The 45,985-nt window shown below is 72.5% G+C and carries 42 protein-coding genes; 16 read left to right on the top strand and 26 right to left on the bottom strand.

The genetic code is table 11. The features are described from left to right. Positions 1-531: 531 nt before the first annotated feature. Positions 532-1,548, bottom strand: a complete 1,017-nt coding sequence (locus ABT041_RS02390; RefSeq protein ID WP_351177598.1) for a GlxA family transcriptional regulator — start codon at positions 1,546-1,548, stop codon at positions 532-534. Positions 1,549-1,622: 74 nt separating this feature from the next. Between ABT041_RS02390 and ABT041_RS02385 the strand changes: the two genes are divergently transcribed. Continuing rightward, the gene (locus ABT041_RS02385) at positions 1,623-2,243 is read left to right on the top strand and encodes a cysteine hydrolase family protein (RefSeq protein ID WP_351177595.1); all 621 of its coding nucleotides are present in this window, start codon (positions 1,623-1,625) and stop codon (positions 2,241-2,243) included. A gap of 4 nt (positions 2,244-2,247) precedes the next feature. Here ABT041_RS02385 and proC read toward each other — a convergent pair whose 3' ends face one another. From proC to ABT041_RS02360, 5 genes are all read right to left on the bottom strand, one after another. After that, positions 2,248-3,057 (bottom strand): pyrroline-5-carboxylate reductase, encoded by an 810-nt coding sequence (gene proC / locus ABT041_RS02380; protein WP_351177592.1) that lies wholly within the window; start codon positions 3,055-3,057, stop codon positions 2,248-2,250. 103 nt (positions 3,058-3,160) lie between these two features. After that, positions 3,161-3,898, bottom strand: a complete 738-nt coding sequence (locus ABT041_RS02375) for an ABC transporter permease (RefSeq protein WP_351177589.1) — start codon at positions 3,896-3,898, stop codon at positions 3,161-3,163. Then, positions 3,895-4,698 (bottom strand): ABC transporter ATP-binding protein, encoded by an 804-nt coding sequence (locus tag ABT041_RS02370; protein WP_351177586.1) that lies wholly within the window; start codon positions 4,696-4,698, stop codon positions 3,895-3,897. The genes ABT041_RS02375 and ABT041_RS02370 overlap by 4 nt, the downstream gene beginning before the upstream one ends. A gap of 127 nt (positions 4,699-4,825) precedes the next feature. Further along, positions 4,826-5,332: a hypothetical protein gene (locus tag ABT041_RS02365; RefSeq protein WP_351177583.1), complete on the bottom strand. Its 507-nt coding sequence runs from the start codon at positions 5,330-5,332 to the stop codon at positions 4,826-4,828. Positions 5,333-5,366: 34 nt separating this feature from the next. Continuing rightward, entirely contained in the window at positions 5,367-5,711 is a 345-nt protein-coding gene (locus tag ABT041_RS02360) for an SH3 domain-containing protein (RefSeq protein WP_502976331.1), read from the bottom strand. Positions 5,712-5,788: 77 nt separating this feature from the next. On the opposite strand from ABT041_RS02360, the gene ABT041_RS02355 reads away from it, so the two are divergent. Beyond that, the gene (locus ABT041_RS02355; RefSeq protein WP_351177577.1) at positions 5,789-7,957 is read left to right on the top strand and encodes a serine/threonine-protein kinase; all 2,169 of its coding nucleotides are present in this window, start codon (positions 5,789-5,791) and stop codon (positions 7,955-7,957) included. Between the two features lie 62 nt (positions 7,958-8,019). On the opposite strand, the gene ilvD is transcribed toward ABT041_RS02355, so the two are convergent. The 4 genes from ilvD to ABT041_RS02335 all read right to left on the bottom strand — a co-directional run bounded on the left by ilvD (position 8,020) and on the right by ABT041_RS02335 (position 12,643). Beyond that, positions 8,020-9,873 (bottom strand): dihydroxy-acid dehydratase, encoded by a 1,854-nt coding sequence (gene ilvD, locus ABT041_RS02350; protein ID WP_351177574.1) that lies wholly within the window; start codon positions 9,871-9,873, stop codon positions 8,020-8,022. A 123-nt stretch (positions 9,874-9,996) separates the two neighbouring features. Then, positions 9,997-10,608, bottom strand: coding sequence for a TetR/AcrR family transcriptional regulator (locus tag ABT041_RS02345; RefSeq protein ID WP_351177571.1), 612 nt, complete (start codon positions 10,606-10,608; stop codon positions 9,997-9,999). Further along, positions 10,605-11,453, bottom strand: a complete 849-nt coding sequence (locus ABT041_RS02340) for a sugar phosphate isomerase/epimerase family protein (RefSeq protein ID WP_351177568.1) — start codon at positions 11,451-11,453, stop codon at positions 10,605-10,607. Before ABT041_RS02340 ends, ABT041_RS02345 begins: the two co-directional genes overlap by 4 nt. Positions 11,454-11,710: 257 nt before the next feature. Next, positions 11,711-12,643: a Ppx/GppA family phosphatase gene (locus ABT041_RS02335; RefSeq protein WP_351177565.1), complete on the bottom strand. Its 933-nt coding sequence runs from the start codon at positions 12,641-12,643 to the stop codon at positions 11,711-11,713. A 41-nt stretch (positions 12,644-12,684) separates the two neighbouring features. On the opposite strand from ABT041_RS02335, the gene ABT041_RS02330 reads away from it, so the two are divergent. Continuing rightward, positions 12,685-13,572 carry a DUF3109 family protein gene (locus ABT041_RS02330; protein WP_502976329.1) on the top strand — a complete coding sequence of 296 codons (888 nt, stop codon included), beginning with the start codon at positions 12,685-12,687 and terminating at the stop codon, positions 13,570-13,572. Between the two features lie 19 nt (positions 13,573-13,591). Here the strand turns inward: ABT041_RS02330 and ABT041_RS02325 are convergent, their stop codons facing one another. Continuing rightward, a complete protein-coding gene (locus tag ABT041_RS02325) occupies positions 13,592-15,367 on the bottom strand; it encodes a hypothetical protein (protein WP_351177562.1) in 1,776 nt (591 codons plus the stop codon). A gap of 173 nt (positions 15,368-15,540) precedes the next feature. On the opposite strand from ABT041_RS02325, the gene radA reads away from it, so the two are divergent. Then, positions 15,541-16,947 carry a DNA repair protein RadA gene (radA, locus tag ABT041_RS02320; protein WP_351177559.1) on the top strand — a complete coding sequence of 469 codons (1,407 nt, stop codon included), beginning with the start codon at positions 15,541-15,543 and terminating at the stop codon, positions 16,945-16,947. Positions 16,948-17,256: 309 nt separating this feature from the next. Next, the gene (gene disA, locus ABT041_RS02315) at positions 17,257-18,315 is read left to right on the top strand and encodes a DNA integrity scanning diadenylate cyclase DisA (RefSeq protein WP_351177675.1); all 1,059 of its coding nucleotides are present in this window, start codon (positions 17,257-17,259) and stop codon (positions 18,313-18,315) included. A 236-nt stretch (positions 18,316-18,551) separates the two neighbouring features. Here the strand turns inward: disA and ABT041_RS02310 are convergent, their stop codons facing one another. Next, positions 18,552-19,403: a hypothetical protein gene (locus tag ABT041_RS02310; protein WP_351177556.1), complete on the bottom strand. Its 852-nt coding sequence runs from the start codon at positions 19,401-19,403 to the stop codon at positions 18,552-18,554. Between the two features lie 226 nt (positions 19,404-19,629). Between ABT041_RS02310 and ABT041_RS02305 the strand changes: the two genes are divergently transcribed. The 6 genes from ABT041_RS02305 (at position 19,630) to cseC (ending at position 24,864) form a co-directional block, all read left to right on the top strand. Further along, positions 19,630-20,313, top strand: coding sequence for a phosphatase PAP2 family protein (locus ABT041_RS02305; protein ID WP_351177553.1), 684 nt, complete (start codon positions 19,630-19,632; stop codon positions 20,311-20,313). 33 nt (positions 20,314-20,346) lie between these two features. Then, positions 20,347-21,273, top strand: coding sequence for an iron-sulfur binding domain-containing protein (locus ABT041_RS02300; RefSeq protein WP_351177550.1), 927 nt, complete (start codon positions 20,347-20,349; stop codon positions 21,271-21,273). A gap of 204 nt (positions 21,274-21,477) precedes the next feature. After that, positions 21,478-22,050, top strand: a complete 573-nt coding sequence (locus ABT041_RS02295) for a SigE family RNA polymerase sigma factor (protein WP_351177547.1) — start codon at positions 21,478-21,480, stop codon at positions 22,048-22,050. After that, on the top strand, positions 22,038-22,784 hold the full coding sequence (locus ABT041_RS02290) for a hypothetical protein (RefSeq protein ID WP_351177544.1): 747 nt from the start codon (positions 22,038-22,040) through the stop codon (positions 22,782-22,784). Before ABT041_RS02295 ends, ABT041_RS02290 begins: the two co-directional genes overlap by 13 nt. A 49-nt stretch (positions 22,785-22,833) precedes the next feature. After that, positions 22,834-23,535 carry a two-component system response regulator CseB gene (gene cseB, locus ABT041_RS02285; protein ID WP_351177541.1) on the top strand — a complete coding sequence of 234 codons (702 nt, stop codon included), beginning with the start codon at positions 22,834-22,836 and terminating at the stop codon, positions 23,533-23,535. A 12-nt stretch (positions 23,536-23,547) separates the two neighbouring features. Further along, positions 23,548-24,864 (top strand): two-component system sensor histidine kinase CseC, encoded by a 1,317-nt coding sequence (gene cseC, locus ABT041_RS02280; RefSeq protein ID WP_351177538.1) that lies wholly within the window; start codon positions 23,548-23,550, stop codon positions 24,862-24,864. A gap of 71 nt (positions 24,865-24,935) precedes the next feature. On the opposite strand, the gene ABT041_RS02275 is transcribed toward cseC, so the two are convergent. After that, positions 24,936-26,528: an MDR family MFS transporter gene (locus ABT041_RS02275; protein WP_502976328.1), complete on the bottom strand. Its 1,593-nt coding sequence runs from the start codon at positions 26,526-26,528 to the stop codon at positions 24,936-24,938. A gap of 94 nt (positions 26,529-26,622) precedes the next feature. Between ABT041_RS02275 and ABT041_RS02270 the strand changes: the two genes are divergently transcribed. Continuing rightward, positions 26,623-27,180: a TetR/AcrR family transcriptional regulator gene (locus ABT041_RS02270; protein ID WP_351177532.1), complete on the top strand. Its 558-nt coding sequence runs from the start codon at positions 26,623-26,625 to the stop codon at positions 27,178-27,180. A gap of 75 nt (positions 27,181-27,255) precedes the next feature. Here the strand turns inward: ABT041_RS02270 and ABT041_RS02265 are convergent, their stop codons facing one another. Next, complete coding sequence (locus tag ABT041_RS02265) at positions 27,256-27,957, bottom strand: M23 family metallopeptidase (RefSeq protein WP_351177529.1); 702 nt, start codon at positions 27,955-27,957, stop codon at positions 27,256-27,258. 476 nt (positions 27,958-28,433) lie between these two features. Here ABT041_RS02265 and ABT041_RS02260 point away from each other — a divergent pair, with 476 nt between their 5' ends. Then, entirely contained in the window at positions 28,434-31,454 is a 3,021-nt protein-coding gene (locus tag ABT041_RS02260) for an NACHT domain-containing protein (protein ID WP_351177526.1), read from the top strand. A gap of 70 nt (positions 31,455-31,524) precedes the next feature. On the opposite strand, the gene ABT041_RS02255 is transcribed toward ABT041_RS02260, so the two are convergent. Further along, entirely contained in the window at positions 31,525-34,047 is a 2,523-nt protein-coding gene (locus ABT041_RS02255) for an ATP-dependent Clp protease ATP-binding subunit (RefSeq protein ID WP_351177523.1), read from the bottom strand. A 461-nt stretch (positions 34,048-34,508) separates the two neighbouring features. Here ABT041_RS02255 and ABT041_RS02250 point away from each other — a divergent pair, with 461 nt between their 5' ends. Continuing rightward, entirely contained in the window at positions 34,509-35,096 is a 588-nt protein-coding gene (locus tag ABT041_RS02250) for an SCO3374 family protein (protein ID WP_351177520.1), read from the top strand. Here ABT041_RS02250 and ABT041_RS02245 read toward each other — a convergent pair. The 10 genes from ABT041_RS02245 to ABT041_RS02200 all read right to left on the bottom strand — a co-directional run bounded on the left by ABT041_RS02245 (position 35,075) and on the right by ABT041_RS02200 (position 43,140). Next, positions 35,075-35,410 (bottom strand): histone-like nucleoid-structuring protein Lsr2, encoded by a 336-nt coding sequence (locus ABT041_RS02245; RefSeq protein ID WP_030324199.1) that lies wholly within the window; start codon positions 35,408-35,410, stop codon positions 35,075-35,077. The two genes, ABT041_RS02250 and ABT041_RS02245, sit on opposite strands and share 22 nt — an antisense overlap. A gap of 154 nt (positions 35,411-35,564) precedes the next feature. After that, on the bottom strand, positions 35,565-36,083 hold the full coding sequence (locus tag ABT041_RS02240) for an amino-acid N-acetyltransferase (RefSeq protein ID WP_351177516.1): 519 nt from the start codon (positions 36,081-36,083) through the stop codon (positions 35,565-35,567). A gap of 15 nt (positions 36,084-36,098) precedes the next feature. Further along, positions 36,099-36,518 (bottom strand): BlaI/MecI/CopY family transcriptional regulator, encoded by a 420-nt coding sequence (locus ABT041_RS02235; RefSeq protein WP_351177513.1) that lies wholly within the window; start codon positions 36,516-36,518, stop codon positions 36,099-36,101. Between the two features lie 148 nt (positions 36,519-36,666). Then, positions 36,667-36,837 (bottom strand): hypothetical protein, encoded by a 171-nt coding sequence (locus tag ABT041_RS02230; RefSeq protein ID WP_181924602.1) that lies wholly within the window; start codon positions 36,835-36,837, stop codon positions 36,667-36,669. A gap of 14 nt (positions 36,838-36,851) precedes the next feature. Beyond that, positions 36,852-37,424, bottom strand: a complete 573-nt coding sequence (locus ABT041_RS02225; RefSeq protein ID WP_351177672.1) for a hypothetical protein — start codon at positions 37,422-37,424, stop codon at positions 36,852-36,854. 166 nt (positions 37,425-37,590) lie between these two features. Continuing rightward, positions 37,591-38,397 carry a type III pantothenate kinase gene (locus tag ABT041_RS02220; protein ID WP_189803303.1) on the bottom strand — a complete coding sequence of 269 codons (807 nt, stop codon included), beginning with the start codon at positions 38,395-38,397 and terminating at the stop codon, positions 37,591-37,593. Next, positions 38,397-39,416 (bottom strand): carboxylating nicotinate-nucleotide diphosphorylase, encoded by a 1,020-nt coding sequence (nadC, locus tag ABT041_RS02215; RefSeq protein ID WP_351177509.1) that lies wholly within the window; start codon positions 39,414-39,416, stop codon positions 38,397-38,399. Before nadC ends, ABT041_RS02220 begins: the two co-directional genes overlap by 1 nt. Next, complete coding sequence (locus tag ABT041_RS02210) at positions 39,417-41,111, bottom strand: L-aspartate oxidase (protein ID WP_351177506.1); 1,695 nt, start codon at positions 41,109-41,111, stop codon at positions 39,417-39,419. After that, a complete protein-coding gene (gene panC / locus ABT041_RS02205) occupies positions 41,108-42,178 on the bottom strand; it encodes a pantoate--beta-alanine ligase (protein ID WP_351177503.1) in 1,071 nt (356 codons plus the stop codon). The genes ABT041_RS02210 and panC overlap by 4 nt, the downstream gene beginning before the upstream one ends. Then, positions 42,175-43,140 carry a Rossmann-like and DUF2520 domain-containing protein gene (locus ABT041_RS02200; RefSeq protein WP_351177500.1) on the bottom strand — a complete coding sequence of 322 codons (966 nt, stop codon included), beginning with the start codon at positions 43,138-43,140 and terminating at the stop codon, positions 42,175-42,177. The genes panC and ABT041_RS02200 overlap by 4 nt, the downstream gene beginning before the upstream one ends. 126 nt (positions 43,141-43,266) lie before the next feature. Between ABT041_RS02200 and ABT041_RS02195 the strand changes: the two genes are divergently transcribed. Next, positions 43,267-44,439 (top strand): threonine aldolase family protein, encoded by a 1,173-nt coding sequence (locus ABT041_RS02195; RefSeq protein ID WP_351177497.1) that lies wholly within the window; start codon positions 43,267-43,269, stop codon positions 44,437-44,439. A gap of 6 nt (positions 44,440-44,445) precedes the next feature. Here the strand turns inward: ABT041_RS02195 and ABT041_RS02190 are convergent, their stop codons facing one another. Then, positions 44,446-44,643: a hypothetical protein gene (locus ABT041_RS02190; RefSeq protein WP_351177494.1), complete on the bottom strand. Its 198-nt coding sequence runs from the start codon at positions 44,641-44,643 to the stop codon at positions 44,446-44,448. A 132-nt stretch (positions 44,644-44,775) separates the two neighbouring features. Here ABT041_RS02190 and ABT041_RS02185 point away from each other — a divergent pair, with 132 nt between their 5' ends. Continuing rightward, on the top strand, positions 44,776-45,864 hold the full coding sequence (locus ABT041_RS02185; protein WP_351177491.1) for a DUF5937 family protein: 1,089 nt from the start codon (positions 44,776-44,778) through the stop codon (positions 45,862-45,864). Positions 45,865-45,985: the final 121 nt, after the last annotated feature.

Here is a 45,985-nt window from a genome sequence, read left to right as displayed (position 1 = left end):
GGTGGACTTTTTCAAAGGAACCTCGACCATCCGAAGATGGACGGGGTATCAACTAATCTGGCGTTGATTTTTGGCACGCTGTTGAGTTCTCAAGGTGCGGACGCTTCCTTCGTTCCTGTTTCCAGGCCCTCCGGGCGCTTCCTTCGTTTCCGACTCTATCAGATCTTTCCGATCCGATTTCCTCGGTGCTTTCCGGTCCCTTTCGCTTTCGCTCCGGGCCCTTCCGGCGTTTCCGACTCTATCAGATCCTCGCGGTCCTGATTCCCAGTCAGAGGGGTTTGTCTTTCCGGCTGTTGGGCCGTTCCGACGAGTGAGACTTTAGTGGATTCCCTGCCCTCGACGCTAATCGGGGGGCTGCGCCCAAACCTTCGAACGCGGATTCCTCATTTCGCAAAAACGCACGGAAAGCATGACGGCACGACAAAGCACCGGCTGCTTCTGTGGATCTTGCGGAATGGCTGTCCGGGGCCGACCGGAGTCGGTGCTCACGTCGGACAACTCGGAGAACCTTACGGATCGGGGAGTTCCGTGTCAACCCTGGTCCGTGGTGGTTCCTCTGCTCGGGTGACGGAAGGCGTGGCGGTAGTCGCGGGGGCTGGTGCCCAGGTGGGAGGCGAAGTGCTGGCGCATGGTGACCTCGCTGCCGAAGCCCGCGCGGCGGGCCACCTCGGGGAGGGGGTGGTCGGTTCGTTCGAGGAGCTTCTGGGCGGCCGCCACGCGCTGGGTGATGAGCCAGTGGAGAGGGGTCGCTCCCGTGGTGGCGTGGAAGTGGCGGGCGAAGGAGCGGGGGGACATCCCGGCGAGGGCGGCCAGGCTCGCGACCGTGTGGGGTTCGGCCAGGTGGGCCAGGGCGTGGGCGCGTACCGCGGCGAGGGCGTCGGCGTCCCGGTCGGCGCGGGGGGTGGGGTGCTCGATGAACTGGGCCTGGGTCCCCGTACGGAAGGGGGCGGTGACCATCGAGCGGGCGACCGTGGCGGCGGCTTCGGCGCCGTGGGCGGTGCGGACGAGGTGGAGGCAGAGGTCGATGCCGGCTGCGGTGCCTGCCGAGGTCCAGATGCCGGTGTCCTCGACGTAGAGGGCGTCCGGTTCTACCTGGACTGCCGGGTGGAGGGCGGCCAGGGTGCTCGCCAGGTGCCAGTGGGTGACGGCTCGGCGGCCGTCCAGGAGGCCCGCGCGGGCGAGGACGAAGGCGCCGGCGCAGAGCGAGGCGACCGGGATGCCGGCCGTGTGGGCGCGGCGGAGGGCTTCGAGGACGGGGGCCGGGATGTCGGCGTACGGGTCGTCGATGCCGGGGACGACGACCAGGTCGGTGGGGGTGAGGTCGTCGATCCAGCTGAGCGGGCGGTCGGGGGTGAGGGTGAGGCTCCCGCGCAGGGGGATGGGGGTGTCCGGGTCGGTGGCGGTGCGGCGGAGTTCGAAGGGCGGGACGCCGCGGAGGGTGCGGTCGCTGTCCCAGACCTCGGTGATGACGGAGATGTCGAAGGCCCGCACGCCGGGGAAGGTGACGAGCGCGATGCGTTGGGGGCGGGGGGTGGGCTGCTGCGGCATCTTGGCAGTAAAGCATCGATCGCTGTCATTCGTACCCCTGGGAGGCGGCTGCCTCCGGCGGGAGGATCGTTGTCATGGAGATCAACGAGAACGCAGCGCTGGTGGTCATCGACGTGCAGAAGGGTTTCGAGCAGGAGTTCTGGGGGCGCCGGAACAATCCTGAGGCGGAGGCGAACATCGCGGCTCTGATCGATGCCTGGCAGGAGACGGGGCGGCCGGTCGTCTTCGTACGGCACGACTCGCCCCGGGCGGGTTCGCCGCTGGAGCTCGGGACCGAGGGGAACCAGTTCAAGGACTTCGTGGAGGAGCGGCGGGGGAAGGGGTCCGGGCCTGAGCTCCTCGTGACGAAGTCCGTGAACTCCGCGTTCTACGGGGAGCCGGATCTGGATGCCTGGCTGAGGGGGGTCGGCCGCGGCGGAGCCGCTGACGGGCAGCGTGGGCAGGTCGTCGTGGTGGGGATCCAGACCAACATGTGCAACGAGACCACCGCCCGGATGGGCGGGAATCTCGGGTACGACGTGCTGTTCGCGCTGGACGCGATGCACACCTTCGACCTGGCCGGGCCGTTCGGCTGGACGCAGACGGCGGAGGAGCTGACCCGGGCGACGGCGGTGTCGCTGCACGGTGGGCGGTTCGCCCGGGTCGTGACCACGGAGGACGTGCTGAAGGGCGTGTCCGCCGGGTCCGCCGCCTAAGGGGTCAGCTGTTGCCGGAGGCCAGCTCGCGGCTGCGGTCGCGGGCGGCTTCCAGGGCGGCGATCAGGGCGGCCCGTACGCCGTGGTTCTCCAGTTCGCGGATGGCGCTGATGGTGGTGCCGGCCGGGGAGGTGACGGCCTCGCGGAGCTTGACCGGGTGCTCGCCGCTGTCGCGGAGCATGACGGCGGCGCCGATGGCTGCCTGGACGATGAGGTCGTGGGCCTGGGCGCGGGGCAGTCCGAGGAGGATGCCGGCGTCGGTCATGGCTTCGACGAGGAAGTAGAAGTAGGCCGGGCCCGAGCCGGAGAGGGCGGTGGCGGCGTCCTGCTGGGACTCGGGGACGCGGAGGGTCTTGCCGACGCCGCCGAAGATCTCCTCCGTGTGGGCGAGGTGCTCGGGGGTGGCGTGGCTGCCGGCGGAGATGACGGACATGCCCTCGTCGACGAGGACGGGGGTGTTCGGCATGACGCGGACGACCGGGGTGCCGGCGGTGAGGCGTTCCTCGATGAAGGAGGTGGGGATGCCGGCCGCCGCGCTGATGACCAGGCGGTCGGCGGTGACGTGCGGGGCGAGTTCGTCGAGGAGGCGTCCCATGTCCTGCGGCTTGACGGCCAGGATGAGGGTGTCGGCGCGCTTGGCGGCCTCGGCGTTGGTGACGGCCTCGACGCCGTAGCGGGTGCGGAGTTCCTCGGCGCGTTCGGCGCGGCGGGCGGTGACCAGGAGGTTCGCGGGGCGCCAGCCGGCGCGGATCATGCCGCTGAGGAGCGCTTCACCGATCTTGCCGGTGCCGAGGACTGCGACGGTCTGGGTCATGGGTCTGTTCACCTCGCCGGAGGGGGCCTTTTGGTCATCCTTTCACCGGTGCGGCCCGGGATGCGTGGGGTGTCCGAGGGGCGGTCAGGGTGGTCGTGGGCGGTCAGGCGGTGCGGCGGCGGAGGGTGGCGGCGCCGAGGCAGAGGACGAGGACGGCGCAGCCGGCGACGACGAGGGCGTCGCGGACGAAGGTCGCGGTCATGTCGGTGTGGCGGAGGACCTCGTTCATGCCGTCGACGGCGTACGACATGGGGAGGACGTTCGAGATCGCCTCCAGGGCGGGGGCCATGCGGTCGCGCGGGGTGAAGAGGCCGCAGAGCAGCAGCTGGGGGAAGATCACGGCCGGCATGAACTGGACGGCCTGGAACTCGGACGCGGCGAAGGCGGAGACGAAGAGGCCGAGGGCGGTGCCGAGGAGGGCGTCGAGGAGGGCCACCAGGAGCAGGAGCCAGGGGGAGCCGATGACGTCGAGGCCGAGGAACCAGAGGGCGAGGCCGGTGGCCAGGAGGGACTGGAGGACGGCGACGAGTCCGAAGGCGAGGGCGTAGCCGGCGATGAGGTCGGCCTTGCCGAGGGGCATGGCGAGGAGGCGTTCCAGGGTGCCGGAGGTGCGTTCCCTGAGGGTGGCGATGGAGGTCACCAGGAACATCGTGATGAGCGGGAAGATGCCGAGGAGCGAGGCGCCGATGCTGTCGAAGGTGCCGGGGCTTCCGTCGAAGACGTAGCGGAGCAGGAAGAGCATCACGCAGGGGACGAGGAGCATCAGGGCGATCGAGCGCGGGTCGTGGCGCAGCTGGCGCAGGACGCGGGCGGCGGTGGCGAGGGTGCGGTTCGGGTTCACGGTCGCTCCTGGTGTGCGGCTCGGGTGTTCGCCGCGTCCACGAGGTGGAGGAAGGCCTCTTCGACGGTGGGCGTGTCGTTGCGGCGGCGGAGGTCCTCGGGGGTGTCCTCGGCGAGGATCTCGCCTTCGCGCATGAGGAGCAGTCGGTGGCAGCGCTCGGCCTCGTCCATGACGTGGGAGGAGACGAGGAGGGTGGTGCCGCGGTCGGCGGCGAGGCGGTGGAAGAGGTTCCACAGGTCGCGGCGGAGGACGGGGTCGAGGCCGACCGTGGGCTCGTCGAGGACGAGGAGTTCCGGGGTGCCGAGGAGGGCGACGGCGAGGGAGACGCGGCTGCGCTGGCCGCCGGAGAGCCGGCCGGCGAGGGAGTCGGCGTGGTCGGCGAGGTCGACGTCCTCGATGGCCCGGTCGACGGCGGTGCGGCGGTCGTGGCGGTGGGCGCGGCCGGGGAGCAGGACGGCGGCGAAGTAGTCGAGGTTCTGGCGGACGGTGAGGTCGTCGTAGACGGAGGGTGCCTGGGTGACGTAGCCGATGCGGGAGCGGAGGGCGGGGTCGCCGGCGGGGCGGCCGAGGACCTGGAGTGTGCCGGTGACCTTGGCCTGGGTGCCGACGATGGCGCGCATGAGGGTGGTCTTGCCGCAGCCGGAGGGGCCGAGGAGGCCGGTGACCTGTCCTGGGGGGACGGTGAAGTCGAGGGCGCGGAGGACCTGGCGGTCGCCTCGGACGGTGGTGAGGTTGTGGGCGGTGATGGCCGCGGCCTCTGCGGGCTCACCCGAGGTCTGCGAGGCCTCGTAATTCATCATGTGATGAATAGTGCGCCTGGGGGTGCCGGGCGTCAAGGACCCGGGCGGGGCCGGCTGTATCGGGGGACGGGCGGGGTGCGGGCCGGCGGGCGGGGACGAGCGGGTCGGCCGAGAGGCCGACCGCGGCCTACTTGCGCTTCGGCTTCTTTCGGGCCGCCGGGTTGCCCGTGCGGGTGTTGCGGCGCTTCTCGTACTGCGCCACGGCGGTCTCGTACTCCGTGCGGTGGAGCTTCTCGCCGGGGGCCTCGACGAAGCAGCGGGCCGCGTAGGCGAGGAGGGCGCCGATGAAGCCGATCGCCTTCAGGCTGCGGAGGGACTCCTCGCGGGCCGGGTCGGCCGGGCGGCGGACGAAGCCCTCCCAGGTCTTGGCGAAGGCGATGGCGCTGCAGACCGCGAACATGATGACGACCAGCGTGTTCACGATGCCGCCGACGTCGGCGATCTGCAGGCCCTCGTAGGCGAAGCGCAGCACGAAGCAGGCCGCGACGGCGGCGGCGAGGGCGCCGGCGGCGAGGCCGGCGCGGCGCAGCGCGTAGTGACCGCTGTGGTCGACCCAGGTCGTGCCGAAGAAGCGGATCTCCTCCGGCTGCGGCCCGGTGCCGGTCTTGCTGGGGGTCTGCTCTTCGTCGCTCACAGGGTCGATTATCCCCGGGCGACGGTGGAAGAGGTCAGGGACAGCGCGGCGCGACCATGTCGTCGCTGCCCGTGTGGACGTACGCGTCGGAGACGTACTCGCCCGGCGCTATGTTGTCCCAGATGTTCGTCGTGCCGTACGGGCCGCTGATCCACTCGCCGTACTTCTGGCAGTTGATCGCGACGGTGGCGCCGAGCGGCAGCACCCGGACGATCGGGTACTGGGTGCTCGGTCCCGAGCGCACGTTCAGCCGGTACCCCGGTGCGACCTCGTAGCGTGTGGTCATGGTGTCCTCCCCCTGTGGCACGAGCGGTGGCGCAAAAGCGCTCCGCCGAGTTTCACTCTCCGCGACGCGCAGGCTAGCAAGCCCCACCGACATCGCGGGCACCATGGACTAGGCTCCGTCGGGTCGCGCACGTGCGCGCGATGTGACGGGGACTCACACGGGGGTGGGCGATGCCACCGTTGCGCGGCACCGGTGCCGAACGGTATGCGGAGGAGCCCGAATACGCGGGCGACTACCGCCTCCAGGCCTGTCTGGGGGCCGGCGGCATGGGCGTCGTGCACCTCGCGAGCTCGGCCTCGGGGCTGCGGCTCGCGGTCAAGGTCGTACACGCTCGGTATGCGGAGGACCCCGAGTTCAGGGCGCGTTTCCGCCAGGAGGTCGCGGCCGCCCGCCGGGTCAGCGGGGCCTTCACCGCGCCGGTCGTCGACGCCGACCCCGATGCCGTACGCCCCTGGATGGCGACCCTCTACGTCCCCGGGCCCACCCTCGCCGACCAGGTGAAGCGGAACGGCCCGCTGTCCCCCGCCGAACTGCGCCGGCTCACCGCCGGGCTCGCGGAGGCGCTGCGCGACATCCACCGCGCGGGGGTCGTCCACCGGGACCTCAAGCCCAGCAACGTCCTCCTGACCGACACCGGCCCGAAGGTCATCGACTTCGGGATCTCCCGGCCGGTCGACAGCGATCTGCACACGGAGACGGGCAAGCTCATCGGCTCGCCGCCGTTCATGGCGCCCGAGCAGTTCCAGCGGCCCCGGGAGGTCGGGCCCGCGGCGGACGTGTTCGCGCTGGGTTCCGTGCTCGTGCACGCGGCCACCGGACACGGTCCGTTCGACTCGGACAGCCCGTACATCGTGGCGTACCAGGTCGTCCACGACGAGCCGGACCTGACGGGGGTGCCGGCGGACCTGGCGCCGCTCGTCGCCCGCTGCCTCTCCAAGGAGCCGGTCCAGCGCCCGACCCCGGCCCAGATCATGCAGGCGCTGCTGCCTCCCTCGTACGCGGCCGAGGCCTTCATACCGGCGCAGCGGCGGCGGCCGGCGCTGCCCGAGGGCGAGGACACCGGCCCCGCGCCCGCGTGGGACGCGGACACACCGGTACGGGCTCCCGCGCCGGTCCCGCCGCCGCGCGGCCCGCGGGTCCGGATCCGGCCGCGCCCGACGATCGCCGTCGCGGCCGCGCTCGCGCTGACCGCGGCCGGCCTGTACGCGGCACTCAGCCAGCCGGCCGAGCACCGGTCCGAGACGCCGACGAGCCCCGCCGAGGTGGCGACCTCGTTCGCCGGCTGGCACACCACGCTCCAGGAGCACGGCCCGACGGCCGCGCCCTCCTGCGCGCACGACGGGGGCGCGCTGTACTGCTCGGCCCGGGGCGTCGGCCTCGCCCGGCTCGACCCGGTCACCGGGCGGGTCCTCTGGTCGCGTCCCGCCCCCATCGGGCAGGAGCCGCCGGACGCGCCCGTGCTCCTCGCGGACGGCGTGGTCGGGGCCGCGGCCGCGCCGGCTCCCCTGCGGGCGTACGCGGCCGGGGACGGCACCCCCGGCTGGACCGTCCGCGGGAAGCTTCCCGAGGTGTACCTGCCGTCCGGCAGCGCCCTCGTCCTGGCCGACGGCGTCGGCGGCATCCGCGCGGTCGACGCCCGCGGCGGCGAGGAGCTGTGGCGGCACGGACTGACCGGCTTCGGGGTGCCGCGCCCGGGACCGTACGACGCTCCCTCCGGGCTCCTCACCGTCTCCGAGCTCTCGGCGGACGGGAAGCACACCAGAATCGGCGCGATCCGCCCCGCCACCGGGGAAGTGGTCTGGCAGCGGAACCTGGACGGGAACCTCGAACCGCTGGGCCGCACCGGCGACGGCGCGCTCGTCCTCGCGTCCTTCTGGGACACCTCGCTGGTCGACGCGCTCGTGCTACTGGGACCGGGGGGTGACGGGGAGGCGGGTGCCGCGCGCACGCTGCCCCTGCCCTACCGGATCGACCTCCGGGGCATCGCCGTGCACGGCGCCGTCGTCCATCTGCTCGACGCCGACGGGCACGTCACCGCCGTCGACACCGCCGCTCCGAAGGGGCGGGTGCTGTGGGACCTGGAGACGGGCGCCAGGAACGTCTCCACGCCGGTTCTCGCCGGTGAGCGGCTGTACTTCTCCGCCCAGGACGGCCGGCTGTTCGCGGTGGACACCGCGCGCGGTGCGGTGATCGGCCAGACCCGGCCGCGGCTGCGGAACGGACGCCTGGACTACGCGCCCCTGGTACCCGCGCCGCTCGTCGCCGGGGAGCGGGTGTTCGGGACGGCGCCCGACGGGTCCGTCTTCGCGGTGGACGCGCGCGATCCGGCGTCCTGGTGAGCGGGTACGAGTGAGGGGCGCGGGTTTGGACCCGCGCCCCTCACTCGTACGTCCTGCCGGGCTCAGCCCAGCTTCGTCACGTCCCTGACCGCGCCCTTGTCGGCGCTCGTCGCCATCGCCGCGTACGCCCGCAGCGCCGCCGAGACCTTGCGCTCGCGGTTCTTCGGCGCGTACACGCCGCCGAGGGCCTCGCGGCGGGACGCGAGGGTCTCGTCGTCGACGAGGAGCTCGATCGAGCGGTTCGGGATGTCGATGCGGATGCGGTCGCCGTCCTCGACGAGCGCGATCGTGCCGCCCGAGGCCGCCTCCGGCGAGGCGTGGCCGATGGAGAGGCCCGAGGTGCCGCCCGAGAAGCGGCCGTCCGTGACGAGGGCGCAGGTCTTGCCCAGGCCCCGGCCCTTGAGGAAGGACGTCGGGTAGAGCATCTCCTGCATGCCGGGGCCGCCGCGCGGGCCCTCGTAGCGGATGACGACCACGTCGCCGTCGGTGACCTGCTTGTTCAGGATCTTCTCGACGGCCTCCTCCTGCGACTCGCAGACGACGGCCGGGCCCTCGAAGGTCCAGATCGACTCGTCGACGCCGGCGGTCTTCACGACGCAGCCGTCGACGGCGAGGTTGCCGTGCAGGACGGCGAGGCCGCCGTCCTTCGAGTACGCGTGGGCGGCGTCGCGGATGCAGCCGTTCGCGGCGTCCGTGTCGAGGGTGTCCCAGCGCTCCGACTGGGAGAAGGCGGTCGCCGAGCGGACGCAGCCGGGGGCCGCGTGCCACAGCTCGACGGCCTCCTCGGAGGCCGAGCCGCCGCGGACGTCCCAGGCGTCCAGCCACTCCTTGATGGAGCGGGAGTGGACCGAGTGGACGTCCTCGTTGAGCAGGCCCGCGCGGTACAGCTCGCCGAGGATGGCCGGGATGCCGCCGGCCCGGTGCACGTCCTCCATGTAGTACGTGCGGTCCTTGGCGACGTTCGGGGCGACCTTCGCCAGGCAGGGGACGCGGCGGGAGACCTCGTCCATGTCCGGCAGGCCGTAGTCCAGCTCGGCCTCCTGGGCGGCGGCGAGCAGGTGCAGGATCGTGTTGGTCGAGCCGCCCATGGCGATGTCGAGGGCCATCGCGTTCTCGAAGGCGGCGCGGGTCGCGATCGACCGCGGCAGGACGGAGGCGTCGTCCTCGTCGTAGTACCGGCGGGTGATGTCGACGACCGTGCGGGCCGCGTTCTCGTACAGCGCCTTGCGGGCGGTGTGCGTGGCGAGCACGGAGCCGTTGCCCGGGAGGGACAGGCCGATCGCCTCGGTCAGGCAGTTCATCGAGTTGGCGGTGAACATGCCGGAACAGGAACCACAGGTCGGACAGGCGTTCTCCTCGATGCGGGAGATGTCCTCGTCCGAGATCTTCGGGTTCACCGCGTCGGAGATCGCGTCCACCAGGTCGAGCGTGCGGACCGAGCCGTCGACGAGGGTGGCGCGGCCGGACTCCATCGGGCCGCCGGACACGAAGACCGTCGGGATGTTGAGGCGGAGAGCCGCCATCAGCATGCCGGGGGTGATCTTGTCGCAGTTGGAGATGCAGATCAGGGCGTCGGCGCAGTGCGCCTCGACCATGTACTCCACGCTGTCCGCGATCAGGTCGCGGGACGGCAGGGAGTAGAGCATGCCGCCGTGGCCCATCGCGATGCCGTCGTCGACCGCGATCGTGTTGAACTCGCGGGCGATGCCGCCGGCGGCGGTGATGGCCTCGGAGACGATCCGGCCGACCGGCTGGAGGTGGGTGTGACCGGGGACGAACTCCGTGAAGGAGTTGGCCACGGCGATGATGGGCTTCCGGCCGATGTCCGCGCCGGGTACACCGGAGGCGCGCATAAGGGCGCGGGCGCCCGCCATGTTGCGGCCGTGGGTGACAGTGCGGGACCTCAGCTCGGGCATCGTCGCTCGCTCCTCGTGATGGGTGTGCTTGCTTTCGAGCGTACGCCGACGCTCCAAGATCTGGACAGGGCGTCCGTCATGCGGGACGGGTGTTCAGTTCTCGGACGGTTGACGGTGCTCTTCTCAGGCTTCCGTCAGGTAGCGCTGGAGGGTCGGGGCCACCTGTTCCACGATCCGCTCCGGGTCCGCCGAGGCCAGCGGCTCGACCTGGATCACGTACCGCATGATCACGATCCCGATCATGTGGGACGCGGCCAGCTCCGCGCGGAAGCCCGGGTCCGGCACGTCGAGCTCGGCCGCGATCCGCTCCAGGAGCCGCCGCAGCACGAAGGTCCGCAGCACCTTGGCCGCCGCCTCGTGGGTGAGCGCGGAGCGGACGATCGCGAGGAGCGGGGCGCGGGAGGCCGGGTTCTCCCAGACGCCGATGAAGAAGCGCGCGAGCCGTTCGCCGATGGCATCGCGGGGGCCGCCGAGGATCGCCGGGACGACGAGCGCGGGCTCGAAGGAGACCTCGATGGCGGCGGCGAAGACCTCGTCCTTCGTGCCGAAGTAGTGGTGCACGAGCGCTGGGTCCACCCCGGCGGCCTTGGCGATGCCGCGCACCGAGGCCTTGTCGTAGCCGCGCTCGGCGAACTGGGCGCGGGCCGCCTCCAGGATCCGTTCGCGCGCGCCCGGACCGCTCTCCTCCTCGGTACGGGACGGGCGGCCGCGCCGGCGCGGGGCCGGGTCGGTCATGGGCGGGGCGCCCCTTCGGACCGGTGGGCGGGGCGGACCGCCGGGGAGGCGAGGTGGAGCCGGGTGAAGGCGAGCGCCTCCGCGAGGTCGGCCTCGCGTTCGGCGGCTGACATCGCGCGGCGGGTGTTGACCTCGATGACGACGTGCCCGTCGAAGCCGGTGACCGCGAGCCGCTCCAGGAGCTCGGCGCAGGGCTGGGTGCCGCGCCCGGGCACCAGGTGCTCGTCCTTGGCGGAGCCCTTGCCGTCGGCGAGGTGGACGTGGCCGAGGCGGTCGCCCATGCGGTCGATCATCGCGAGGGCGTCGGTGCGGGCGGTCGCGGTGTGCGAGAGGTCGACGGTGAAGTGCCGGTAGTCGTCCTTCGTGACGTCCCACTCGGGGGCGTACGCGAGCATCTCCCGGTCCTTGTACCGCCACGGGTACATGTTCTCGACGGCGAACCGGACGTCCGTCTCGTCCGCCATCCGCCAGATGCCGGTCACGAAGTCCTTGGCGTACTGGCGCTGCCAGCGGAACGGCGGGTGCACGACGACCGTCGACGCGCCGAGCTTCTCGGCCGCCGCCTGCGCGCGCTGGAGCTTGACCCACGGGTCGGTGGACCAGACGCGCTGGGTGATGAGGAGGCAGGGGGCGTGCACGGCCAGGATCGGGACCTGGTGGTAGTCGGAGAGCCGGCGCAGCGCCTCGATGTCCTGGCTGACCGGGTCGGTCCACACCATGACCTCGACGCCGTCGTACCCGAGGCGCGCGGCGATCTCGAAGGCCGTCGCCGTCGACTCCGGATAGACCGAGGCCGTCGACAGGGCGACCTTCGCATCCGGGATGCGCACCACTGGTTCTGCCACGGGGAACAGCGTACGGGGCGGGCCGGGGGGCCGGAGGGTGGTTCCGGTCACGCCCGGCCGCCGTGTGCCGCGGGCTCAGTTCCGTACGTGGGGGGCGTGCGACGGGACGTTCCGTGCGCCGGTGAGTTCCGTACGCCGGTTCCGTGCGCCGGTGAGTTCCGTACGCCGGTTCCGTACGCCGGTGAGTTCCGTACGCCGGTTCCGTACGCCGGTGAGCCGTGCGCCGGTGAGTTCCGTACGCCGGTTCCGTACGCCGGTCAGTGCCCCGGCAGGTGGTCCAGGCGGCGCAGGATGACGCCCTCGCGCAGGGCCCAGGGGCAGATCTCCAGCTCCTCCACGCCGAGCAGGTCCATCGCGCCCTCCGCCACGAGCGCGCCCGCGAGGAGCTGTCCGGCGCGGCCCTCCGAGACGCCGGGCAGGGCCGCCCGCTCGGGCACGGTCATCCCGGCGAGCCGCGGGACCCACTCCTCCAGGGCCTTGCGGGACAGGATCCGCTGGACGTAGAGGCCCTCCCCCGAGCCGGGCGCGCCCGCGATCCTGGCGAGCTGCTTGAAGGTCTTGGAGGTGGCCACGACGTGGTCGGGGCGGCCGAAGCGGCTGAACTCGCCGACCGTACGGGCGATCTGCGCGCGCACATGGCGGCGCAGGGCCTTCACGTCCGCGGTGTCGGCCGGGTCGCCGGGCAGCCAGCCGGCCGTCAGGCGGCCGGCGCCGAGGGGCAGGGAGACCGCCGTGTCCGGGTCCTCGTCGATGCCGAAGGCGACTTCGAGGGAGCCGCCGCCGATGTCGAGGAGGAGCAGCTTGCCCGCGGACCAGCCGAACCAGCGGCGGGCGGCGAGGAAGGTGAGCCGGGCCTCCTCCTCGCCGGTGAGGACCTGGAGGTCGACCCCGGTCTCGTCCTTCACGCGCGCGAGGACCTCGTCGGCGTTGCTGGCCTCGCGCACGGCGGAGGTCGCGAAGGGCAGCACCTCCTCGCAGCCCTTGTCCTCGGCGGCCAGGAGCGCGTCCCGCACGGTCGCGATGAGCCGCTCGACGCCGCTGGGCGCGATCGCGCCCGCCTCGTCGAGCAGCTCGGCAAGCCGCAGCTCCGCCTTGTGCGAGTGGGCGGGCAGCGGCCGGGCGCCGGGGTGGGCGTCCACCACGAGCAGGTGCACTGTGTTCGAACCGACGTCGAGGACTCCGAGTCTCATGGGCGGAACGCTACTGCGCCGACCCGCATACGCTTGGTGTTGTGCCAAAGACGAAGAAGGCGAAGCCGGACAAAGACCGTGGCGGCGACGGCGGCGTGAAGGCGGCCAGGACCGCGCACGCGGCGAAGGCCGTAAAGGCGGTCAAGGCCGGGAAGCAGAAGCGGGACAAGGCCGAGGAGCCCGACGAGAAGGGCCTCGACTTCGCGCGCGCGTGGATCGAGTTTCCCGATCCCGCCGACGAGGAGCAGGTCTTCCGCTGTGACCTGACCTGGCTGACCTCCCGCTGGACCTGCATCTTCGGCAACGGCTGCCAGGGCATCCAGGAGGGGCGCGCCGACGACGGCTGCTGCACGCTGGGTGCGCACTTCTCCGACGAGGACGACGAGAAGCGGGTCGCCGAGCATGTGGCGCGGCTCACTCCGGAGCTGTGGCAGTTCCACGACGTCGGTGCGGAATCGGGCTGGGTGCAGCTCGACGAGGACGGCGACCGGCAGACCCGCCGCTGGCAGGGGTCCTGCATCTTCCAGAACCGGCCCGGTTTCGCGGGCGGCGCGGGCTGCTCGCTGCACATCCTGGCGATGAAGGAGGGCCGGGAGCCGCTCGAGACGAAGCCGGACGTGTGCTGGCAGCTGCCGGTGCGGCGGACGTACGACTGGATCGAGCGTCCTGACGACACCAAGGTGCTCCAGGTGTCAATCGGCGAGTACGACCGGCGCGGCTGGGGGCCGGGCGGTCACGACCTGCACTGGTACTGCACGACGGCGTCGTCGGCGCACGTCGGTGCCGAGCCGGTCTACGTCTCGTACCGGCCGGAGCTGGTCGAGATGATGGGCGAGGAGGCGTACGGGGTGCTGGCCGGTCTGTGCGAGGCGCGGCTCGCCTCGCAGCTGCCGCTGGTGGCCCCGCATCCGGCTGATCCCGCCTCCTAGGAACCCCGGCGTCCGGCGACTAGGAGGACGGGGGCGGGTCCTCCGGTGACGGCTGGGTCGTGCCCGGGTCCGAGCTCGTGGGCGGGGGCTCCTCCGTCGTCGGGGGCGGGGTGGTCGGTTCCGTCGTCGGCTCGGTGGTCGTCGGCGGCGGGGTCGTGGGCTCGGTGGTCGGCGGCGTCGTCGGTTCCGTGGTCGGCGGGGTCGTGGGCGGCGTCGTCGGTTCCGTCGTGGGCGGGCTGGTCGGCGGGGTCGTGGGCTCCGTCGTCGCCGGCGGGGGCGTGATGACCCGGTCGTCCGTCGGCGGCGGCTTCCGGTAGCCGTCGATCCGCACCTCCGCGCCCGAGGGGTTCACGCCCACGCGCGCGCTCCAGGAGCCGACGGGTTCGCGGGCGTGGTCGACGCGGACGGCGATCGTGATCTTCTCCCCGGGGCGGAGCGTGCCGGATGCCCGGCTCACGTAGAGCCAGGGGGCGTCCGTCCACAGCGCCCAGTCGACGGGTGAGCCGCCGGAGGCGGTCAGCGTGAGCAGGGTGAGGTCGCCGCGGCCGGTGGCGGAGACCGTGATCCAGCCGGCGGCGGGCTCGCCGGGCCGGGCCGGTTCGGTGGGGCCGCCGGGGCTGACGACCTCGACGGAGACGTCGGGGGCGCGGCTGCCCTGGGTGAAGCTGGGCTCGGGGGTGGCGCGGGCGTTCCCCGCGTTCTCGTAGTGGTCGCCGTCCGGGGCCACCGGTTCGTCCGCCTCGCGCGCGCTGATCCTGCGTCCGTCGTGGCCGGCCGTGTCGGCGTCCGGGGTGCCGCGGTAGGAGGTCCACAGGGCGAGGACGGGGGCGGCGACCACGGCGGCGACGACGGTGGTGGTCACCGCGCGGGCCCGCATCCGGTCGCGGCGGGCGATGTGGTCCTTCGGGTCCATCGGAAAGCCGGTCGGCGCGAAGCGCGGGGCGCCGGCACGCGCGCGTGGGACGTGCAGCATCGCCATGTACGCGGCGGCCCGGGGCGCCTCGACGAGCGGCAGCCGGTCCGCGGGGAGGGCCGAGGCGCCGGGCCAGGGGCCCGCGGCGCCGACGCGCTCGGCGGCGCGGCGGCAGCGGGGGCAGTCGTCGACGTGGCGGACGAGCTCGGCGCGCAGGGCGGCCGAGAGGAACACCTCGTGGTCGCCGGTGAGGCGGGCGACGGTGGGGCAGCTGCCGGTCTCCACGACGGCGAGGGCGGCGCGGGTCCGCTCGACCTCGCAGCCGGCGGTGGCGAGGAGTTCCCGGGCGGCCAGCGGGTCGAGGGAGAGCACGGCGGCGACCTGGCGGTGGCTGAGGCCGTGCCGCACGGCGAGCTCCAGGGCCTCGCGCTGCTCGGGCGTGGTGCCGGCGGCCTCGGGCCAGGCGAGCAGGGCGAGTTCGGCGCGGCGGCGCTCGGCGGTCTCCTCGGAGACCCGGGGCGGCTCGGAGGCGGTGACGGCCGGGCGGCCGGTGTGGGCGCCCTGGCGCTTGCGTCGCTGCTCGCCGAGGCTGCGCAGACAGGCCCAGCGGGCGAGGGCGTACAGCCAGGCCGTGCGTCCGTCCTCGTCGGAGGGGCAGCGGCCGTGGTGGCGCTCGGCGACGGCGAGGACGTCGCCGAGGACGGCGGTGGCCGTGTCGTGGTCGCAGAGCACGGAGAGGCAGTACGTGAAGAGGCCGTCGAGGGCGGCCTCATAGCGGGCGGGGGGACGCCGGCCGAGCGTGCGCGGTCCCTGGTCCGTGGCGCGGTGCGCCCGGTGTGCGCCGGTGGTGCGTGCGGGGGATTCCAGCCTGCTGCTCGTCACTGGGCGACCGTAGGCAGGACGGGGGGCACTCTTCGTACCGGTCGCTCCATTCTCATTCTTACGGGTGAAGGTATCGCTCGAAAGAGGACAGGAACCGGGCGTTCCGGTGCCGTCGGGCTGCCCCTGTGGACGGTCCGGGCCCGTTGTCGGTGGCGGCGGATACGGTGTCGCTCATGGCTGCCCGTACGAAAACCGCCAAGGACAGGCCGTCCTACCGCTGCACCGAGTGCGGCTGGCAGACGGCCAAGTGGCTCGGCCGCTGCCCCGAGTGCCAGGCCTGGGGGACGGTCGAGGAGTACGGCGCGCCCGCCGTCCGGACGACCGCGGCGGGGCGCGTCTCCACCGCCGCGCTGCCCATCGGCCAGGTCGACGGCCGGCAGGCGACCGCCCGCTCGACCGGCGTCGACGAGCTGGACCGGGTCCTCGGCGGGGGCCTGGTGCCCGGCGCCGTCGTGCTGCTCGCGGGCGAGCCCGGCGTCGGCAAGTCCACGCTCCTGCTCGACGTCGCGGCCAAGGCGTCGAGCGACGAGCACCGCACGCTGTACGTCACGGGCGAGGAGTCCGCGAGCCAGGTCCGGCTGCGCGCCGACCGGATCAACGCGCTCAGCGAGCATCTCTACCTGGCGGCCGAGACCGATCTGTCCGCCGTCCTCGGGCACCTCGACGCCGTGAAGCCCTCCCTGCTGATCATGGACTCGGTGCAGACCGTCGCCTCCCCCGAGATCGACGGCGCGCCCGGCGGCATGGCGCAGGTCCGCGAGGTCGCGGGAGCCCTCATCCGGGCCTCCAAGGAGCGCGGCATGGCGACGCTCCTCGTCGGCCACGTCACCAAGGACGGCGCGATCGCGGGCCCCCGGCTCCTGGAGCACCTGGTCGACGTCGTGCTGAGCTTCGAGGGCGACCGGCACGCGCGGCTGCGGCTGGTCCGTGGCGTGAAGAACCGGTACGGGGCGACGGACGAGGTCGGCTGCTTCGAGCTGCACGACGAGGGCATCACGGGGCTCGCCGACCCCTCCGGGCTCTTCCTGACCCGGCGCGACGTGGCCGTGCCCGGCACCTGTCTGACGGTCACCCTGGAGGGCCGCCGGCCGCTGGTCGCCGAGGTGCAGTCCCTGACGGTGGACTCCCAGATCCCCTCACCGCGCCGGACCGTGTCCGGTCTGGAGACCTCCCGGGTCTCGATGATGCTGGCGGTCCTGGAGCAGCGCGGGCGGATCAGCGCGCTGGGCAAGCGGGACATCTACAGCGCGACCGTCGGCGGGGTGAAGCTCACCGAGCCCGCCGCCGACCTGGCGATCGCGCTCGCGCTGGCCTCCGCCGCGAGCGACACCCCGCTGCCGAAGAACCTGGTCGCGATCGGCGAGGTGGGGCTCGCGGGCGAGGTGCGGCGGGTGACGGGGGTGCAGCGGCGGCTCGCCGAGGCGCACCGGCTGGGATTCACGCATGCGCTGGTGCCGTCGGACCCGGGGAAGGTGCCGGCGGGGATGACGGTGACGGAGGTGGGGGACGTGGGGGATGCGCTTCGGGTGCTGCCGCGGAGTCGCCGGGCGAAGGCGCCCCAGGAGGCGCCCGGACACTGAGACAGGGCTCGGCCCGGGGGCGAAGACGCAGGACGGGGAGCCCCCTCGGCGGGGGTGCCCAGCCTGCTCCGGACCCGCCTCGGCGGGGGTGCCCAGCCTCCTCCGGACCCCGTCCGGGGCAGGGTGACCACCCTCCTCCGGACCCCGTCCGGGGCCCTCGCGCCCTGGGGGTCCCCCCGGTGGAAGTCCGGGGGAGGAACGCATGCCCACAACCCCCGCGGGGTGGTGTCGCTAGACTTTGCCCTGGTCTCGCCCATCCGTACGAGCCGGAGGAGTGCAGTGGCAGCCAAGGACGGCAACGAAGCGCTGATGCGCGCCGCCCTGAGCGCGGTCGCGCCGGGTACCGCGCTGCGCGACGGCCTGGAGCGGATCCTCCGGGGAAACACGGGCGGTCTCATCGTGCTCGGCCTGGACAAAACGGTCGACTCGATGTGCACCGGCGGTTTCGAGCTGGACGTCGAGTTCACCGCCACGCGCCTGCGTGAGCTGTGCAAGCTCGACGGCGCGCTCGTCCTCGACAAGGACATCACCAAGATCCACCGCGCGGGTGTGCAGCTGGTCCCGGACGCCTCCATCCCCACCGAGGAGACCGGCACCCGCCACCGCACCGCGGACCGGGTCTCCAAGCAGTGCAAGTACCCGGTCGTCTCCGTCTCGCAGTCGATGCGCCTGATCGCGCTGTACGTGGGCGGTGAGCGCCGGGTCCTGGAGGAGTCGGCCGCGATCCTGTCCCGCGCGAACCAGGCGCTCGCGACCCTGGAGCGGTACAAGCTCCGGCTCGACGAGGTGGCCGGCACCCTCTCCGCCCTGGAGATCGAGGACCTGGTCACGGTCCGGGACGTCACCGCGGTCGCGCAGCGCCTGGAGATGGTCCGCCGGATCGCCACCGAGATCGCCGAGTACGTGGTCGAGCTCGGCACCGACGGGCGGCTCCTGTCGCTGCAGCTCGACGAGTTGATCGCGGGCGTGGAGCCGGAGCGCGAGCTGGTGATCCGGGACTATGTCCCTGAGCCGACGGCGAAGCGTTCGCGGACGGTCGCCGAGGCGCTCACCGACCTGGACGCGCTCACCCACACCGAGCTGCTCGAACTTCCGGTGGTGGCGCGGGCCCTCGGCTACAGCGGTTCGCCCGAGACCCTCGACTCGGCGGTCTCGCCGCGCGGCTACCGGCTCCTGGCGAAGGTGCCGCGGCTGCCCGGCGCGATCATCGAGCGGCTCGTGGAGCACTTCGGCGGGCTGCAGAAGCTCCTCGCGGCGAGCGTGGACGACCTCCAGACCGTCGACGGCGTCGGCGAGGCCCGCGCCCGCAGCGTCCGCGAGGGCCTGTCGCGGCTCGCGGAGTCCTCGATCCTGGAGCGGTACGTCTAGGACTCTCGCGGCGCGCGGAGTCCTCGATCCTGGAGCGGCACGTCCAGGGCTGTCTCGGCGCACGGAGTCCTCGATCCTGGAGCGGTACGTCCAGGACCCTCGCGGCGCGCGGAGTCCTCGATCCTGGAGCGGTACGTCCAGGACTCTCGCGGCGCGCGGAGTCCTCGATCCTGGAGCGGTACGTCCAGGGCCCGTCCATCCCTGTGCGTCGGATCAGGCCCCCGCCCGTACCGCTCTCAGTCCTTCGCCAGCCTGAACGAGGCCGGGGGCACCTTCGTGCCCGGCATCGTCGCCTCCACCAGGTACGTGCCGGGGCCGGCCTGGCCCGCCGGGGCGCTCGCGCACTGCGGGGCGCTGTGGCCGCGGTCCCATTCCACGGTGTGGGTGATGGTGGCGTGCGCGGGGACGCGCAGCAGGACCGGGTCGCCGGGGCGCGGGCAGTCGGCCGTGGACCAGATCTCGTCGTCCTGGGCGTCGCTGATCGTCAGAACCGCGCTGCGGGGCCCGAAGTCGGCCTTGCAGGTGGTGTTCGAGGTGTTCTTGGCGACGAGGAGGAAGCGGGGCTTCTCCCCGGTCTCGTAGGCCAGTTTGGTGGTGCGGAGCGTCAACTGCAGTGCTCCGGCAGGACAGTTCGGGAGCGGGGAGTCGGCCGGGACCTGCTGGCCCGCACCGGTGCCCGCGCCTCCGTCGCCGCCGGCCCCGTCGGTGTCGCCGTTCTTGCCGGTGCCCGCGGTGCCGGAGCCGCCACCCGCGTCCGTACCGGCGTCGGTTCCGGCGTCGGCGCCCGCGCCCTCGTCCGTACCGGCGCCCGCGGAACCGCCGTTGCCGCCGGAGTCGCCCGACTCGTCGCGCCCGCCCGGCTGTTGGCTGATCGCCGGGCCGGTGCCGGAGGGGCCCGGGGTGATCGAGGGCGGGGTCGGCGACGAGCCGTTGGCGGCGTCGTTCGCCTTCTTCCCGCCGCCGTCACCGGAGGTGACGGCCCATACGGCGAGCAGCGCGAGAAGCGCCACCAGGCACAGCGCCACCGCCCTCCGTCGCCAGTAGATGGTGGAGGGAAGCGGCCCGACCGGATTGCGCAAAGATCCCACGACCCGAACCTTACGAGAGATCCGGCCCAACTCCCGCCCCACCCGCCGCCCGAGACCTCAAGTTTTGCCGATGATCACATCCGTCGGTTCCGGGAACTTTTCCCGGATCCCCGCCCGAAACCATAGGGAACCGGCGCGAATCGCAGCCCCCCGCTTTCGTCGGGGATCGCTCCGGCCACCGGCCCCGGAGGCGGCGGACTCCGGATTCCGGTTAGCGTCATGCACCATGAACACCCTCCTCGACCTCTCCGACCGTCTGTACCTCGACGTCGCCGACTTCGCCCACTCCACGCCCAGCTGGTTCCAGTGGCTCGCCGAGGTGTGGACGGAGCTCGGGCTGCTGCTCTTCGGTGTGCTGTTCCTCGCCGGCTGGTGGCGCTCCCGCGAGGGGTCGAGCCGGGCGATGGCGCTCGCGCTGCTCGCCCCGGTCGCCACCGGCTTCGGTTACGTGGTGAGCGAGGCGCTGAAGTCGCTGATCGACGAGGAACGTCCGTGCCGCGCGGTCGCCGGAGCGCCCGTCTCGCTCGTCGCCTGTCCGCCGCACGGCGACTGGTCCTTCCCCAGCAACCACTCGGCGATCGCGGGCGCCGCCGCGATCGCGCTCGCCCTGTCCTGGCGCGGGATCGTCTGGCTGACCGTGCCGATGGCGCTCCTCATGGCCTTCTCCCGGGTCTTCGTCGGGGTCCACTACCCGCACGACGTGACCGTCGGCCTGCTGGTCGGCGCCGTGGTCGCCTTCCTCGTGATGCGGCTGGCGGAGCGGCCCGTGCGGGCCCTGGTGGAGACGGCCCGGTCGAGCCGTAACTCGTCCGTGGTGTGGTGCGCGGGGCGCGGGCCGAGTGCGCACGCCTCCGCGCACGCCCCCGCGCGCTCCGAGCGGCGCTCGCGGGCACGCCACGGCGCGTACTGATCGCGCCGGGGACGTGCCAGGATCGGGGGTGCCATGACTTCCATCGACACTCCCCCCACGTCCGAGGCCCCCGTCCCGCCGGCGCTCCCCGCCGAGCTGCACGGGCCCGTCCTCGCCTGGTTCGACCGGCACGCCCGTGACCTGCCCTGGCGCCGCCCCGAGGCCGGTGCCTGGGGCGTCATGGTCAGCGAGTTCATGCTCCAGCAGACCCCGGTCGTCCGGGTCCTCCCGGTGTACGAGCAGTGGCTGGCGCGCTGGCCGCGCCCGGCCGACCTGGCGGCCGAGGCCCCCGGCGAGGCGGTCCGCGCCTGGGGCCGGCTCGGCTATCCGCGGCGGGCGCTGCGGCTGCACGCGGCGGCCGTCGCCATAACGGAGCGGCACCACGGCGACGTGCCCCGCGACCACGGTCAGCTGCTCGCGCTGCCCGGCATCGGCGAGTACACGGCGGCGGCGGTGGCCTCCTTCGCGTACGGGCAGCGGCACGCCGTCCTGGACACCAATGTGCGCCGGGTCTTCGCGCGGGCGGCGACCGGCATCCAGTACCCGCCGAACGCGACCACGGCCGCCGAGCGGCGGCTCGCCCGCGCGCTGCTCCCGGAGGACGAGTCGACGGCGTCCCGGTGGGCGGCCGCGTCCATGGAGCTGGGCGCGCTCGTGTGCACGGCGAAGAACGAGGACTGCGGGCGCTGCCCGATCGCCGAGCGGTGCGCCTGGCGGCTGTCGGGCAAGCCGGCGCACGACGGGCCGCCGCGGCGGGGCCAGACGTACGCCGGGACCGACCGGCAGGTGCGCGGGCGACTCCTCGCCGTGCTGCGGGAGTCGGCGGAGCCGGTGGCGCAGGCGGCCCTGGACGCGGTCTGGGACGAGCCGGTGCAGCGGGCCAGGGCCCTGGACGGCCTGGTCGCGGACGGCCTCGTCGAGCCGCTGGACGACGGCCGGTACCGACTGCCGCTGTCCTGAGGACCGGTCACCTCGGGACCCCGTCCTGACCGCAGCTCTCCCCCGGGCCGGGTCCCGAAACCTTCTTCTCCCCCGCTGTTACACAACCGATGGGTAGCCGTGCGTCGACCGACGGCTGCCCCGCACAGCCCCGTGACAACCGCTCCGTAGCGTCGTCGACGACACGAGGAACGAAGCAGGTCACGGGGATCGGAGGCGGTTCGGATGAGGCACGGCGAGGTGCTCGACTTCGAGGAGTACGTACGCACGCGGCAGGACGCGCTGCTGCGCAGCGCCCGTCGTCTCGTGGCCGACCCCGTCGACGCCCAGGACCTCCTCCAGACGGCCCTCGCCCGGACGTACGGCCGCTGGGACGGCATCGCCGACAAGTCCCTCGCCGACGCCTACCTGCGCCGGGTCATGATCAACACCCGGACCGAGTGGTGGCGCTCCCGCAGGCTGGAGGAGGTGCCGACCGAGCAGCTGCCCGACGCGAGCATCGACGACCCGACCGAGCAGCACGCGGACCGCGCCCTCCTCATGGACGTCCTGAAGGTCCTCGCGCCCAAGCAGCGCAGCGTCGTCGTGCTGCGGCACTGGGAGCAGATGAGCACGGAGGAGACGGCGGCGGCGCTCGGCATGTCGACCGGTACGGTGAAGTCGACGCTCCACCGCGCGCTCGCCCGGCTCCGCCAGGAGCTGGAGAGCCGTGACCTCGACGCCCGCGCCCTGGGGCGGACCGGGGAGCGGACGACCGTACGAGGTGACGAAGGGGGGCGGGAGCGGTGCGCGGCCTAGACGGCGAACCCGGCGGCAGACCACACGAAGACCACCACGGGGCGAGCGGCGGCGACGACCGGTACGAGACCGGACGCCGCCGCCCGCGCCGTACCGTCAAGGCGGCGAGCGTCACGGCGACGGCCGGGCTCGTCGCCGTCGGGCTGTCCCTGGCCGCCTGCTCCACCGGCGGCACCGGCTCCCGCGACGAGGGCGCGGCCCGCACCGACGAGATCGCCTCCGCGGCACCCACGCCCTCCGCCACCGCCACCGCGGGCCCGCAGTCGGCCGAGCGGGTGGATCCGATCGCGCTCCTGAAGGCCGATCCGAAGATCGGCCAGCGGTTCAAGAGCGATCTGAAGCCGTGCGTCGCCGACGCGTACCCGGTGGACGCCTCCTACGGCAACCTCACCAACTCCACCGCCCCCGACGTCGTCGTCAACGTGATGACCTGCGGTGACGCCGTCGGCATCGGCACGTACGTCTACCGCAAGCAGAGCGACCGGTACGAGAACGTGTTCATGACCGAGGACGCCGCGGTCTACGCCACGATCGACCGGGGCGATCTCATCGTCACCAGGCAGGTGTACGCGAAGGGCGACCCCGTCGCGTACCCCTCGGGCGAGGACGTGATCACCTACCGGTGGTCGGGAAACACGTTCACCCAGCACGACTGGGTGCACAACGACTACAGCCAGGCCGTCGGCGACGGAGAAGGCGCGGAACCCGTGCCGAGCGCGTCCGCCGCCGGCTGAGCCGTACACCCGCGCAGAGAGAACGCACTGATTCCGAAGGGCACGCACGATGGCCGAAACCCATGTCCTGTTCGTCGAGGACGACGACGTCATCCGTGAGGCCACCCAGCTCGCCCTTGAGCGGGACGGCTTCCGGGTGACCGCCATGCCCGACGGGCTGTCCGGTCTCGACGCCTTCCGGGCGCAGCGGCCCGACATCGCCCTCCTCGACGTGATGCTGCCGGGCATGGACGGCGTCAGCCTCTGCCGCCGCATCCGCGACGAGTCGACCGTGCCCGTCATCATGCTCTCGGCGCGCGCCGACTCGATCGACGTCGTGCTCGGCCTGGAGGCCGGGGCCGACGACTACGTCACCAAGCCCTTCGACGGCTCCGTCCTGATGGCCCGCATCCGGGCCGTGCTGCGCCGCTTCGGGCACGCGGGCGGGGCCGGCGCGGGTGAGGGCGACGAGCCGGCGGACGGTGGCGGGCTGCTGTCCTTCGGCGACCTGGAGGTCGACACGGAGGGCATGGAGGTCCGCAGGGGCGGGACGCCGGTGGCGCTGACCCCGACCGAGATGCGGCTGCTCCTGGAGTTCTCCTCGGCGCCGGGCACCGTGCTGTCCCGGGACAAGCTCCTGGAGCGGGTCTGGGACTACGGCTGGGGCGGGGACACCCGGGTCGTGGACGTCCATGTGCAGCGGCTGCGCGCCAAGATCGGCCAGGACCGGATCGAGACCGTGCGCGGCTTCGGCTACAAGCTCAAGAGCTAGGTCAGTGAGCCGGTGAAGTTCCTGCCCCTGCGGACCGGGGTCCGCTGGAAGATCGCCGTCGCCATCGCGGCGGTCGGCGCGCTCATCGCGGTCACCCTGAGCGTCGTCGTGCACAACGCCGCCCGCATCTCGATGCTCGACAACGCGCGCGAGGTGCAGCTGGAGCGGCTGCTCTTCGCGCAGCGGATGTACGAGACGTCGAAGCCGAAGGAGCCGCGCTTCGGCACGAAGATCAACGATCCGGCGCTGCCGCCGCAGCTCGACGAGCTGATGCGGGACAGGCGGCGCGGGACGTACGTGCAGGAGCACCGGCACGGCGGGCCGCCGGACGTGTGGGCGGCCGTGCCGCTCGCCAACGGCGACGTGCTGTCCCTGCACATCCCCTTCGCCGACCGCAGCGCGACGATCATGAACGATCTGGACCGGGCGCTGGTGATCGGCTCGGTGTCGGTGGTCTTCGGCGGCTGCGCGCTCGGCGTGCTCATCGGCGGGCAGCTCTCGCGGCGGCTGCGGAAGGCCGCCGTCGCGGCCGGCCGGGTGGCCCAGGGCAATACGGACGTACGGGTGCGGGACGCCGTCGGCGGAGTCGTACGGGACGAGACGGACGACCTGGCGTGGGCGGTGGACGCCCTGACGGATGCCCTGAACGAGCGGATCGAGGCCGAGCGCCGGGTCACCGCCGACATCGCGCACGAGCTGCGCACCCCTGTGACGGGGCTGCTCACGGCGGCGGAACTGCTGCCGCCGGGGCGTCCGACCGAGCTCGTACGGGACCGGGCGCAGGCCATGCGGACGCTGGTCGAGGACGTGCTCGAGGTGGCCCGGCTCGACAGCGCCTCGGAGCGGGCCGAGCTGCAGGAGATCGCGCTCGGCGAGTTCGTGGAGCGGCGGGTGCGGGCGCTGGACCCGGAAGTCGACGTCCGGGTGGTGCACGAGTCCTGGGTGAACACCGACCCGCGCCGCCTCGAACGGGTCCTGGGCAATCTCCTCGCCAACGCGGCGAAGCACGGCAAGCCGCCGGTCGAGGTCACCGTCGAGGGCCGGGTGGTCCGGGTCCGCGACCACGGGCCTGGCTTCCCGGAGGCGCTCCTCAAGGAGGGCCCGAGCCGGTTCCGTACGGGGACGAGCGACCGCGCGGGCCAGGGCCACGGCCTGGGCCTGACGATCGCGGCCGGCCAGGCCCGGGTGCTCGGGGCCCGGCTGACCTTCCGGAACGTGGCCGCGGAGGGCTCGCCGGACGGGGTGGGCGGCGCGATCGCGGTGCTCTGGCTGCCGGACCACGCGCCGACGAACACGGGAAGCTTCCCGATCCTGCGGCTGCCGGAGTGAGCGGTACGACGGGGGTACGACGAAGGGGCCGGGTCCATGAGAAGGACCCGGCCCCTTGGCCGTGCGCGTGATCAGACCGTCTCGGGGACCTTCGGCGCGTCGTCGCCGGACTCCGCCTTCGGGGCCGCGGCCGGTCCGGCGCCGCGGAGCGCCACCTCCTTGACGAAGAAGGCGAGGACGAAGCCGAGGACGGCGACGGCGGAGCCGATGAGGAAGGCGCCGTGGGTGCCGGAGGCCACCGCGTGCTGGTAGGCCTCGCGGAGCGCGGCCGGCAGCTTGGCGAGGCTCGCCGCGTCGAGCTGGGCGGTCCGCTCCGTCAGCCCGCCGCCGCCGCGGGAGGCCATCTCGTCCTGGACGCGGCTGGTGAAGAGCGCGCCCATGATCGCAACGCCGAAGGAGGAGCCGAGCGTCCGGAAGAGGGTGGTGGAGGAGGAGGCGACGCCCATGTCCTTCATCTCCACGCTGTTCTGGGCGACCAGCATGGTGATCTGCATGAGGAAGCCCATGCCGGCGCCGAGGACGGCCATCCAGATCCCGGAGACGAGGCGCGAGGTGCCGGTGTCCATCGTCGAGAGCAGGAAGAGACCGGCGACCATGAGCGCGCCGCCCACGATCGGGAAGATCTTGTACTTGCCGGTGCTGGTGGTGAAGCGGCCGACGAGCAGGGAGACGACCATCATCGACAGCAGCATCGGCAGGAGCAGCAGGCCGGAGTTGGTGGCCGAGGCGCCCTGGACGGACTGCTGGAAGATCGGCAGGTAGAGGACCGCGCCGAACATCACGAAGCCGGTGATGAAGCCGATCAGGGACATCAGGGTGAAGTTGCGGCTGCGGAAGATGTGCAGCGGCATGATCGGGTCGCTCGCCCGGGTCTCCACGAAGAGGAAGGCGGCGAGTGCGGCGGCGCCGCCGACCGCGAGGCCGATGATGGTGGCCGAGCCCCAGGCGTACTCCGTGCCGCCCCAGGTGGTGACGAGGACGATGGCGGTGATGCCGACGGTGAGGAGGCCCGCGCCGAGGAAGTCGATCCGGGTGCCCGTGGCGCGCTGCTTCTTCGGCAGGTGCAGCACGGTGGTGATCATGGCGAGGGCGACGATGCCGAGCGGCAGGTTGATGTAGAAGGACCAGCGCCAGCCCCAGTGGTCGGTGATGGTGCCGCCGACGAGGGGGCCGCCGATCATGGCGAGCGCCATCACGCCGGCCATCATGCCCTGGTACTTGCCGCGCTCGCGGGGCGGGATCAGGTCGCCGATGAGTGCCATGACGCCGACCATGAGGCCGCCGGCGCCGAGGCCCTGGATCGTGCGGAAGCCGATGAGCTGGCCCATGTCCTGGGCCATGCCGCTGAGCGCCGAGCCGATCAGGAAGATCACGATCGAGGTGAGGAAGATGCCCTTGCGGCCGAACATGTCGCCGAGCTTGCCCCAGATCGGGGTGGAGGCGGCGGTGGCCAGGGTGTAGGCGGTGACGACCCAGGAGAGGTGCTCGAGTCCGCCGAGCTCGCCGACGATCGTCGGCATCGCGGTGCCGATGATCATGTTGTCGAGCATCGCGAGGAGCATCGCGATCATGAGGGCGAGGAGAACGACGCGTACGCTGCGCGGCTGCGGCTCCGCAGCCTCCCCCTCTACTGCTTGAACGTTCCGTTTCGTCGCCATGTCCATCCCTTACTTGCCGCCCGGCTAGTTACTACACTGAGGACGGTAGGCCGGTAACTAGCCGGGCGTCAAGTAAGTTTTCTGGAACCGGAGACCCGTCATGGCCCGAGGCAACACCCGCCAGCGCATCCAGGACGTGGCTCTCGAACTCTTCGCCGAGCAGGGGTACGAGAAGACCTCGCTGCGGGAGATCGCGGAACATCTGGACGTCACGAAGGCGGCGCTCTACTACCACTTCAAGACCAAGGAAGACATCATCATCGGGATCTTCCAGGACCTGGCCCGCCCGATCGACGAGCTGGTCGCCTGGGCGGCCGAGCAGCCGCGCACCCTGGAGACGAAGCGGGAGATCCTGCGCCGCTACCACAAGGCGCTGCTCGCGGCGGCCCCGTTGTTCCGCTTCATGCACGAGAACCAGGCGACCGTGCGCGACCTGAGCATCGGGCTGACCTTCAAGGAGCGCTTCATCGCGCTCAACGAGTTCGTCCAGGAACCTGAGGCCCCGATGAAGGACAAGGTCCGCGCCGTGAGCGCGATCTTCACGCTGCACGCCGGGACCTTCTTCATGGAGAACGCCGAAGGCGACCCCGAGGAGAAGCGCGAAGCCGTCCTCGAGGTCGCCCTCGATCTCATCGATCAGGCCCACAAGGGGCAGTGACCGCCGGTCGCCGGCCCGCGGGGGGCCGGTGACGTCGGTCGGCGGCCCGCAGGGGCCGGGGAACCGTCAGTCGGGTCAGACGCCGACGCCGTGGGCGCGGAGGAAGGCCATCGGGTTGACGGCGGAGCCGTAGTTCGGAGTCGTACGGATCTCGAAGTGCAGGTGGGGGCCGGACGAGTTGCCGGTGTTGCCCGAGAGGGCGATCTGCTGGCCGGCGGCGACCGACTGGCCGATGTAGACCTTGATCTTCGACAGATGGGCGTACTGCGAGTACGTGCCATTGGCGTGCTTGATCACGATGGCGTTGCCGTACGCGGGGCCGTCGCCGCCGCCGTTCGGGCCGGCCTTCACGACGGTGCCCGCACCCGCGGCCTTGACCGGGGTGCCGACCGGGACGGCGAAGTCCTGGCCGGAGTGCTTGTGGGCCCACATGGCGCCGCCCTGGTTGAAGCTGGCGCTGAGGGTGTACGAGGTGACCGGCTTGACCCACGCCGGGGTCGCCTTCTTGACGGCCTTCACGGGCGCGGCCTTGACGACGGCGACCTTCGCGGCGGCGGCCTTGGCGGCCGCGGCCTTCACCTGGGCGGCGAGGTGGGCCTGGGCGTCGGCCTGGGCGGCGACGGCGGCGGAGGCGGTCAGGGCGACCGGGGCCGCGGCGACCTTGCCCTCGGCGGCGAAGGCGGACCCTGCTCCGGCCACCAGCGACGCTCCCAGACCCGCGGTGGCGAGAGCAACGGCGGTGATACGGGCGGCGGGGTTCATGACGCGCTTCGACATACGGGGGAAAACCTCCGGGACGTACGGGACCCGACGCGGACGGTGCGCTGCGTCGGGCTTGCTCATCCTTGGTAACCCGGACCCCCAGCCATCCCAAAACACCCCATCTACGACATAGCGTCGTAGCGATCTCCGGGGCAGTTCATCCCTTGACAACCCCGGAGGGGCTTCGCGAAATCGGACATAACGAGACAAGAGATTCGGTTTATGCGCACGTGGCGGGGGTCCGGAAGCGCCCGAAACGCCGCCCCGCGCCCGGTTCGGGACCCTCTGGGACCTAGGTCCCGACGGTTCACACCTGAACGTCCCGAATCGACACCAAAGGTCGCCACTATTCCGGTTAGTACCCCTCGAAACGCCTGTGCGCCTTGTCACCAGCGCCCGGCCGCCAATGGGACCTGGGTCACGCAACCGACCCCCCGAAAAGGCCGTCCCGCACTACGCTGACGCATTCGCCGATCTTCAGGGGGACGCACATGGAACCGGCGCTCATCGGCACCCGCCTCGCCTCGGCCGCGATCGGCCCGCTGCTGAAGAAACTGCTGGTCAGCGACGGCCCGGGGGCAGGTCTCACCGGCTCCTCGAAGGTCCGGCTCTCCTCCCTGGTCTCCTTCCGGGGCGAGCAGCGCACACTCACGGAGAAGGACGTCCGCAAGCTCGCCGCCACGCTGGTCGGGCGCTCGGCGGGCGGCCCCCGCGAAGCCCCCTTCCCCGCCGACGAGACCGAGGCCGTCACCGACACCCTCGCGACGACCCTCCTCGCCCTCGGCGACCTCGACATGGACGACGTCCAGGCGGTCCGCCTCGGCCACCGCGACCTCGCCCGCCGTCTGCGGGCGGCGGCCCCGGCCCCCGACGGCCTGTCCACGGACTCGGTCCGCTACCTGGAGTCCCTGACCGAGTGGGCCTGCCTCCACCTCCTGGAGTTCTTCACCCAGCGCTCCACGTTCATCGCCCGCAGCCTGGTGGAACAGACCCGGACCCAGGCCGAGCTCCTCGCGAAGGTCGACGAGGTCGTCCGACGGACCCCACGGACCGACACGCGGGACGCGGACTTCGAGCGCCGCTACCTGGAGCACCTGGCGCGCAAGCACGGTCGCCTCACCATCTACGGCATCGACCTGCACCACTCCCCGGACCGGTGGCCGCTGGACCTCGCCTATCTGTCCCTGGAGGCGACCGGCGAAGCCCCCGTACCCGGGGCTGCCGACGTGGCCGGGCACCTCGTCCCGCAGCAACGGGACCAGGCCGTCCGCGCCGACCTCGCCCTCGCCCGGCACGACAAGGTCCTGCTCCGCGGGCTCGCGGGCTCCGGCAAGACGACCCTCGTCCAGTGGCTGACGGTCTCGGCGGCGACCGAGGGTCGGACGGACGGAATGGCGTACCTCCAGGGCCGCATCCCCTTCGTCCTCCCCCTGCGGGCCCTCACCCGCCACGGCGAGCGGCTCCCCGCCCCCGACCGCTTCCTGCCCGCCGCCGGCTGCCCGCTCGGCCCGCCCGACGGCTGGGCCGACCGGGTCCTCGCTGCCGGCCGGGGCGTCGTCCTCGTCGACGGCATCGACGAGATCCCCGAGGCGGAACGCGGCCGGGCCCGCGAGTGGCTCCGCGGCCTCCTGGACACGTACGAGGGCAACCGCTGGCTCGTCACCTCACGCCCCACCGCCGTACGCGACGACTGGCTGGCCTCCGACGGCTTCACCGAGCTGGCCCTCTCCCCCATGACCCGCACCGAGGTCGCCACGTTCGTACGGCGCTGGCACCGGGCCGCCGGGCCGGACGCCGAGCCGTACGAGCAGCCGCTCCTCGACGCGCTGCGCACCGCCGAGCACGTCGCCCAGCTCGCCACCAACCCCCTGATGTGCGGCCTCATCTGCGCCCTGCACCGCGACCGGCGCGGCTTCCTGCCCCGCGGCCGCAAAGCCCTCTACGAGGCCGCCCTGTCGATGCTCCTGGCGCGCCGCGACCGCGAGCGGGACATGGGGGCGCCGTCGGGCATCGCGCTGGACGAGGCGCCGCAGATCCAGCTGATCCAGCGACTCGCGCACTGGCTGACGCTGAACGGCCGCACCCAGCTGGACCGGGCCCGGGCGGAATCGCTCGTACGGAAGGCGGTGCCAGCGGTGCAGGAGGCGGCGCCCCACGACCCCGGCCAGGTCTTCACCCACCTCCTGCACCGCAGCGGCCTGCTGCGCGAGCCGACCGCGGACACGGTCGACTTCATCCACCGCACCTTCCAGGACTACCTGGCCGCGAAGGCCCTGGTGGACCGCTGGGACATCGGCGTCCTGGTCGGGCACGCGGCGGACGACCAATGGGAGGACGTCATCCGCATGGCGGTGGGCCACGCGCGGCCGCACGAGTGCGCGGAGATCCTGCGGGAGCTGCTGTCCGCTGCCGACGCGGCCAAGGACCGCCGCCTCCGGCTGCGCCTCACGCTGCTGGCGGCGACGGCCCTGGACCACGCGACGGAGGTGCCGCCGCAGGTACGGAAGCGGGTCCTGGCCCGTACGGCGAAGATCATCCCGCCCCGTACGCCGGAGGAGGCCCGCGAGCTGGCGACGGTGGGCCGGCTGGTACTTGACCTGCTGCCGGGCCCGGAGGGGCTGAGCGACGAGGAGGCCCGCCTGGTGGTGACGACCGCCACGCACGTCTCCGTCGACGCGGCGATCCCGTATCTGGCCCGCTTCGCCCGTCACCCCTCGGTGGAGGTCAGGGCGCAGCTGGCCTGGGGGTGGCAGCGCTTCGAGACCCGGCCCTACGCCGAGGCGATCATGAGCACCGTCGACCCGACCAACCTGCATTTCACCGTGCTCCGCGACGACCAGGCGGGGGAGCTGCTCCGCCTCGGCATCACGCCGGTCCGGCTGGAGATCGGCGAGGACGTGTCGGACGAGTCGGCGAACGCCCTCCTCGCGCGGTGCGATCCCCGCACGCTGTCCCTCACCCGGGACGACGGCAGGCCCGACCTGAGGGCGCTCAGGCACCTCACCCGGCTGGAGACGCTTTCCCTCCACATCCTGGACGAGGAGTCCTGGAGCAGCGCCGACCTCCCCGCAGAGACGTCCTCGCTGCGGGACCTGTCGGTCTGGTCCTGGCCCTGCGAGGGGCCGGCGGCGCTCCGCGCCTACCCACGGCTGCACCGGCTCACCCTGTGGGACGCGACGGTGACGCCCGCCGACTGGCGCGGGCTAGCCGAACTGACCCAGCTCCGGGTGATCGCCGCCGACACTGCCGACCTGGAGAGGCTCCCCGGCGATGTGGTCCTCCCGTGGATCACCTCTGCGGTCATGGGCGGTCTGGGCATGGCGGCGCCGATGTTCGAGCGGGTGGCGCACGCGTTCCCCGGGCTTCAGCGGTTGGCGCTCTTCCCCGACCTGGCCGGGGAGCTGGACGTGTCCCCGCTGGCCGCGCTCGGTGGCCTGGCCGAGCTCCAGGCCGACGGCGTGACCCTCACCGGCACCGAGCACCTCCCCCCGACCATCAAGATCACCACGTGACAAAGGGGCGGCCCCGGAACCGTTCAGGTTCCGGGGCCGCCCCTTCGGCGCTACACGCTCAGCGCGTGCGTCACGCGTCCTTCGACAGGTTCGGGCCCGTGCCGCCCGTCGCCTCGATCGGCGGGGCGTCCGGCAGGGCCGTCTTCTCCTCGCCGCGGAAGGTGAACTTGCGCTCCTCGCCCTCGCCCTCCGTGTCCACGACCACGATGTGACCGGGGCGCAGCTCGCCGAAGAGGATCTTCTCCGAGAGCGTGTCCTCGATCTCGCGCTGGATCGTCCGGCGCAGCGGCCGGGCGCCCATCACCGGGTCGTAACCCTTCTTGGCGAGCAGCTCCTTCGCGGACTGGGAGAGCTCGATGCCCATGTCCCGGTCCTTGAGGCGCTCGTCGACGCGGCTGATCATCAGGTCGACGATCTGGAGGATGTCCTCCTGCGTCAGCTGCGGGAAGACGATGATGTCGTCCACACGGTTGAGGAACTCCGGGCGGAAGTGCTGCTTCAGCTCGTCGCTGACCTTCGCCTTCATCCGCTCGTAGTTGGACTTCGTGTCGCCCTGGGCGGCGAAGCCCAGGTTGAAGCCCTTCGAGATGTCCCTGGTCCCGAGGTTGGTGGTCATGATGATGACCGTGTTCTTGAAGTCCACGACCCGGCCCTGGGAGTCGGTCAGACGACCGTCCTCCAGGATCTGGAGAAGGGAATTGAAGATATCGGGGTGGGCCTTCTCGACCTCGTCGAAGAGGACGACGGAGAACGGCTTGCGGCGCACCTTCTCGGTGAGCTGGCCGCCCTCTTCGTAGCCGACGTATCCGGGCGGCGAACCGAAGAGACGGGAAACCGTGTGCTTCTCGCTGAACTCCGACATGTCGAGGGAGATCATCGCGTCCTCGTCGCCGAAGAGGAATTCGGCGAGCGCCTTCGAAAGCTCGGTCTTACCGACACCGGACGGGCCGGCGAAGATGAACGAGCCACCGGGGCGCTTCGGGTCCTTCAGACCCGCACGGGTACGGCGGATGGCCCGCGAGAGGCCGATGACGGCGTCCTTCTGGCCGATGACGCGCTTGTGGAGCTCGTCCTCCATGCGGAGCAGGCGCGAGGACTCCTCCTCGGTCAGCTTGAAGACCGGGATGCCGGTGGCGGTCGCGAGGACCTCGGCGATCAGCTCGCCGTCGACCTCGGCGACGACGTCCATGTCGCCGGCCTTCCACTCCTTCTCCCGCTTGGCCTTCGCGGCGAGGAGCTGCTTCTCCTTGTCGCGCAGGGACGCGGCCTTCTCGAAGTCCTGCGAGTCGATCGCGGACTCCTTGTCGCGGCGGACGCCGGCGATCTTCTCGTCGAACTCGCGGAGGTCCGGCGGCGCGGTCATCCGGCGGATGCGCATCCGGGAGCCGGCCTCGTCGATCAGGTCGATCGCCTTGTCCGGGAGGAAGCGGTCCGAGATGTACCGGTCGGCCAGGGTCGCGGCCTGGACGAGGGCCTCGTCGGTGATGGAGACCCGGTGGTGGGCCTCGTACCGGTCGCGCAGACCCTTGAGGATCTCGATCGTGTGCGGCAGCGACGGCTCGGCGACCTGGATGGGCTGGAAGCGGCGCTCCAGGGCCGCGTCCTTCTCCAGGTACTTGCGGTACTCGTCGAGCGTGGTGGCACCGATGGTCTGGAGCTCACCGCGGGCCAGCATCGGCTTGAGGATGCTGGCGGCGTCGATCGCGCCCTCGGCGGCACCCGCACCCACGAGGGTGTGGAGCTCGTCGATGAACAGGATGATGTCGCCGCGGGTGCGGATCTCCTTGAGGACCTTCTTCAGGCGCTCCTCGAAGTCACCGCGGTAGCGGGAGCCGGCGACCAGCGCGCCGAGGTCCAGGGTGTAGAGGTGCTTGTCCTTGAGGGTCTCGGGCACCTCGCCCTTGACGATGGCCTGCGCCAGGCCCTCGACGACGGCGGTCTTGCCGACGCCGGGCTCGCCGATGAGGACCGGGTTGTTCTTGGTGCGGCGGGACAGCACCTGCATGACCCGCTCGATCTCCTTCTCGCGCCCGATGACCGGGTCGAGCTTGGATTCGCGGGCCGCCTGGGTGAGGTTCCGGCCGAACTGGTCGAGGACCAGGGACGTCGAGGGGGTGCCCTCGGCAGGACCGCCCGCCGTGGCGGCTTCCTTGCCCTGGTAGCCGGAGAGCAGCTGGATGACCTGCTGCCGCACCCGGTTGAGGTCGGCGCCCAGCTTCACGAGGACCTGGGCGGCGACGCCCTCGCCCTCGCGGATCAGGCCGAGCAGGATGTGCTCGGTGCCGATGTAGTTGTGGCCGAGCTGGAGGGCCTCCCGGAGCGACAGCTCCAGGACCTTCTTGGCACGAGGGGTGAAGGGGATGTGCCCGGACGGGGCCTGCTGGCCCTGACCGATGATCTCCTCCACCTGCTGCCGGACCGCCTCGAGCGAAATCCCGAGGCTCTCCAGGGCCTTAGCGGCGACACCCTCACCCTCGTGGATAAGGCCCAGAAGGATGTGCTCGGTGCCGATGTAGTTGTGGTTGAGCATCCGGGCTTCTTCCTGAGCCAGGACGACAACCCGCCGCGCGCGGTCGGTGAACCTCTCGAACATCGTTAATCGCTCCTCAGAGCGGTCAGTCAGTTAGGGGTCGATCCCCTCCCTGTCCTTCCGCAGCTTAGTCCCGCAAGCGGGGACCGCTCATTCCAACTGCCGACATCCGTCCGGATCACCCCCTCTTCAGCGGGGAGACCTGCTGCCGAACAGCCGACAAATGCTCCAACCCGATGGTGCGAGACGATGTTCCCGCAGGCCAAGTAGTTACCCGCGCCATCAGTACGCCGATGGCGAACGTGAGACGCCGAAGCCCGCGAGTCGCCCCTCTCCACTAGGAATGTCTTACCCGTAAGCACTGACACTCCATGCGGCGCACCCCGGTTCCCTCCGCTACCAGCGAACACCCTTGCGCTGCCGAATGCACGCGTAGGCCCCATCACGGACACCTTGCGCGATCAGCGGGGGACGGTGTGTGACGGCGGGCGTAACCAACGGGCCCTCGCGGGAGTTCCCCGGACATGGCTTTCACCGTCCCGCTCCCCCGCACGCCGTCCGACGGCGGCGTCGCGCGGTGGTACGAGGACGAGCTCGGCTGGGCCGCGGTGGCGGGTCCGCCGGCGGAGCTGGTCACGGGGCTGCGCTTCGACGTCCTGGAACTGCCCGCCGCGGCCGGCCGGGGCGTGCTGCGCCGGATGGGCGCGTCGACGGGGCCGGTGGCCCTGATGGGGCGCCGGATGGGGCTGCTCGTGGCCGCGGGGAGCGCGGAGGAGCTACCGGGACTGCTCGACTGGCTGGAGTGGGGCGGGATCTCGCTGGATCTCGCGGTCCATGGTGCCGGCGGCCGGACGACCGCACCCCTTCCCCCGGGGTGGAGCGGTTCCGGCGCGCCGGGCGCCGCGGTGTGGCTGCGGGCGCCCGCGCCGGGTCGCGAGGTCGAGTCCTCGCTGCCGGCGCTGCGGTCCGCACCCTGGGGCGCCCAGGGCGGCCCCTGTCTGGTGCGTCTTGTGGCCGCCGCCGCGGCGGAGTGCCACCGGGTGCGGCTGCTGAGTGCCCGCACCCGTGGGGCGGCTCAGCAGCGGTCGCCTCAGCGGTTCGCGTCCTCGTAGGCAGCCTTGATGTCGGCGGGGACGCGGCCGCGGTCGTTGACGTTCATGCCGTTCTCCTTGGCCCACGCGCGGATCTTCGCGGTGTCCTGGCTGCCCGTCGCCACGGCACGGCCCTTGCCGCGTCCGCCGGTGGTGCGGCCACCGGTGCGGCGGCCGCTCGTGGTGTACGGCTCGAGCAGGCCACGGAGCTTTTCCGCGTTGGCGGTGGTGAGGTCGATCTCGTAGGTCTTGCCGTCCAGCGCGAACGTCACGGTCTCGTCCGCCTCGACGCCGTCGAGGTCGTCGACAAGAAGGACCTGAACCTTCTGTGCCACCGGATTTCCTTTCATCGAAAATGCAGTACGCGGAAAGGAAACCGCTTTTCCCGGAAAAACACAAACCCCTGGGAGAGGTTCAGAACCCCGGCAACGCGGGAAACGTGCGCGATTCGGACATAGGGTTCCGTGAGAGGATCGCCGGGCTTCCCCGTCACAGGTGCAGAAGCATCCGGCTGTTGCCCAAGGTGTTCGGCTTCACTCGTTCGAGACCGAGGAACTCGGCGACTCCCTCGTCATAGGAACGCAGGAGCTCGCTGTAGACATCTCCGTCGACCGGGGTCTCGCCGATCTCCACGAAGCCGTGCTTCGCGAAGAAGTCGACTTCGAAGGTCAGGCAGAATACCCGCCGCACCCCGAGCCATCGGGCGGTGTGCAACAACTTGTCCAGCACCTGATGTCCGACGCCGGCTCCCTTGAACTCGGGATCGACGGCGAGAGTACGGACTTCGGCGAGGTCTTCCCACATGACGTGGAGTGCGCCGCAGCCGACGACGACGGCGTCCTCGTCGCGTTCCGCGACCCAGAACTCCTGGATGGACTCGTAAAGCGTCACGGTCGCCTTGTCGAGCAGGATGCCGCGCTGCACGAAAGGATCGACGAGACGGCGGACCGCGGGCACATCGCTGGTGCGGGCCCTGCGGACGGTGACGGCTTTGGCGGAGGTCGACATGGGGGGACGCTATCGCTACGGGCGGGGCGCCCCTTCGTCACCCTCGGCCTCCTGCGGGGCGGCGGGGAGCGGGTTGTCCCGCTGGACGATCCGGATGGCGTCGTTGAGCGACTCCCGCTGTTCCGGCGACATCATGCCGAAGAAGGCGACGAGTGCGGCGGCGGGGTTGTCGCTCTGCGCCCAGGCCTCGTTCATCAGCGCGGCGGAGTAGGCGGCGCGGGTGGAGACCGCCGTATATCGATAGGCGCGGCCTTCGACCTCCCGGCGGACCCAGCCCTTCTGGTGGAGATTGTCCATGACGGTCATGACGGTGGTGTAGGCGATGGACCGTTCCTGCTGAAGGTCCTCCAGGACTTCCCGGACGGTGACCGGGCGGTTCCATTGCCAGACGCGCGTCATGACGGCGTCTTCGAGTTCTCCCAAGGGGCGGGGCACAATGCCACCCTAGTGGGAGAAACGCCAATAAACGCCTATTGCCGCTCAAGAAGGACGAAAAGGGTGCGCGACCGGAAGCGGTCGCGCACCCTCGGCGCTGCTGTACGGGCGGGGCGGGGCCTGTCGGGCCCTGATCCGCCGGCCTGTCCTAGGAGCCGTCCGCCTGGCGGGCGGCCTCGGCGCGGGCGAGGGCGGCGTCCACGACCGCGTCCTCCTTGGCCTTGTTCGGGCCGCCCTGGCTCTTGACGATCACGGTGACGAGGGCGATGAAGAACGCGGCCATCACCACGGGAGGCAGGAGCGCGGATACGTAGTCCATGCCGTCCAGAGTAGCTATCCGGCGACCCGCTCCTCGGGCGGGGGCGGCGGAACGGGCCGTCGGCGTGGCGGGAAGACCTCGGAGGGCTTGGGCGCCGGGCGCTTGACCGGAGCCGGCGGGGTCGGCTTGGGCTCGTCACCCGCGGCGCGCCCGCCCGGCAGGGCGAGCAGCCGGGCCCGGGAGACGGAGGGCGCGGTCGAGGCGGTGGCCTGGGAGACCCGGGCCAGGCGCGCGCGTACGGAACGCTCGGCGAGGACCTGGCAGCGTTCGAGCAGCTCGGCGGCGGCCGGGTTGCGGCGCAGCGCGCGCAGGGCGGCGAGGTCGTCGGCGGCGGGGTCGTGACCGGCGGCCAGCGCGTCCCTCAGCAGCTCCAGATAGCCGCCGAGGGAGCCGGGCAGCGCCTCGCGGTACCGGGTCAGGTCGTCGAGGAGGAAGGCGCGCAGCCGACCGGCCTCGCGCACCGCCTCGTCCACGGACTCGGCCAGACGCAGGCAGTCCTGGACGTCCTCGTCCTGAAGGGGGGCAGGGTGGAGGGCGATGGCAAGGGCGCGACGGAGCACACGCAGCTCGTCCGCGCTGAACGCCATGCCGCCGCGGGATCCGTATGGCGTGGGCATGGGGCGACGATACGCGCTAATCGGACAAATTTCGCTTTATTGATCATCCCCGGGCGCGGCGCGAGGGGATGACCGCCCCTGCGCGTCAGGCCGAACGACGAGCCCGGGGACGCCGACGTCCACGGAGGTCGTACGCCTACATGCGCGAGACGTTCCGCTCGTAGACCAGGCGCAGGCCGATCAGCGTCAGCCAGGGCTCGTGTTCGTCGATCTCCTTCGAGTCGGCGAGGACCATCGGGGCCAGGCCGCCGGTGGCGATCACGGTGACGTCGGAGGGGTCGCCCTTCGGGCCGACCAGTTCGCGCTTCATCCGGGCGACCACGCCGTCGACCTGGCCGGCGTACCCGAAGACGATGCCCGACTGCATGGCCTCGACCGTGTTCTTGCCGATCACGCTGCGCGGACGGGCCAGCTCGATCTTGCGGAGCATGGCGCCCTTGACGCCCAGGGCCTCCACCGAGATCTCGATGCCCGGGGCGATGGCCCCGCCCGCGTACTCGCCGCGCGCGGTGATCGCGTCGTACGTCGTCGCCGTGCCGAAGTCCACGACTATGGCCGGGCCGCCGTACAGCTCGACGGCCGCGACCGCGTTGATGATGCGGTCGGCGCCGACCTCCTTGGGGTTGTCCGTGAGGATCGGCACCCCCGTCTTGACGCCCGGCTCCACGAGGACCGCCGGCACGTCCCCGTAGTACCGGCGGGTCACCTCGCGCAGCTCGTGCAGCACCGAGGGGACCGTCGCGCAGATGGCGATCCCCTCGATGCCGTCGCTCAGCTCGACGCCGAGCAGCGGGTGCATGCCCATGAGGCCCTGGAGCAGGACCGCCATCTCGTCGGCGGTGCGGCTCGGGTCCGTGGAGATCCGCCAGTGCTCGACGATCTCCTCGCCGTCGAAGAGCCCGAGCACCGTGTGCGTGTTGCCGACGTCGATGGTGAGCAGCATCAGGAGCGCACCTCGCGCAGGTCGAGGCCGATGTCGAGGATCGGGGAGGAGTGCGTGAGGCCGCCGACCGCCAGGTAGTCGACGCCGGTCGCCGCGTACGCCGCCGCGTTCTCCAGGGTCAGCCGGCCCGAGGACTCCAGGACGGCGCGGCCCGCGACCAGGGCGACGGCCTCCTCGGTCTCGAGCGGGGTGAAGTTGTCGAGCAGGATCAGGTCGGCGCCCGCGTCGAGCACCTCGCGGACCTGGTGCATCGTGTCGACCTCGACCTCGATCGGCACCTCCGGGAACAGCTCGCGGACGGCCTTGAAGGCCTCGGCGACGCCGCCGGCGGCCACCACGTGGTTGTCCTTCACCAGGGCCGCGTCGGAGAGCGACATGCGGTGGTTGACGCCGCCGCCGCAGCGGACCGCGTACTTCTCCAGGGCGCGCAGGCCCGGCGTCGTCTTGCGGGTGTCGCGGACCTTGGCCTTCGTGCCCTCCAGGGCGTCCGCCCACGCGCGCGTGGCGGTGGCGATGCCGGAGAGGCGGCACAGGATGTTGAGCGCGCTGCGCTCGCCGGTGAGCAGGTCGCGGGTGCGGGCGGTGACGCTGAGGAGCAGCTGCCCGGCCTCGACGCGCTCGCCGTCCTCGACGTGCCGCTCGACCTCGAACTCGTCCGTGCAGACGATCGACAGGACGGCCTCGGCGACGCGCAGGCCGGCCACGACACCGGCCTCGCGGGCGGCGAAGTCGGCGGTCGCGACGGCGTCCTCGGGGACGGTCGCCACGGTCGTGACGTCCACCCCGCCGTCGAGGTCCTCGGCGATCGCGAGGTGGGCGATGTCCTCGACCTGGACGGGGTCGAGACCGGCGTCGGCGAGCAGCTGGGCGAGCGCGGGGTCGAGTCCGCACTCGAACTCCTCGCCCTCGCCGCAGCCGCAGCCGTCGCCGCAGCCGCCGGTCTCGTCGGAGGAGACCGTGTTGATCTGGATGAGAGGGACGTCCACGGGCTCGGGACGGGCTTCCTCGGGCGTGCTCACTTACGGCTCCCTGGTTGCGTCGAGGGTGGGGGGAAAGTCGGAGGTCTCGGTGGTGCGGACGTCGAGGGTCCGCTCCGGGGTGAGGTGGACGACCAGGTGCCTGCGCCAGTGGGCGTCGTCCCGGTCGGGGTGGTCCTCGCGCCAGTGGCAGCCGCGGGTCTCCTCGCGGCGGCGGGCCGCGGCGACCAGGACCCGGGCGACGCACAGCAGGTTGGTGGTCTCCCAGGAGTCCACGCCCGGCTCGGCGGCCTTGCTGTCGTCGTCGCCGCCCGCCACGGCGTCGCTGTGCAGGGCCTCGAGGGCCTCGGCGGCCTCCCGCAGGCTGGCCTCGGAGCGGAGCACGCCCGCGCCGGCCGTCATGATCCGCTGGATACGGGTCCGGGCGCCCGCCACGGGCAGCGGCAGGGTCACCGGGGCCGGGTGCGTCACCGGGGCGCCCGGCACGCGCGGTGCGGCGGCCGTGATCTCCTCGGCGATCCGCTCGGCGAAGACCAGGCCCTCCAGGAGCGAGTTCGAGGCGAGCCGGTTGGCGCCGTGAACGCCCGTGCAGGCCACCTCCCCGCACGCGTACAGGCCGGGCACGGTGGTCCGGCCCCGCAGGTCCGTGCGGATGCCGCCGGAGGCGTAGTGGGCGGCGGGCGCGACCGGGATCGGCTGCGTCACCGGGTCGATGCCGTGGGCGCGGCAGGCGGCGAGGATCGTCGGGAAGCGCTCGGCCCACATCTCGGCGCCGAAGTGGCGGGCGTCGAGGTACATGTGCTCGGCGCCCTGCTCCTGCATGCGGCGAGTGATCGCCTTGGCGACGATGTCCCGGGGCGCGAGCTCGGCCAGCTCGTGCTGCCCGAGCATGAAGCGGACCCCGTCGGCGTCGACGAGATGGGCGCCCTCGCCCCGTACCGCCTCGGAGACCAGCGGCTGCTGGCCCTCGGCGCCGGCCCCGAGGAAGAGCACCGTGGGGTGGAACTGGACGAACTCCAGGTCGGAGACCTCGGCCCCGGCGCGCAGCGCGAGCGCGACGCCGTCGCCGGTGGAGACGCCCGGGTTGGTGGTGGCGGAGAAGACCTGGCCCATGCCGCCGGTCGCGAGGACCACCGCGGGCGCGTGGACGGCGCCGACGCCGTCGTGCTGGCCCTCCCCCATGACGTGCAGGGTCACGCCCGCCGTGCGGCCCTCGGCGTCCGTCAGGAGGTCCAGGACGAGGGCGTGCTCGATGAAGCGCACGCCCCGGTCCCGTATCGCCTCGACCAGGGCGCGGGAGATCTCTGCGCCGGTCGCGTCCCCGCCGGCGTGGGCGATCCGGCGGCGGTGGTGACCGCCCTCCCGGGTCAGCGCGATCTCGCCGTCGGAGGTCTTGTCGAAGTCGGCGCCGGTCGAGATCAGCCGGCGGACGGCGTCCGGGCCCTCCGTGACCAGGGCCCGCACGGCCTGCTCGTCGCACAGCCCGGCACCGGCGACGAGGGTGTCGTCGAGGTGCTGCTCGGGGGTGTCGCCCTCGCCGAGCGCGGCCGCGACGCCGCCCTGGGCCCAGCGGGTGGAGCCGTCGTCGAGCCGCGCCTTGGTGACGACGACCGTACGGAGCCCGGCGGCGGTGCAGCGCAGGGCGGCGGTCAGGCCCGCGACGCCGGAGCCGACCACGACGACGTCGGCGTCGATGGCCCAGCCCGGCGCGGGCGCGTGCAGCCGTATTCCAGTCACTTGGCGGCTCCGAAGGTCAGGGGGATGTTGTCGATGAGCCGCGTGCTCCCCACGCGCGCGGCGACGGCGAGGATCGCCTCCCCGTCGTGGTCGCCGGCGACGTCGGTGAAGTCGGCCGGGTCCACGAGGGCCAGGTAGTCCAGGGTGAGCGGCGGCTCGGCCTTGGCGGCCTCGTCGAGGACGGCGCGGGCCGCGGCCCGTACGGCGTCGGCGCTGCCGCCCTCGGCGGCCTGGGCGACCGCGTGGGCGTCGGCGGCGGCCCGGGCCTCACCGATCCGCGACAGCGCCTCGGCGCGGTTCTCGGCCCGGCCCTGGGCGCCCGGCAGCGAGGCGGCACGCGCGCGCAGCGCCTCCTGCGCGGCGAGCCGCTCCCGGGCCGCGAACAGCGCGCGGGACAGCGACAGGGCCGTCCGCCGCTCCCCGGCCGACAGGTACCGGTTGCGGCTGGAGAGGGCGAGGCCGTCGGTCTCGCGGACGGTCTCCACGCCGACGATCTCGACGGGGAAGTTCAGATCGCGGACCATGCGGCGGATCAGGGCCAGCTGCTGGGCGTCCTTCTGGCCGAAGAAGGCCAGGTCGGGCGCGGTGAGGTGGAGCAGCTTGGCGACGACCGTCAGCATGCCGTCGAAGTGGCCGGGCCGAGAGGCGCCTTCGAGGCGCTCGCCCATGGGCCCGGCGGTGATCCGCACCTGGGGCTCGCCCCCCGGGTAGACCTCGTCGACGGAGGGCGCGAAGACGACGCTCGCGCCCGCCCCGAAGGCCAGCTCCAGGTCGGCGTCGAGGGTGCGGGGGTAGCGGTCGAGGTCCTCGCCTACGCCGAACTGCAGCGGGTTGACGAAGACGGTGACGACGACGAAACCCTTGTCGCCCACGCGCTCGCGTGCGGACCGGATCAGGGTGGCGTGGCCCTCGTGGAGGGCGCCCATGGTCATGACGACGGCGGTGTCGCCGTGCGTCGCCCGGTGGGCGGCCGCGTACTCCAGGTCCTCGACCGTGGAGACCAGCTCGGCCGGCTCGTGGCGGGCGGGACGGCCGCCTTCGGCGCTATCGCGGGCGAACAGGGTCATCGGTCGTCTCCTTGCGGCCCGTCGGCGGCTGGGGTGGTGCTGTCGGTGGCGAGCACGCCCAGCAGGTCCTCGGCCAGCTCGGGCTTGAGCAGGCCGTGCGCGAGCGCCCGGTCGGCGGTCGTGCGGGCCATCGCCAGATAGCCGGCGACGGTGCCGGGCGCGTGCTTGCGCAGCTCGGCGACGTGGGCGGCGACCGTGCCCGCGTCACCGCGCGCGACGGGGCCGGTGAGGGCCGCGTCCCCGGACCGCAGGGCGTTGTCCAGGGCGGCGCCCAGGAGCGGGCCCAGCATGCGGTCGGGGGCGGCGACGCCGGCCTTGTGGAGCAGCTCCATCGACTGGGCCACCAGCGTGACCAGGTGGTTCGCGCCGAGCGCCAGGGCCGCGTGGTAGAGCGGCCGGGCCTCCTCGGCGATCCACTCGGGCTCGCCGCCCATCTCGATCACCAGCGCCTCGGCGGCGAGCCGCAGCTCCTCGGGCGCGGTGACCCCGAAGGAGCAGCCGGCCAGCCGCTGGACGTCGACGGCGGTGCCGGTGAAGGTCATGGCGGGGTGCAGGGCGAGCGGCAGGGCGCCGGCCCGGCGTGCGGGGTCCAGGACCCGCGCCCCGTACCGCCCGGAGGTGTGCACGAGCAGCTGTCCCGGCCGTACGGCTCCGGTGTCGACGAGGCCCTCGACCAGGCCCGGCAGCGCGTCGTCGGGCACGGTCAGCAGGACCAGGTCGGCGAGGGCCAGGACACGGGCGGGCTCGACGACGGGGACGTCGGGCAGGAGCTCGGCGGCGCGCCGCCGGGAGGCGTCGGAGACCGCCGAGACGGCGACCGGGCGGTGCCCGGCGAGCCGGAGCGAGGCGGCGAGGGCGGGGCCGACCCGGCCTGCGCCGACGACTCCGACGGTGAGCCGGGCGGGTCGGTCCTCGGCCCGGGGCTCGTGGCCTCGGGGCTCTGGCGCTGCTGGTGCGTTCACGGTGGGGACGGCCTTCCGTTCCAGTCCTCGGCGGGTACCGGACGATTTCTGGTCATGCTACGCCAGCGTTTCGTGCCGCCTCCGTGGCTGTCCACAGGGTGTGGGCGGTGGTGTGATGATCGGCCCATGAATCCTGTGACTCCTGTGGAGAATCCTGTGGACGAGGAAGCGGCCCGGCTCCACCGGGCGAAGGTGTGGGGCGGCGCCGAGCGCAGGCTCTGGGACACCTCTGTCGACGGCACGGTCGGCGGGCGGCTGCGCGAACTGGCCGACTGGGCACAGGCCGCGGGCCACGCGGAGGCCCCGGTCGACATGTACGGGAACGGGCTGGTGGAGGAGCTGGAGCGGCGCGTCGCCGAGGAGCTCGGGCTGCCCGCCGCCGTGTTCTTCCCGACGGGCACCATGGCCCAGCAGGTGGCGCTGCGCTGCTGGGCCGGCCGCACCGGCAGCCCCGTCGTCGCCCTGCATCCGCTCGCCCACCCGGAGGTCCACGAGGGCGGGGCGCTCGGGGCCGTCTCCGGGCTCCGTACGGTCCACCCGACCGACGCGCCCCGGCTGCCCACGGCCGAGGAGGTGCGGGACCTCCCGGAGCCCTTCGGGACGCTGATGCTGGAGCTGCCGCTGCGGGACGCCGGCTTCGTGCTGCCGTCCTGGGAGGAGCTGACCGAGGTGGTGGCGGCGGCCCGGGAGCGGGACGCGGTGGTCCACTTCGACGGGGCCCGGCTGTGGGAGTGCACGACGCATCTCGGCCGTGGGCTCGCCGAGATCGCGGAGCTCGCCGACAGCGTGTACGTCTCGTTCTACAAGTCCCTCGGCGGCCTGTCGGGCGCCGCGCTCGCCGGCCCCGAGGACTTCGTGGAGGAGGCCAGGGTCTGGCGCCACCGGTACGGCGGCCTGGTCGCCCAGAACTACCCGACGGCGGTGTCCGCGCTCCGGGGCCTGGACGTCGAGCTGCCCCGGCTGCCCTCGTACGTGGCCCACGCGCGCGTGGTGGCCGACGCGGTCCGGGAGGCGCTCGCGGAGGCGGGCACCGGCTGGTCCCGGATCCACCCCGAGACCCCGCACACCCACCAGTTCCAGGTCTGGCTGCCGTACGACCCGGACGTCCTGACGGCGGCGGCCCTCGCCCAGACCGAGGACACCGGCACCGCGTTCTTCCGCCGCTGGTTCGCCCCGGGCGCGGGCGGCCCGCCGGGAGTGGCCGTCACCGAGCTGACGGTGAGCGGGGCGGGCCTGCAGTGGACGGCGGAGGACGTGAAGGAGGCGGTACGGGACTTCTTGGCGCGCGTGGAGGGGTGACGGCGCCTAGGGGGTCAGCCAGCGGCGCACGGTCCTGCGGACGGTGCCGCGCGCCGGGCGGCCCGCCGTCGCCCTGTCCAGGCGGCGGCGGTCGCGGACGGCGCGGAACACGGCGACGTCATGGGTGCCGGGCGCCGGCGGCATCGGCTCGCCGAGCCGGGCGGCCCGGTAGGTGTCGAAGAGGTACTGGTGCAGCGCGTTCATGGCCTCACCGTGCGCCGCGGCGCCGCGGTCCGGCCCCCGGATTGACGGCTCCCGTCAATCCGGGGCCCGTCGATTGACGACCCCCGTCAAACGGGACGACAGCTCCCCCGCCCCGCCCCTCACCATGGACCGGTGAGCGTGACCATCGACATCACCGGACTGCCGCACGAGCGGATCACCTTCTGCCCCTCGCCGCTGGCCGAGCTGGGCGCCGCCCTGCACGCCCTCGCCGAGCCCGCGCACCACCCCCGGCTGCACGCCTGGACCGCCGCGACGACCGCGGCCCTGAAGCCGGAACTCGCGGACCGGCTCCACGAGGCCGACTTCATGTGGAACTCCACCCGCTCCGACATCCTCCTGCCGCCGCGGCCCCGCGAGACCCTCGCGGAGGAGCTGGACGACCTCGACCGCATGGACGACGAGCAGTTCGTCGGTTCGGCCCTGGAGATCTCCTGCAACAGCAACTACACGGACGGCGCCCCCTCCCCGCTCGTCGACGAGCGGATGCGCCGCCGCGCCCAGGACCTGGCGGCCGCGCGCGGCCCGCGCCAGGCCGCCTTCGTGGAGCGGATGCTGACGGACCCGCCCGGCACGCGCGCGTGGGTCCGGCGGCTCATGGAGGACTGCGACGAGGCCTTCTTCGCGGACACCTGGCGCCGGGTGCGGATCCAGCTCGCCGCCGACGCCCGCCACAAGACGGAGCTGATGCGCCACAAGGGTCTCGCCGAGGCCGTCACGGACGCCTCCCCCGCGATGAGCCTGGAGGAGGACGAGCGGGGCTCCCGGATCGTCGTCGACAAGCTCGTCCAGGGCCGGACGAGCGCCGAGGGCTCCGCGGTGACGTTTCTGCCGACGGCCTTCGGCTGGCCGCACCTCTTCGCCCTCCACACCCCCGGCTGGCAGCCCGTCATCCAGTACCCGATCCCCGCCCGCGACCTCGGCGGCGCGGCATCCGTCGAGGCGGTCAAACTGCGCCTGGAGGCCGTCGCCCACCCCATGCGGATGCGGCTGTGCCGCAGCCTGGCGCGCGGCTCCAGCACGACGAGCGAGCTGGCCGACGCGTACAACATCACCGCCCCCGAGGTCTCCCGCCACCTCGCGGTCCTCAAGAAGGCCGGGCTGCTCACCACCCAGCGCCGCGGCCGGTACGTGCTCCACCAGCTGGACGTGGCCGTCGTGGCCCGGCTGGGCAGCGACTTCCTGGAGTCGGTGCTGCGGTAGGACCGGGGGCGGCCGGCCCCGGCGCGCCGCCGCCCCGCCCGGGGGCCGCCACAGCGCGCCGCCGACCGGGGCCGGGGACCGCTCCAGCGTGCGCCGCTCGGGGCCGGGGATCGCTACAGCG

This window comes from Streptomyces sp. NPDC002825, from assembly GCF_040295385.1.
Lineage (GTDB): Bacteria > Actinomycetota > Actinomycetes > Streptomycetales > Streptomycetaceae > Streptomyces.
Note: the sequence above shows the minus strand (reverse complement) of the source record. Positions and strands in the feature narration are given on the sequence as shown.

Excerpts from the sequence above, each read along its gene's own strand:
- ABT041_RS02230 (WP_181924602.1), bottom strand. The coding sequence starts at position 36,837 with ATGGACTACGTATCCGCGCTCCTGCCTCCCGTGGTGATGGCCGCGTTC.
- ABT041_RS02370 (WP_351177586.1), bottom strand. The coding sequence starts at position 4,698 with ATGATGAATTACGAGGCCTCGCAGACCTCGGGTGAGCCCGCAGAGGCC.
- ABT041_RS02385 (WP_351177595.1), top strand. The coding sequence starts at position 1,623 with ATGGAGATCAACGAGAACGCAGCGCTGGTGGTCATCGACGTGCAGAAG.
- ABT041_RS02355 (WP_351177577.1), top strand. The coding sequence starts at position 5,789 with ATGCCACCGTTGCGCGGCACCGGTGCCGAACGGTATGCGGAGGAGCCC.
- proC (WP_351177592.1), bottom strand. The coding sequence starts at position 3,057 with ATGACCCAGACCGTCGCAGTCCTCGGCACCGGCAAGATCGGTGAAGCG.
- ABT041_RS02240 (WP_351177516.1), bottom strand. The coding sequence starts at position 36,083 with ATGTCGACCTCCGCCAAAGCCGTCACCGTCCGCAGGGCCCGCACCAGC.
- disA (WP_351177675.1), top strand. The coding sequence starts at position 17,257 with ATGCGCGCCGCCCTGAGCGCGGTCGCGCCGGGTACCGCGCTGCGCGAC.
- ABT041_RS02270 (WP_351177532.1), top strand. The coding sequence starts at position 26,623 with ATGGCCCGAGGCAACACCCGCCAGCGCATCCAGGACGTGGCTCTCGAA.
- cseB (WP_351177541.1), top strand. The coding sequence starts at position 22,834 with ATGGCCGAAACCCATGTCCTGTTCGTCGAGGACGACGACGTCATCCGT.
- ABT041_RS02225 (WP_351177672.1), bottom strand. The coding sequence starts at position 37,424 with ATGGCGTTCAGCGCGGACGAGCTGCGTGTGCTCCGTCGCGCCCTTGCC.
- ABT041_RS02255 (WP_351177523.1), bottom strand. The coding sequence starts at position 34,047 with ATGTTCGAGAGGTTCACCGACCGCGCGCGGCGGGTTGTCGTCCTGGCT.
- ABT041_RS02265 (WP_351177529.1), bottom strand. The coding sequence starts at position 27,957 with ATGTCGAAGCGCGTCATGAACCCCGCCGCCCGTATCACCGCCGTTGCT.
- ABT041_RS02335 (WP_351177565.1), bottom strand. The coding sequence starts at position 12,643 with ATGAGACTCGGAGTCCTCGACGTCGGTTCGAACACAGTGCACCTGCTC.
- ABT041_RS02250 (WP_351177520.1), top strand. The coding sequence starts at position 34,509 with ATGGCTTTCACCGTCCCGCTCCCCCGCACGCCGTCCGACGGCGGCGTC.
- radA (WP_351177559.1), top strand. The coding sequence starts at position 15,541 with ATGGCTGCCCGTACGAAAACCGCCAAGGACAGGCCGTCCTACCGCTGC.
- ilvD (WP_351177574.1), bottom strand. The coding sequence starts at position 9,873 with ATGCCCGAGCTGAGGTCCCGCACTGTCACCCACGGCCGCAACATGGCG.
- ABT041_RS02345 (WP_351177571.1), bottom strand. The coding sequence starts at position 10,608 with ATGACCGACCCGGCCCCGCGCCGGCGCGGCCGCCCGTCCCGTACCGAG.
- ABT041_RS02390 (WP_351177598.1), bottom strand. The coding sequence starts at position 1,548 with ATGCCGCAGCAGCCCACCCCCCGCCCCCAACGCATCGCGCTCGTCACC.
- ABT041_RS02190 (WP_351177494.1), bottom strand. The coding sequence starts at position 44,643 with ATGAACGCGCTGCACCAGTACCTCTTCGACACCTACCGGGCCGCCCGG.
- ABT041_RS02195 (WP_351177497.1), top strand. The coding sequence starts at position 43,267 with ATGAATCCTGTGACTCCTGTGGAGAATCCTGTGGACGAGGAAGCGGCC.
- ABT041_RS02260 (WP_351177526.1), top strand. The coding sequence starts at position 28,434 with ATGGAACCGGCGCTCATCGGCACCCGCCTCGCCTCGGCCGCGATCGGC.
- ABT041_RS02275 (WP_502976328.1), bottom strand. The coding sequence starts at position 26,528 with ATGGACATGGCGACGAAACGGAACGTTCAAGCAGTAGAGGGGGAGGCT.
- ABT041_RS02300 (WP_351177550.1), top strand. The coding sequence starts at position 20,347 with ATGACTTCCATCGACACTCCCCCCACGTCCGAGGCCCCCGTCCCGCCG.
- ABT041_RS02295 (WP_351177547.1), top strand. The coding sequence starts at position 21,478 with ATGAGGCACGGCGAGGTGCTCGACTTCGAGGAGTACGTACGCACGCGG.
- ABT041_RS02220 (WP_189803303.1), bottom strand. The coding sequence starts at position 38,397 with ATGCTGCTCACCATCGACGTCGGCAACACGCACACGGTGCTCGGGCTC.
- ABT041_RS02360 (WP_502976331.1), bottom strand. The coding sequence starts at position 5,711 with ATGTCGGTGGGGCTTGCTAGCCTGCGCGTCGCGGAGAGTGAAACTCGG.
- ABT041_RS02305 (WP_351177553.1), top strand. The coding sequence starts at position 19,630 with ATGAACACCCTCCTCGACCTCTCCGACCGTCTGTACCTCGACGTCGCC.
- panC (WP_351177503.1), bottom strand. The coding sequence starts at position 42,178 with ATGACCCTGTTCGCCCGCGATAGCGCCGAAGGCGGCCGTCCCGCCCGC.